Source organism: Heyndrickxia sporothermodurans (genome assembly GCF_003055045.1).
In the GTDB taxonomy this organism is placed as follows: domain Bacteria; phylum Bacillota; class Bacilli; order Bacillales; family Bacillaceae_C; genus Heyndrickxia; species Heyndrickxia sporothermodurans.
This window is the reverse complement of sequence record NZ_NAZB01000023.1, coordinates 115,343-173,013: the sequence shown is the minus strand read 5'-3', so window position 1 is coordinate 173,013 and position 57,671 is coordinate 115,343. Positions and strand designations below refer to the sequence as shown.

General features: G+C 37.0%; 60 protein-coding genes (2 of these 60 running past the window's edge). 3 read left to right on the top strand and 57 right to left on the bottom strand.

Annotation, left to right across the window (positions count from 1 at the left end; translation table 11 throughout):
- Positions 1-1,648, top strand: the 3' portion of a protein-coding gene (locus tag B5V89_RS12040) for a DEAD/DEAH box helicase (RefSeq protein ID WP_108072196.1). Its footprint begins 1,145 nt before the window's first position; the window shows 1,648 of its 2,793 coding nt (coding positions 1,146-2,793); its start codon lies off the left edge, out of view; it ends in the stop codon at positions 1,646-1,648.
- A 130-nt stretch (positions 1,649-1,778) separates the two neighbouring features.
- On the opposite strand, the gene B5V89_RS12035 is transcribed toward B5V89_RS12040, so the two are convergent.
- A complete protein-coding gene (locus tag B5V89_RS12035) occupies positions 1,779-1,958 on the bottom strand; it encodes a hypothetical protein (RefSeq protein ID WP_108072195.1) in 180 nt (59 codons plus the stop codon).
- Positions 1,959-1,975: 17 nt separating this feature from the next.
- The gene (locus tag B5V89_RS12030; RefSeq protein WP_066231212.1) at positions 1,976-2,326 is read right to left on the bottom strand and encodes a single-stranded DNA-binding protein; all 351 of its coding nucleotides are present in this window, start codon (positions 2,324-2,326) and stop codon (positions 1,976-1,978) included.
- A gap of 257 nt (positions 2,327-2,583) precedes the next feature.
- On the opposite strand from B5V89_RS12030, the gene B5V89_RS12025 reads away from it, so the two are divergent.
- Positions 2,584-3,021, top strand: coding sequence for a YwpF-like family protein (locus tag B5V89_RS12025; protein ID WP_066231210.1), 438 nt, complete (start codon positions 2,584-2,586; stop codon positions 3,019-3,021).
- Positions 3,022-3,102: 81 nt separating this feature from the next.
- On the opposite strand, the gene B5V89_RS12020 is transcribed toward B5V89_RS12025, so the two are convergent.
- The 46 genes from B5V89_RS12020 to B5V89_RS11795 form a co-directional block, all read right to left on the bottom strand.
- Positions 3,103-3,381 (bottom strand): hypothetical protein, encoded by a 279-nt coding sequence (locus tag B5V89_RS12020; protein WP_066231264.1) that lies wholly within the window; start codon positions 3,379-3,381, stop codon positions 3,103-3,105.
- 120 nt (positions 3,382-3,501) lie between these two features.
- Positions 3,502-3,927: a 3-hydroxyacyl-ACP dehydratase FabZ gene (gene fabZ / locus B5V89_RS12015; RefSeq protein ID WP_066231207.1), complete on the bottom strand. Its 426-nt coding sequence runs from the start codon at positions 3,925-3,927 to the stop codon at positions 3,502-3,504.
- A 241-nt stretch (positions 3,928-4,168) separates the two neighbouring features.
- A complete protein-coding gene (locus B5V89_RS12010; protein ID WP_107920943.1) occupies positions 4,169-4,435 on the bottom strand; it encodes a DNA-directed RNA polymerase subunit beta in 267 nt (88 codons plus the stop codon).
- A 14-nt stretch (positions 4,436-4,449) separates the two neighbouring features.
- The gene (locus B5V89_RS12005; RefSeq protein WP_066231202.1) at positions 4,450-5,283 is read right to left on the bottom strand and encodes a flagellar hook-basal body protein; all 834 of its coding nucleotides are present in this window, start codon (positions 5,281-5,283) and stop codon (positions 4,450-4,452) included.
- A gap of 28 nt (positions 5,284-5,311) precedes the next feature.
- Positions 5,312-6,121 carry a flagellar hook-basal body protein gene (locus B5V89_RS12000; RefSeq protein WP_066231199.1) on the bottom strand — a complete coding sequence of 270 codons (810 nt, stop codon included), beginning with the start codon at positions 6,119-6,121 and terminating at the stop codon, positions 5,312-5,314.
- Between the two features lie 42 nt (positions 6,122-6,163).
- On the bottom strand, positions 6,164-7,162 hold the full coding sequence (gene mreB, locus B5V89_RS11995; protein ID WP_066231196.1) for a rod shape-determining protein: 999 nt from the start codon (positions 7,160-7,162) through the stop codon (positions 6,164-6,166).
- Positions 7,163-7,406: 244 nt separating this feature from the next.
- Positions 7,407-7,670 (bottom strand): sporulation transcriptional regulator SpoIIID, encoded by a 264-nt coding sequence (spoIIID, locus tag B5V89_RS11990; RefSeq protein WP_066231193.1) that lies wholly within the window; start codon positions 7,668-7,670, stop codon positions 7,407-7,409.
- Between the two features lie 412 nt (positions 7,671-8,082).
- The gene (spoIIQ, locus tag B5V89_RS11985) at positions 8,083-8,901 is read right to left on the bottom strand and encodes a stage II sporulation protein SpoIIQ (RefSeq protein ID WP_066231190.1); all 819 of its coding nucleotides are present in this window, start codon (positions 8,899-8,901) and stop codon (positions 8,083-8,085) included.
- A gap of 115 nt (positions 8,902-9,016) precedes the next feature.
- Positions 9,017-10,027: a stage II sporulation protein D gene (gene spoIID / locus B5V89_RS11980; protein ID WP_107920574.1), complete on the bottom strand. Its 1,011-nt coding sequence runs from the start codon at positions 10,025-10,027 to the stop codon at positions 9,017-9,019.
- A gap of 177 nt (positions 10,028-10,204) precedes the next feature.
- Positions 10,205-10,966, bottom strand: coding sequence for a TPM domain-containing protein (locus B5V89_RS11975; RefSeq protein ID WP_066231185.1), 762 nt, complete (start codon positions 10,964-10,966; stop codon positions 10,205-10,207).
- Complete coding sequence (locus tag B5V89_RS11970; protein ID WP_066231182.1) at positions 10,963-11,541, bottom strand: LemA family protein; 579 nt, start codon at positions 11,539-11,541, stop codon at positions 10,963-10,965. The genes B5V89_RS11975 and B5V89_RS11970 overlap by 4 nt, the downstream gene beginning before the upstream one ends.
- A gap of 168 nt (positions 11,542-11,709) precedes the next feature.
- Positions 11,710-13,020, bottom strand: coding sequence for a UDP-N-acetylglucosamine 1-carboxyvinyltransferase (murA, locus tag B5V89_RS11965; RefSeq protein WP_066231178.1), 1,311 nt, complete (start codon positions 13,018-13,020; stop codon positions 11,710-11,712).
- Between the two features lie 32 nt (positions 13,021-13,052).
- Positions 13,053-13,796 carry a YwmB family TATA-box binding protein gene (locus tag B5V89_RS11960; protein ID WP_108072193.1) on the bottom strand — a complete coding sequence of 248 codons (744 nt, stop codon included), beginning with the start codon at positions 13,794-13,796 and terminating at the stop codon, positions 13,053-13,055.
- Between the two features lie 235 nt (positions 13,797-14,031).
- The gene (locus B5V89_RS11955) at positions 14,032-14,265 is read right to left on the bottom strand and encodes a DUF1146 family protein (RefSeq protein ID WP_066231172.1); all 234 of its coding nucleotides are present in this window, start codon (positions 14,263-14,265) and stop codon (positions 14,032-14,034) included.
- Positions 14,266-14,357: 92 nt separating this feature from the next.
- Complete coding sequence (locus B5V89_RS11950; RefSeq protein ID WP_066231169.1) at positions 14,358-14,762, bottom strand: F0F1 ATP synthase subunit epsilon; 405 nt, start codon at positions 14,760-14,762, stop codon at positions 14,358-14,360.
- Between the two features lie 23 nt (positions 14,763-14,785).
- Positions 14,786-16,207: a F0F1 ATP synthase subunit beta gene (gene atpD / locus B5V89_RS11945; protein WP_066231167.1), complete on the bottom strand. Its 1,422-nt coding sequence runs from the start codon at positions 16,205-16,207 to the stop codon at positions 14,786-14,788.
- 90 nt (positions 16,208-16,297) lie between these two features.
- Complete coding sequence (locus B5V89_RS11940) at positions 16,298-17,155, bottom strand: F0F1 ATP synthase subunit gamma (RefSeq protein ID WP_066231166.1); 858 nt, start codon at positions 17,153-17,155, stop codon at positions 16,298-16,300.
- 99 nt (positions 17,156-17,254) lie between these two features.
- Positions 17,255-18,763, bottom strand: a complete 1,509-nt coding sequence (gene atpA / locus B5V89_RS11935; protein WP_108072192.1) for a F0F1 ATP synthase subunit alpha — start codon at positions 18,761-18,763, stop codon at positions 17,255-17,257.
- Between the two features lie 23 nt (positions 18,764-18,786).
- Positions 18,787-19,323 carry a F0F1 ATP synthase subunit delta gene (locus B5V89_RS11930; protein ID WP_066231159.1) on the bottom strand — a complete coding sequence of 179 codons (537 nt, stop codon included), beginning with the start codon at positions 19,321-19,323 and terminating at the stop codon, positions 18,787-18,789.
- A complete protein-coding gene (gene atpF / locus B5V89_RS11925; protein WP_066231155.1) occupies positions 19,320-19,850 on the bottom strand; it encodes a F0F1 ATP synthase subunit B in 531 nt (176 codons plus the stop codon). Before atpF ends, B5V89_RS11930 begins: the two co-directional genes overlap by 4 nt.
- 190 nt (positions 19,851-20,040) lie before the next feature.
- Positions 20,041-20,259 carry a F0F1 ATP synthase subunit C gene (gene atpE, locus B5V89_RS11920; protein WP_058005271.1) on the bottom strand — a complete coding sequence of 73 codons (219 nt, stop codon included), beginning with the start codon at positions 20,257-20,259 and terminating at the stop codon, positions 20,041-20,043.
- 75 nt (positions 20,260-20,334) lie between these two features.
- Positions 20,335-21,048 carry a F0F1 ATP synthase subunit A gene (gene atpB, locus B5V89_RS11915; protein ID WP_108072190.1) on the bottom strand — a complete coding sequence of 238 codons (714 nt, stop codon included), beginning with the start codon at positions 21,046-21,048 and terminating at the stop codon, positions 20,335-20,337.
- Positions 21,049-21,069: 21 nt separating this feature from the next.
- On the bottom strand, positions 21,070-21,447 hold the full coding sequence (locus tag B5V89_RS11910) for an ATP synthase subunit I (RefSeq protein WP_066231150.1): 378 nt from the start codon (positions 21,445-21,447) through the stop codon (positions 21,070-21,072).
- A gap of 483 nt (positions 21,448-21,930) precedes the next feature.
- The gene (locus B5V89_RS11905; RefSeq protein WP_108072188.1) at positions 21,931-24,168 is read right to left on the bottom strand and encodes a S8 family serine peptidase; all 2,238 of its coding nucleotides are present in this window, start codon (positions 24,166-24,168) and stop codon (positions 21,931-21,933) included.
- Between the two features lie 101 nt (positions 24,169-24,269).
- A complete protein-coding gene (wecB, locus tag B5V89_RS11900) occupies positions 24,270-25,418 on the bottom strand; it encodes a non-hydrolyzing UDP-N-acetylglucosamine 2-epimerase (protein ID WP_107920568.1) in 1,149 nt (382 codons plus the stop codon).
- 25 nt (positions 25,419-25,443) lie between these two features.
- Positions 25,444-26,073 carry a uracil phosphoribosyltransferase gene (gene upp, locus B5V89_RS11895; RefSeq protein WP_066231139.1) on the bottom strand — a complete coding sequence of 210 codons (630 nt, stop codon included), beginning with the start codon at positions 26,071-26,073 and terminating at the stop codon, positions 25,444-25,446.
- Between the two features lie 119 nt (positions 26,074-26,192).
- Positions 26,193-27,434: a serine hydroxymethyltransferase gene (gene glyA / locus B5V89_RS11890; RefSeq protein WP_066231136.1), complete on the bottom strand. Its 1,242-nt coding sequence runs from the start codon at positions 27,432-27,434 to the stop codon at positions 26,193-26,195.
- Between the two features lie 154 nt (positions 27,435-27,588).
- Complete coding sequence (locus B5V89_RS11885) at positions 27,589-28,167, bottom strand: TIGR01440 family protein (RefSeq protein ID WP_108072187.1); 579 nt, start codon at positions 28,165-28,167, stop codon at positions 27,589-27,591.
- Between the two features lie 36 nt (positions 28,168-28,203).
- Positions 28,204-28,650, bottom strand: coding sequence for a ribose 5-phosphate isomerase B (rpiB, locus tag B5V89_RS11880; protein ID WP_107920567.1), 447 nt, complete (start codon positions 28,648-28,650; stop codon positions 28,204-28,206).
- A gap of 101 nt (positions 28,651-28,751) precedes the next feature.
- Complete coding sequence (locus B5V89_RS11875; RefSeq protein ID WP_108072185.1) at positions 28,752-30,035, bottom strand: methyl-accepting chemotaxis protein; 1,284 nt, start codon at positions 30,033-30,035, stop codon at positions 28,752-28,754.
- A gap of 27 nt (positions 30,036-30,062) precedes the next feature.
- Positions 30,063-30,506 carry a low molecular weight protein arginine phosphatase gene (locus B5V89_RS11870; protein ID WP_084347762.1) on the bottom strand — a complete coding sequence of 148 codons (444 nt, stop codon included), beginning with the start codon at positions 30,504-30,506 and terminating at the stop codon, positions 30,063-30,065.
- Positions 30,507-30,665: 159 nt separating this feature from the next.
- The gene (locus tag B5V89_RS11865) at positions 30,666-31,217 is read right to left on the bottom strand and encodes a manganese efflux pump MntP (protein WP_066233613.1); all 552 of its coding nucleotides are present in this window, start codon (positions 31,215-31,217) and stop codon (positions 30,666-30,668) included.
- Between the two features lie 98 nt (positions 31,218-31,315).
- The gene (locus B5V89_RS11860) at positions 31,316-32,374 is read right to left on the bottom strand and encodes an L-threonylcarbamoyladenylate synthase (RefSeq protein WP_108072184.1); all 1,059 of its coding nucleotides are present in this window, start codon (positions 32,372-32,374) and stop codon (positions 31,316-31,318) included.
- A gap of 222 nt (positions 32,375-32,596) precedes the next feature.
- The gene (locus tag B5V89_RS11855; protein WP_108072182.1) at positions 32,597-33,037 is read right to left on the bottom strand and encodes a GNAT family N-acetyltransferase; all 441 of its coding nucleotides are present in this window, start codon (positions 33,035-33,037) and stop codon (positions 32,597-32,599) included.
- Positions 33,038-33,152: 115 nt separating this feature from the next.
- The gene (gene spoIIR / locus B5V89_RS11850; protein ID WP_108072181.1) at positions 33,153-33,878 is read right to left on the bottom strand and encodes a stage II sporulation protein R; all 726 of its coding nucleotides are present in this window, start codon (positions 33,876-33,878) and stop codon (positions 33,153-33,155) included.
- 178 nt (positions 33,879-34,056) lie between these two features.
- Positions 34,057-34,926: a peptide chain release factor N(5)-glutamine methyltransferase gene (prmC, locus tag B5V89_RS11845; RefSeq protein ID WP_066235097.1), complete on the bottom strand. Its 870-nt coding sequence runs from the start codon at positions 34,924-34,926 to the stop codon at positions 34,057-34,059.
- Positions 34,926-35,996, bottom strand: a complete 1,071-nt coding sequence (prfA, locus tag B5V89_RS11840) for a peptide chain release factor 1 (protein ID WP_066235102.1) — start codon at positions 35,994-35,996, stop codon at positions 34,926-34,928. Before prfA ends, prmC begins: the two co-directional genes overlap by 1 nt.
- 152 nt (positions 35,997-36,148) lie before the next feature.
- Positions 36,149-36,550: a hypothetical protein gene (locus tag B5V89_RS11835; protein ID WP_108072179.1), complete on the bottom strand. Its 402-nt coding sequence runs from the start codon at positions 36,548-36,550 to the stop codon at positions 36,149-36,151.
- 87 nt (positions 36,551-36,637) lie between these two features.
- A complete protein-coding gene (locus tag B5V89_RS11830; RefSeq protein ID WP_108072178.1) occupies positions 36,638-37,249 on the bottom strand; it encodes a thymidine kinase in 612 nt (203 codons plus the stop codon).
- Positions 37,250-37,344: 95 nt separating this feature from the next.
- Entirely contained in the window at positions 37,345-37,551 is a 207-nt protein-coding gene (gene rpmE / locus B5V89_RS11825; protein WP_066235110.1) for a 50S ribosomal protein L31, read from the bottom strand.
- Positions 37,552-37,733: 182 nt separating this feature from the next.
- Positions 37,734-39,017 carry a transcription termination factor Rho gene (gene rho / locus B5V89_RS11820; RefSeq protein ID WP_066235112.1) on the bottom strand — a complete coding sequence of 428 codons (1,284 nt, stop codon included), beginning with the start codon at positions 39,015-39,017 and terminating at the stop codon, positions 37,734-37,736.
- A gap of 428 nt (positions 39,018-39,445) precedes the next feature.
- Positions 39,446-40,411 carry a class II fructose-bisphosphatase gene (gene glpX, locus B5V89_RS11815; protein ID WP_066235115.1) on the bottom strand — a complete coding sequence of 322 codons (966 nt, stop codon included), beginning with the start codon at positions 40,409-40,411 and terminating at the stop codon, positions 39,446-39,448.
- A 175-nt stretch (positions 40,412-40,586) separates the two neighbouring features.
- Complete coding sequence (locus tag B5V89_RS11810; RefSeq protein WP_108072176.1) at positions 40,587-41,873, bottom strand: UDP-N-acetylglucosamine 1-carboxyvinyltransferase; 1,287 nt, start codon at positions 41,871-41,873, stop codon at positions 40,587-40,589.
- A 308-nt stretch (positions 41,874-42,181) separates the two neighbouring features.
- Entirely contained in the window at positions 42,182-42,832 is a 651-nt protein-coding gene (fsa, locus tag B5V89_RS11805) for a fructose-6-phosphate aldolase (RefSeq protein WP_066235119.1), read from the bottom strand.
- A gap of 102 nt (positions 42,833-42,934) precedes the next feature.
- Positions 42,935-43,792 (bottom strand): class II fructose-bisphosphate aldolase, encoded by an 858-nt coding sequence (locus tag B5V89_RS11800; RefSeq protein WP_107920563.1) that lies wholly within the window; start codon positions 43,790-43,792, stop codon positions 42,935-42,937.
- A gap of 223 nt (positions 43,793-44,015) precedes the next feature.
- Positions 44,016-44,384 (bottom strand): response regulator, encoded by a 369-nt coding sequence (locus B5V89_RS11795; RefSeq protein WP_066235124.1) that lies wholly within the window; start codon positions 44,382-44,384, stop codon positions 44,016-44,018.
- A gap of 278 nt (positions 44,385-44,662) precedes the next feature.
- Between B5V89_RS11795 and B5V89_RS11790 the strand changes: the two genes are divergently transcribed.
- Positions 44,663-45,181: a DUF2529 domain-containing protein gene (locus B5V89_RS11790; RefSeq protein ID WP_108072175.1), complete on the top strand. Its 519-nt coding sequence runs from the start codon at positions 44,663-44,665 to the stop codon at positions 45,179-45,181.
- Between the two features lie 22 nt (positions 45,182-45,203).
- Here B5V89_RS11790 and B5V89_RS11785 read toward each other — a convergent pair whose 3' ends face one another.
- The 9 genes from B5V89_RS11785 to B5V89_RS11745 all read right to left on the bottom strand — a co-directional run.
- On the bottom strand, positions 45,204-46,802 hold the full coding sequence (locus tag B5V89_RS11785; protein ID WP_108072173.1) for a CTP synthase: 1,599 nt from the start codon (positions 46,800-46,802) through the stop codon (positions 45,204-45,206).
- Between the two features lie 200 nt (positions 46,803-47,002).
- Entirely contained in the window at positions 47,003-47,557 is a 555-nt protein-coding gene (gene rpoE, locus B5V89_RS11780) for a DNA-directed RNA polymerase subunit delta (RefSeq protein ID WP_108072171.1), read from the bottom strand.
- Positions 47,558-48,043: 486 nt separating this feature from the next.
- A complete protein-coding gene (icmF, locus tag B5V89_RS11775) occupies positions 48,044-51,310 on the bottom strand; it encodes a fused isobutyryl-CoA mutase/GTPase IcmF (protein ID WP_108072170.1) in 3,267 nt (1,088 codons plus the stop codon).
- A 20-nt stretch (positions 51,311-51,330) separates the two neighbouring features.
- Positions 51,331-51,960: a TetR/AcrR family transcriptional regulator gene (locus B5V89_RS11770; RefSeq protein WP_066235142.1), complete on the bottom strand. Its 630-nt coding sequence runs from the start codon at positions 51,958-51,960 to the stop codon at positions 51,331-51,333.
- A gap of 110 nt (positions 51,961-52,070) precedes the next feature.
- A complete protein-coding gene (locus B5V89_RS11765) occupies positions 52,071-53,210 on the bottom strand; it encodes an acyl-CoA dehydrogenase (RefSeq protein WP_066235144.1) in 1,140 nt (379 codons plus the stop codon).
- A 22-nt stretch (positions 53,211-53,232) separates the two neighbouring features.
- Complete coding sequence (locus tag B5V89_RS11760) at positions 53,233-54,363, bottom strand: acyl-CoA dehydrogenase (RefSeq protein ID WP_108072169.1); 1,131 nt, start codon at positions 54,361-54,363, stop codon at positions 53,233-53,235.
- Between the two features lie 31 nt (positions 54,364-54,394).
- Positions 54,395-55,246: a 3-hydroxybutyryl-CoA dehydrogenase gene (locus B5V89_RS11755; RefSeq protein WP_108072167.1), complete on the bottom strand. Its 852-nt coding sequence runs from the start codon at positions 55,244-55,246 to the stop codon at positions 54,395-54,397.
- 14 nt (positions 55,247-55,260) lie between these two features.
- Entirely contained in the window at positions 55,261-56,448 is a 1,188-nt protein-coding gene (locus B5V89_RS11750; RefSeq protein WP_108072165.1) for an acetyl-CoA C-acetyltransferase, read from the bottom strand.
- 227 nt (positions 56,449-56,675) lie between these two features.
- Positions 56,676-57,671 carry the final stretch of a 4Fe-4S dicluster domain-containing protein gene (locus B5V89_RS11745; protein ID WP_066235159.1) on the bottom strand. 1,119 nt of this gene lie beyond the right edge of the window, so the window shows 996 of its 2,115 coding nt (coding positions 1,120-2,115); its start codon lies off the right edge, out of view; its stop codon occupies positions 56,676-56,678.

Below are 57,671 nucleotides of genomic sequence, written 5' to 3'. Positions count from 1 at the left end.
AATGATCAAGCAGATTCAAGATTTAATGCAACGTGCAAAAAAGGAAGGGCTAACAGTACGAGACATCTTTGAACAAGAATTAATTACTGCAGATGAAGAAATAGATGAAGATTTTAATCCAAAAGCATTTGCCAAAATCCAAATTGAATTAAATCGATCAATTAAGAAATTAATCCAACAGCTTACCGATTTAGCAGATATTCCACAACTGTCCGTACCTAATAAGTTTCAAGGGCATTTACGTCCCTACCAAGTACAAGGGTTTAGTTGGTTAGCTTTTCTAAGAAAATTTCAGTTTGGCGCCATTCTTGCCGATGATATGGGTCTTGGAAAAACCATTCAGCTCATCACGTATTTATTACATGTAAAAAATACAATTGGGATTCATACCCCTTCCCTAATCATATGTCCAACTTCTGTTCTCGGCAATTGGCAAAAGGAATTCGAACGCTTTGCACCAAGTTTAAAAGTAGTCCTTCACTATGGGCCGAATCGCCCAAAAGGTGAACATTTTGATGAATCTCTAAAAGATGTCGATGTCATTCTTACCACGTATGGTATATCCCATCTAGATTTTGACGAGCTTTCTGGAATTCATTGGAGTACGATAGCAATTGACGAAGCGCAAAATATTAAAAACTCGGGGACGAAACAATCTCGCGCAATTAGAAAACTAAATGGGGAGCACAAAATTGCCTTGACAGGAACACCGATGGAAAACCGCTTATCTGAATTGTGGTCAATATTTGATTTCACAAATCACGGCTTTCTTGGAACGTTCTCGCAATTTCAAAAGAAATATATACTCCCAATCGAAAAGGACGGCACGGAAGGGAAAATACGAGAACTTCAATCACTTATTCGACCATTTTTATTAAGAAGAACGAAACAAGATCCTGAAGTTGAATTAAATTTACCAGATAAAATCGAAGAAAAAGAATACTGTCCATTAACAACCGAACAAGCTTCTCTTTACGAACAGCTTATCCGTGATACATTTGATCAAATTGAAACATTATCGAGCTTTGAGCGTAAAGGTCTTATTTTAAAAATGCTCAATCATTTAAAACAACTTTGTAATCATCCCGCTTTATATTTGAAAGAGGAAAGACCAAACAATGTAGTGAAACGATCTCATAAAATTGAAAAACTCATTGAATTGCTAACATCCGTACTTGATGCAAACGAAGGATGCTTAATTTTTACTCAATATATAGGAATGGGAAGAATTATTCAGGAAACATTGAATTCCCATTTTAATTTGGATGTACCATTTTTAAATGGGAGTATGCCTAAAGCGAAACGTGATGAATATGTGCAATCCTTTCAGAATGGGGAGTTTCCTATTTTTCTAATCTCTCTAAAAGCCGGGGGGACCGGATTAAACTTAACAGCAGCCAATCATGTCATTCATTTTGATCGCTGGTGGAACCCCGCTGTCGAAAATCAAGCGACTGACCGTGTCTATAGAATTGGTCAAAGTCGTTTTGTTCATGTTCATAAATTCATTACTACAGGCACTTTAGAAGAGAAAATTGATGCGATGCTCGAAAAGAAACAAGCATTAAATGATGAAATTATTCAAAGCGATAATTGGATTACTGAGCTTTCAAATATAGAGCTACAAGATTTACTAGCATTGTCCTAATAATGGATAGAATCAAAAAAAGCGACCAGCGTACGTAGCTGGTCGCAATTTTTTGAGGGAAAATGGGGATATGAAACTACTACTTTTATCTGATGAGGATTGTTTGGAGTAAAAAGATAAATGGTTGTTCTTATGAAACATGTTTTGTAGATAATGTGTGGTCATTTCGATGATTTTTCAGTAGTTGATTTTCTAGATGAGTGGTTTGTATAGAAAGATTAAATACTCTTTGATTGGCTCTTCCTAACATAAAAATAAGGTCTTCTACTAAGTTCTCTAATTTTTCTATTCTTTGTTTTAATTCTTCCATTATCTTGTCCCTTCTTTTTAAGTTGTATGGAGCACCCTATCTTCTGAAGGCTTTCCACCTAAAAATTTCACTGAATCGGCTACTACCTCAGTCACATACACCTTCTTCCCATCTTGATTTTCATAATTTCTCGTTTGAATTTTTCCAACGACGCCTAAAATTGAGCCCCTCGTACAATATTTTGCTGTATTTTCTGCAGCCTTATTCCAAAGTGTACATAGGACAAAATCGGCATCATATTGACCTGCACTATTCTTATAATGTCGATTAAGTGCAAGTGTGACATTTAGTACCGCTTTCCCTTCCAACGTATAACGAAGCTCCGGTTTTTTCGTTAACCTCCCAACTAAGGTCACTTGATTTAGCAAAAATATATCCTCTCCTTTCATTTTCTGTTATTATCATAACTTGATTTAGTCATATGGTAAAATTAGCAAAATAGTATTTTTTGTTCACTGAATTATTGAAAATGACAATTTGCGCAGGATGTATTCTATATTTAGAATTAATTTTCCATTTAAAAAACTTTTTTAAGCATTTTAATTTTTATTTTCATATGAGTGATGTATTTTCTTCATCCGGTGATAATGTGATATAATTTAACAAATATGGAGGAGGAGTTTAAATGAAAACCTTCAAAATTGTATCGTTACAAATTGTTGATGATGGAAATATGATGAATATTCCTTTAGAAGATGGGTTAATTATTAATAAAGAAGATGGGAAAGCAACCTGGCTAATAGAGGCGTACACCGATAAAAAATTTTATGATTATTTTCGTATCATACAGCAAAAAAATGATGATGTTAATGTCCAAGTAATCATCACACATGAAGGGAATGACCCTGCCCCATTTAGCACACATATACGTGGAATAAAGAAATTCGAAAAAAATATAAGCGTACTATTAGAAGGGCATTTAAATGTGAAACGAAGCAAATATGCGGAGCTATTACTAAATGAATTAGTCAATGATGGTTTTAGTGGAGATGAATTAGTACAGGAATTTTCAAACCGTATGAATAAAAAGAAGCGATTTGCGGTTCCGAAAAGTAAGCTATAAAGGGAACGGAATCCGCAATATACATTAGCGCCCTTTTCTTTTCTTTAGAGGAAATGAAAAAGGCGCTAGTAACAGATAAGTTTATTTATTTTTATCCTTATCTTTATTAGTATTCATATCTAAATCTGTATCTTCTTTATCAATTTTATTGTCTGTGTCATTCGTTTTATTGTCATGTAAATCGGTTTTATTATTATTTAGGTTGCTATTATCTAAGTTTTTATTTTTTACATCATTTTTGTCTACATCGTTTACACCTTTATTGTTGTTAGGTGGTGGTTTTTGATCATTGTTTGCACAGCCAAATAGCAGCATGGTTGCTAGCAGTGAACCCCCTGCTTTTTTCAATAATTTACCCATAATAATCACCTTTTTCATATTGTTTTTCAAGACCAAAGTGTCGGCCTGCCATTAATATTCCCTCACAATTTAAATGAATACAAAAAAAGAGATTTGTTTTCACAAATCTCTTTCAAAAAGTTATTTACCTAAAGCAAACATCATTTCTGTTTCGCAAACTAATTCACCGTTCACTGTTGCTACACCTTTTCCTTTACCGATCGGCCCTTTAAAACGAATCATTTCTACTTCAAGTCTTAATTGGTCACCGGGCTTTACTTGACGCTTAAAACGGCAGTTATCAATTCCGGTAAAAAAGGCTAGTCTTCCTCTGTTTTCTTCCTTTTTAAGCATGGCTACCGCACCAACTTGTGCTAGAGCCTCGACGATTAATACACCCGGCATGACTGGATATTCAGGAAAATGCCCATTAAAAAAGTCTTCATTGCCAGTGACGTTTTTTACTCCAACAGCACTTTTGCCTTCTTCTACTTCTAATATTTGATCAATAAGTAAAAAAGGGTAGCGGTGTGGAATAATCTCTTTAATTTGTTGAATATCTAACATTTCAAAAAAACCTCCATTTTCAAATAAGGCTCTGCTAAACTTACCTGTTGATTTCCGCTCCAGGCACTCGCTTTCCGCGGGCGGTTCGGGAGCCTCCTCGTCGCTTCGCGCCTGCGGGGTCTCCCGTATACCGTTTATCCCGCAGGAGTCTCGTGCCTTCCGCTCCAATCAACATAGTTGCAAATTCAACAATATGATTTAACATAGACTTCATTAAAAAAGAAAGGGCGTCTACCCTTTCTTATTTTTTATTTACTAAGTCAATTATATGGGTCCAGGTAGATTTTTTCAATGCGTCCATCGGTTTTCCATCTCCAATTACTCCATAACCTATGATTACACCGAGTATTAAACTAATGAACAAAGTAAAGATCACAATGATTACCCTTAACCAAATTGGAATTAAACGAACGCGTACTTTCCTTTTTTCTTTGGTAGATGCCTTTACTTTCTCTTCTTTTAGTTGTTCACGTGTCTTTGGATTGTGCTGGATTTCCTTTTCTGTCATTGATTTAACCCCTTTTAACGAATACCATTTATTAGACCCATCATTTGATCTGACATCGTAATAGCTTTCGATTGAAATTGATAGGAACGTTGTACATTAATCAAATCAGTCATTTCTTTTCCTGTGTCAACATTCGATGTCTCGAGCGAACCTCGTTTCATTGATATTTGATTTCTTAAAGGACCCGTCATCTCTGTTAAAACATCATTGATGTTTATGTTCGCTTTTGCAGGAATTCCTAGAAGATTTTCTCCTATTTGTTCAAGAAACTGAGGCTTTCTTACTGAGATCATACCTAAATTTGCTGTTTGTTGTTTGCCATTGGCTAAAGTAACGGTAATCTTTCCATTTTCTGAAATGGCATAATCCTTCGCATTTTTGTTAAAAATAATCATTTGATTTTTTTCATCCAGTACCGGGTAACCACTACTATTTACAAGAACTACTTCATTCGTTCCCATCGGTGATAACGAAAAGTTTCCGTCACGTGTATAACAAACTTCGTTTTTCCCATTTTTATTTGTCATTACTTTAAAGAATTGCTTTTCATTCGTTAAAGCTACATCTAACGGTCTACCTGTATCTTTAATGTTACCCTGAGTCAATACAAGCTGGGCTTGTGCCATTTTTGCACCTGTCCCTAAACGTAGCTTCTCAGGGGTTAGTCTACCGATTTCATCGTTTTTATTCGGTTGATTATTAAACGATTGGGCTAATAGGTCGGTAAAAGTAGCTTCCCTTTTTTTAAACCCATTTGTATCTGCATTTGCCATATTGTTACTAATAATATCAAGCTGTTTTTGCAGTTGATTCATTGTATTAGATGCGATTATCATTGATCTATTCACAATTCGATTCCCTCACATTAATTTTCTCTTAACCATTTACACGACCAATCTCATTTACCGCTCGTTCCATGCTTTTATCATACGCCTGAAGAACCTTTTGATTTGCCTCAAATGAACGATATGTTGAAAGCATGTCAGTCATTGTTTGAGAGATATCTACATTCGAACGTTCGAGAAATCCTTGCTGAAGACGATATTGATTATTGGCTGCATTGGGAAGCTCACGATTATTTTCAGTACGGTATAAACCGTCCCCTTCTTTCATTAATTTCTCGGGATTATTTGAATACACGATACCTAATTGAGCTCTCGTTCCATCGCCGGTTATCGTTCCATTACTACTAACCTCAAATTGATCACTGTTCAAACGAATCTTATTTTGCTGATTATCTAAAACATACAGACCATTCGCGGTTGTTAGGTATCCATTGGGGTCAATCGTAAAATTCCCATTACGGGTATATTTCGTTTCTCCCTTTTGATCCTGAACGGTAAAAAATGCACTGCTTTTGTTACCATTTAAATCGATAATAGCTAAATCCGTCTTTAAACCTGTTTCTTGCATATCGCCTTGCAGAAATTTAGGGATCGCTTCTTGTAAATAAACACCTGTATTAAGAGCACCAATGTTTTGAAATCTAGAATAAGAAATACTATTTTCTACAGGAATAGATTTCTTGTCAAGTCGTTGTAACAACATTTCAGGAAATGCTCTTATTGCTGATTGGTCACTTTTAAAACCTGGTGTATTTGAATTTGCCATATTATTTGTTAACAGGTCGGTTTTTCTTTGTTGTGCAATCATTCCTGATGCTGCTGTATAAAAGCCTCTTAACATTGTCTACACCTGCCATAATATATTGAATATCCGTAAAAATTATTAAAATCTTCTGCTTGCAATTTTATCCATGTTCTCAAGCATAATGCCCGTACCAATTGCTACCGAGTCCATTGGCTCCTCAGCCACTAATACAGGGACTTTTAACTCTTCAGCTAGTAATTGATCTATTCCGTGTAAAAGAGCGCCGCCGCCTGTTAAAATCACTCCACGATCGATGATATCAGCTGATAACTCCGGTGGGGTTTTCTCTAACACATTTTTAGCCGCTTGTACGATTACAGAAACCGATTCTCTTAACGCTAATTCAACTTCTTTTGAATTAACCGAAATTGTTCGTGGTAAACCGGTGACCATATCACGACCGCGAATTTCCATTTCCTCATTTCTAGAACCTGGGAATACTGTACCTATATTAATTTTAATATTTTCAGCTGTACGTTCTCCAATCAATAGCTTGTATTCTTTTTTTATGTATTGAAGGATCTCGGTATCGAATTTATCCCCAGCCATTTTAATTGATGCTGAAGTAACGATATCTCCCATAGAAAGAACAGCAACATCTGTTGTTCCACCACCAATGTCGACTACCATATTCCCGCTTGGCTGAAAGATATCCATTCCAGCTCCAATCGCAGCGACCTTTGGCTCTTCTTCCAAGTAAACCTTTTTACCGCCGCTTTTTTCAGCTGCTTCTCTAATTGCTTTTTGTTCTACACTCGTAATATTAGTAGGACAGCATATTAAGATCCGAGGTTTTGATAAGAATCCCTTTACATTTAATTTATTGATAAAATGTCTAAGCATCGTTTCCGTCACATCAAAGTCAGCAATAACCCCATCTTTCAATGGGCGAATCGCCACGATATTTCCTGGAGTTCTCCCAACCATACGACGGGCTTCTTCACCAACCGCCAATACTTTATTCACATTTTTATCAATGGCAACAACAGATGGCTCATTTAAAACAATCCCCTGTCCTTTTACATGTATCAATACATTCGCTGTTCCTAAGTCGATTCCAATATCCTTTGCAAACATTTAATATATACTCCTTCCGTCTTAAATCACGCATTTTAAAGGGCTATCTATGTAAAGTTTTTCTGTCCAAAAGTTTTTATTTCCCTAATTTAATATTCTAGCATATTTTTGTCGATTTTAGGAATGACTTGTCATAAAATATTTTTAAAAATATGGAAAAAATATGTGAAACTTTTCTTATATAAAATAGTCATTAATAAAATAAATTAAAGAAGCAATCTTATTTAGATTGCTCCCCACTCCTCTAATTACTTTGAAATTCTTCTTTTTTATATTTTTGTTTTGTTGCTTCACCACCACGAAGGTGTCGAATTGATTTATGATAATCTAATATTTCCTTTACTTCATTGGCAAGTTCCGGATTTATTTCTGGTAATCGTTCTGTAAGGTCTTTGTGGACAGTACTTTTGGACACGCCAAACTCTTTCGCAATTACGCGAACTGTTTTTCTCGTCTCCACGATATACTTTCCAATCTTGATAGTTCTCTCTTTGATGTAATCGTGCACACCACTCGCCCTCCCCAAATTGGATGTGAGAAGTGTGAAATGAGACTCGTTTATTTTCGACTGAAAATACTGTATTCCCCATATGATACTTTAAAACTTTGCTTTCATATGTGGCAGAAGGTGATTCAAACACCTTCTGTAGGTACTGAGACTAATCAAATATATAACTAAATCTATAGGATCTATGGTTAACGATTCCTCACCTCAAACACTCTCTTTGTTTTTGTCAAGTTTGTAACATTTTATTAGCTTGGGTTAAAATATATGCACAAAAACCGTAACAAGGACAAGGTTTATTACTAAAATTTCTGACGAATAAAAATACGACTTTTCACACGACAAAATCTTTAGGAAAATAATACAAAAACAAATAAAAAAGGACAGAATCTATTAAATTCTGCCCCTTTGGTTATTATCCTTGTGTATCTTCTTGATCGGTACCATTTGTAGTGTCTTCTTTATTATCCTGTTGTTTTGATTGATCACTTTCATCATTTGACTTTTCATTATTTTGATCAACCGCTTGTTCTTTTACAACTTCTTCAATAGAAGATGCTGGTTTATCGAAATAAGAAACAGGATTCACAGCTATATTGTCTTTTCTAATTTCAAAGTGAAGATGTGTTTTTGCTTTTTCGTTTAGTTGACTTGTACTTGCAGTAGCAATAACTTGTCCTTGTTTTACCTTATCTCCAACACTAACTTTATAGTCTTTAATGGATTGATATTGTGTAACAACACCATCTTCATGTTGGATTTCAATGACGTTTCCAAGTACAGAGTCATCTTCCACTTTTGAAACAGTACCACTTAATGCTGCAACAACTTCAAAGTCTTTTGCATCCTTCATGGTAATGTCAATTCCACGATTAGGTTGATACGTTGAACCATAAACAATCATTGCTGCCTCTTGCTTGTCTTCAGAAGCCTTTTCGTCATAGAATTCTTTGTCAATTTGGGCCTGTTCCGTATTTTTGACTGGCCATTTAAAGTTTTCTACAGATTTTCCTACTTCAACCGCGTCATTCTTGTTGCCGTTTTTACCTAGTTTATCCCCTTGCATACCAAATTCATTTTTTGCTGATTGATTACCTGATGATTGGTACCAAAAGATTGCTGAAATAATTAATGCAGCACTTGCTAGATAAATAGCAGGATAAACCCAACGTTTTTTTAAGAAGCTTTTTTTACCCTTTTTTTGAGAAGTTAGTTTCTTTTCTTCCTCTCTCATTTTCATCACCTCAGCAACCATTTTGAACACAAATGCGAAAATATATACATTTTTACGAAAATTTTTTTAATAAATAAAAAAATAGCTTGAAAATCACAAGCTATTGGGCTAAATATTATTTTTTTGCGGTTACTTTATCTAATAATTGCTTTGATTCACTAATCTCTATTCCTTGGTAATAATGTTGTACAATCTCCTTATAACTCTTTCCACTTCGAGCCATACCATTTGCTCCATATTGGCTCATCCCTACCCCGTGACCATATCCTCTCGTTGTCACGATAATTTTATTGCCTTTTCTAGCTAAGCTAAAGTCGGAGGATCGAAGACCTAATTTTTCACGCACCTCTCTTCCGGTAAATTTTTTTCCACCGATGATTACTGTTCCAATTCTTTTACCTTCTGTTAACGTAAAGTTTGTACTTACTTCTTTATTATCTCTTAAAGTCACGCCTAGTTTTTTCTCAACATCATTAACTACAAATTCTTGTTGGTATTGATATTTTGGGGACTTTTTATCCCACGGACTTTCCACACTTTTTAAATATGGAATCGCATTTGCCCAGTAATCCTGCGAATTCTCGGTATATCCATTACTTGTCGAAAAAAACGAGGCAAAGATCGGCTTTCCATCATACGTTAATATTTTTCCTTCTGTTGCTTTTACTGCTTTCGTAATTTTATTTATGTTCTTTTGATATTTTGAACCCCAATGTTTTTTTAATTCCTTTTTATTTTGAAACACCTGATCACTCACTGTATCGGTTACATTGGCTCCTTTAGGAATACCCTTATTCCCGCTTAATAGTTGCCTAACAATATATGTTCGTGCTGCTAATGCTTGTGCCTTGAGTGCTTCCTCTTCAAAGGTTGCAGGCATTTCTGAAGCAACTACCCCTACTACATACTCTTCTAATGGTACTTGTTCAACTTTTTGACTAGTATTTCTGAAAACAGCTATATCAATAGATGATTGTAATGTACTTGTATTTTTTTCTTTCATATTTTCATCAAGCTTTCCACTTGCCTTTTCTTTTGAAAAAGGCAGTACAAGGAGCGATGGAATGGCGAATGATACGGCGAGAATTAGGATACTGACAAGGACAATTGGCTTAATATGTTTCATGCTTGATGCCTCCATATTGGTAATTTATTTATTTTCCTCCTTTCATACATATGGGTTAGGACAAGCATTTATGACTGGAAAAGCTAAAACGCCTTGGTCAGCAATGAAATGTTATACTTTCTTAAAACATAAAAAAGGCAGAACTGAATTTGTAATTAACAAATCCAATTCTGCCTTTTACCAGTTTCGGCTGGCTCCGCCTCCACCGGAGGAGCCTCCGCCGCCTCCACGATTTCCACCACTTCCTCCTCCGCCATTTCTCAAAATAGAGGAAAGGAGATTGATTAACACATATGTGAGTGCACCACCGAAAAATTTCATATCGATAATAATTAATATGATGATTCCAATGGCTATTAATATCACTTTCCAAGTAGAAAAAGAGGATTCTTGTTGATAAGGTTCTGCCTTTGCAACATCCTTAATATTATATTCATTTGCCACTTCATTTAAAAGCTGTTTATACGTATTAACAATAGCTAGGTCTGCTTTATTATCTTTTAAATATGGCAACGCATATCGATCAAGGATTCTGCCTACTTTACCATCTGGTAAAGCACCCTCTAGTCCGTATCCAACTTCTACTCTAATCTTCCTATCTTCCTTCTTTTTCCCTATAACTAAGAGTAACAACACGCCGTTATTTAACTCTTTGTTACCTAGCTTAAACTTCCTAAAAGCAGCATTTGCATAGGATTCGATATCTTGGCCGTTAAGAGTAGAAACGGTTAATACGGCTACTTGGGCTTTTGTTTGATCATCGACCTGTCGTCCAAGGTTAATTAACTCTGCCTTTTCTTCCTGTGTTAATACATTTGCAGTGTCTTGAACATATATATCCCCGGTTGGATTAGGTATTTCCGCACTGGCGATTCTTCCTAACAAACTTATTGCTAATACGGCAACAATAGATATGCTAAGAAGGGTCTTTCTAATCATTGACCATTCCCCTCAAAGTCAACTTTAGGAGCTTCCTCAGCCCCATTCTGAGCTTTAAAGTATTGCTTCTGATCAAACCCAAACATACCTGCCATCATCGACCCAGGGAATCGTTTGACCTTTTTATTGTACTGGGCGACTTCATCATTATAATCCTTTCGAGCCACAGCTATACGATTTTCAGTACCTGCCAGCTCATCCATTAGTTGTTGGAAGTTTTGGTTCGCTTTTAAATCTGGATATTTTTCAACTACTACAAGAAGTCGACTTAATGCACCCGAAAGGTTATCATTTGCTGCTGCTTGGTCTTCCGGCGTTTTAGCACCAGCAAGCTTAGCACGAGCATCTGAGACATCTTTAATAACTTCCTTTTCATGTGAGGCATAACCTTTTACAGTGTTTACAAGGTTAGGAATTAAATCAACTCTTCTTTGAAGTTGTGTGTCAATATTTGAATACTTTTGATTAACATTCTCTTCTGCGGAAACAAACCCATTATAGCTTGAAACTGCCGCAATAACACAAATAGCTATAACAACGATGATACTTATTAAGATAATACTTCCCTTTTTCATCTTCTCACTCCTCTTATATGTATACCGATTTGGATAAAAAAAGCCTCTACAAATTAATCATTAATCAAATGTCTGCCGATTATAACATAAAATTAATAATATATTTGGTCCTATAATTATTTTACACAATAAAAAAACCCAAACAATGAATTTGGGCTTTTTTTGTGATTAAAGTTGTTCGGAAAGAAATTCTTTTCTATTTGTTGTTGTAACTTCTACTTCATCATTGACTCTTTCGATATCCGCGCCTAATGATGCTAATTTTTGATGGAAATTCAAATAACCTCTATCCAAATGTTTTAATTCAGTTACTCTCGTATAGCCATCTGCTCTTAATCCAGCAATGATTAAGGCTGCTGCTGCTCGAAGATCAGTAGCAGATACTTCTGCACCTTGAAGCTGACAAGGTCCATTAATAATAACAGATCGACCTTCGATTTTTATATCTGAATTCATTCGACGGAATTCTTCAACATGCATAAATCTATTTTCAAAAACCGTTTCCGTTATCATACCTGTACCTTCTGCGACAACTAGTAGAGACATCATTTGTGATTGCATATCAGTCGGGAAACCAGGATGAGGCATTGTCTTAATATCAACTGCTTTAAGCTTTTCAGGACCAATTACACGAAGACCTTGTTCTTCTTCAATGATCGTTACGCCCATTTCCTCAAGCTTAGCAATCAGCGATGTTAAATGTTCAGGAACAGCACCTTTTACAAGTACATTGCCACCAGTAATAGCAGCGGCAATCATAAATGTACCAGCTTCTATTCTGTCCGGTATGATTGTGTGATCAGCGGCATATAGACGTTCCACACCTTCGATACGAATCGTACCTGTTCCTGCACCCTTTACTGATGCACCCATTTTATTTAAGTAATTAGCTAAATCTACGATTTCTGGTTCCTTTGCACAGTTTTCAATTGTTGATGTTCCTTCTGCCAAAGTTGCAGCCATCATAATATTTTGTGTTGCGCCAACACTAGGGAAGTCTAAATAAATTTTCGCACCTTTTAAGCGACCTTCCGTTTCGGCTTCGATAAAGCCATTCCCGACTTTTACCTTTGCTCCCATTGCCTCAAAGCCTTTTAAATGTAAGTCGATTGGTCTTGAGCCAATCGCACAACCACCAGGTAATGCAACACGTGCTCTTCCCATTCTTGCTAATAGCGGTCCCATAACAAGGACAGAAGCACGCATTTTTCTTACATATTCAAATGGAGCTTCAATTAACAACTCTCTTGATGCATCTACAGATATTTTATTTTCTTGAAACGTTACATCAGCATTTAAATATCGTAACACTTCACCAATTGTATATACATCGGAGAGTGATGGTACATCACGAATAATACTTCTTCCTTCACTAGCTAACAATGATGCAGCGATAACAGGCAGTACAGCATTTTTTGCACCTTCAACTTGAACTGTACCGTTTAGCCGTTTTCCGCCGCGGACGATGATTTTTTCCAAAAGTATTCCCCTCCGCGTCCATTTTCTCTATATTAATATTCAATCGTTATGATAGGTGTGCCAATTACAAAGCTCGTATTGGCGCCCATTCCAGTTTTTCGTAAGCCAATTTGCAGATTCATTCGGTTATCTTTTGTTGGGACTGATTGCATAAACTCCGATGAATATGCAGAAATAGAAACAAAATCTTTTTCTTTTAACGCCTCTTTTTCATTTGCATGTAAGCTTGTCAATATTTGACTTACTTCAGACAATAAAACCTTATCCATTTTATCACTGAATTCGCCTTTTATACAAGAGAAAAACACTGGTTTCTTACTGTAAAGAGCATCCAATTTTACACCTATTGTTTTATTCACATTGAGCGCAATTTGGCTATTCCAATGAATACCTTTTACCTCATATATTAAATACGAAGTATATTGATTATTTGTAGGGGTCGACAAAAGTTTTATTGATTCGACAATATTTTTTTTACTTGATAAGCCTTCTGCTTGCCACTGCCCTTTTTCTTCCCTCACATCCCACTTCAGTTGAGGAAATTGCTCTTTTAATAAGTCTACCTGCTTTAACCAATCATTTTTTGAAGAAATATTTATTGATTCTCTTGTATATAGAGACCATTCAGAAATTTGTCCGTGTTCACGTTTTATTTCTTTGACCAGCATGTCTAAATCAGTAGTAAAATTTGCTAATACCGTTCTATTCCCAATAGTTACACAAAACAAACTAAAAAAAATTGATATTGTTAACAGATATAGTACGCTTTTTTTCATTTGGATTTCCCCTCTCCTTAGTTAAAGTCTTTACCAGTACGGAAGACTACATACTTAGGAAAAGTCGTCATCTTTTGACAATCGAAATGAAAATAAAACAAATAATCTGCCCTTTTATTTAGACGTTATAAATTAAAGAAAGTAACAAATTCCACATACAAAATTAATCATAATCAATATTTATTCAATATGATACAGGAAAGATAGGCCAATTATTACAAAATGATGACAAATTTTAAAATAAAAGTGGAATCTGTTTTGACCATAACAGATAATCTAAGAAGAAGTTACTAATTGCGGATCCAATTGCGATGGTAATTAAAACATAAAGTAATCTTGCCTGTATAACACGATTAGGTTTTAATAATTTTTCAAAGTTTAGTGCTCCAAGTGCCCAAAATGTTAAAACGATAAAAAACAAATGTGAGATTATACTGAGCAACGCTTGTTGTCCAAATTCCGGAACCATATGTATCTCTCCTTTCCAGATAGAAAAAGTTGTAACATATTTATTTAAAAACACCTTCTGACGGCTAAATCAGAAGGTGTTTTAAGCATATTTTAGAAACGGTGTTCGAAAACATTAATACGATTTATTGCTCGTCTTAATGCTAACTCCGCACGCACTCGATCTACTTCAGGTTGGTTTGATTGAATTCGACCTTCTGCACGAGACTTCGCTTCTTTTGCACGCTCTATGTCAATGCTTTCTGCCTTTTCAGCTGATTGAGCTAAAATGGTTACTTGCTCTGGACGTACTTCAAGAAAACCACCGCTAACTGCTACAAGCTCAGTGTTATTGCCGTTTTTTAGTCGTACAGCACCTATTTGAAGTGGTGCCACCATTGGAATATGTCCCGGCAAAATACCCAATTCACCACTTTGGGCTTTTGTACTTACCATTTCAACATTTGAATCATACACTGGGCCGTCTGGAGTGACAATACTGACTTTTAATGTCTTCATTTTGCGATCCTCCTGGTCCCTTATTATACCTCTACGCCCATCTCTTTAGCTTGTTTGATAACATCATCGATTGAACCAACAAGACGGAATGCATCTTCTGGAAGATGGTCATATTTTCCTTCTAATACCTCTTTAAATCCTCTTACAGTTTCTTTTACAGGAACATATGAACCTTTTTGACCTGTAAATTGTTCTGCAACGTGGAAGTTTTGTGATAAGAAGAATTGAATACGACGTGCACGTGCAACGATTAATTTATCGTCGTCACTAAGTTCGTCCATTCCTAAGATGGCAATAATATCTTGTAATTCTCGGTAACGTTGCAATGTTTGTTGTACTTGGCGTGCAACATTGTAATGCTCTTCACCAACAATTTCAGGTGAAAGTGCACGCGATGTTGATGCAAGAGGATCCACTGCAGGGTAAATACCCATTTCCGAAAGTTTACGCTCTAAGTTTGTTGTTGCATCTAAGTGAGCAAACGTCGTTGCTGGAGCCGGATCTGTATAGTCATCGGCAGGAACGTAGATTGCTTGGATAGATGTTACAGAACCTACATTTGTAGATGTAATACGTTCTTGTAATTGACCCATTTCAGTTGCAAGTGTTGGTTGGTAACCAACGGCAGAAGGCATACGACCTAATAAGGCAGACACCTCTGAACCAGCTTGTGTAAAGCGGAAAATATTATCGATAAATAAAAGAACATCTTGACCTTGAACATCACGGAAATATTCAGCCATCGTTAAGCCTGTTAATGCTACACGCATACGAGCACCAGGCGGTTCATTCATTTGACCAAAAACCATTGCTGTTTTCTTAATAACACCTGAATCAGTCATTTCCCAATATAGGTCATTTCCTTCACGTGTACGTTCACCAACACCGGCAAATACAGAAATACCACCATGTTCTTGTGCGATATTGTTAATAAGTTCCTGAATTAATACCGTTTTACCTACACCGGCACCACCGAATAGACCAATCTTACCACCTTTAATATATGGTGCAAGTAAGTCTACTACTTTAATTCCTGTTTCAAGAATTTCAACCTCAGTTGAAAGTTGCTCAAATGATGGTGCAGACCGATGAATTGGGTCACGACGTACATCTGCAGGAATTTCATCATTTAAATCGATCGTGTCACCTAATACGTTAAAAACACGACCAAGTGTTACGTCACCTACAGGAACAGAAATAGGTGCCCCACTATCAATTACTTCCATACCACGTTGAACCCCATCAGTAGAGTCCATCGCAATTGTACGAACGGAATCATCACCTAGGTGAAGAGCAACTTCTAAAGTTAAATCAATATCAACTTCAGTCGCAGTTTGAGCTTTATATTGAATTTTTAACGAATTATAAATATCTGGAAGTTGACCGTTTTCAAACTTGACGTCAACAACCGGACCCATTACTTGAAGAACGCGTCCAGTGTTCATCCTTTTCCCTCCTATCTTGCATTAAAGAAAGACTTAGGTGCTATAAATTTTCCCTAAGCTTCTTGTATTCAATTGGTATGCTAATACAATCTATTCAAGCGCTGCAGCTCCACCAACAATTTCAGTAATCTCCTGAGTAATTGCAGCTTGGCGTGCACGGTTATAAGAAAGTGTTAACGAATCAATCAGTTCTTTCGCGTTATCTGTTGCACTCTTCATCGCAGTCATTCTGGCTGCGTGCTCACTTGCTTTACCATCTAATAATGCTCCATAAATAAGGCTTTCAGCGTATTGAGGAAGCAATGTTTCTAAAATATCCTCTGCAGAAGGCTCAAATTCATAAGAAATAAGCTTATTAGATGAAGTAATATCCGTTAGCGGCAACAGTTTTTTCTCCGTTACTTCTTGACTGATTGCATTTACAAAATGGTTGTAGTACATGTAAAGTTCATCATACGTACCATCAGCAAACATACTTACTGTTTTATTCGTGATTTTCACAATATCTGCAAATGAAGGATGATCGGGAAGTCCAATAACATCTAATACGACATTCATATTACGATTTCTAAAATAATCGGCGCCGACACGGCCAATCGCAACAATGACATATTCATCATCTGAACGATGTCTTTCACGAATTTTATTATGAACTAACTTTAACACGCTGCTGTTATAAGCTCCTGCTAATCCACGATCAGATGTAATGACTAAATAACAAGTTTTTTTAACAGGGCGTGTTTCAAGCATTGGATGACTTGCATCTTTACTGCCTAATGCGATGCTGGCAACAACCTCTTGAATCTTCTCCATATATGGAACGAAAGATTTTGCATTCATTTCTGCTCTATTTAATGCAGATGCAGAAACCATTTGCATCGCTTTTGTAATTTGACTAGTTTTTTTCGTCGAATTAATACGAGATTTTAAATCACGTAAGGATGCCACTATTTCTCACCACCCTTGTTTTTAAGTAGGCCTCACCCTTTAGGACAATTGCTAAAAGGGAGCGAAGGCCTTCATTATTACCTTTATTAGGAAAAAACATTATTCTGATTTAGAGAATGTTTTCTTAAATTCATTGATAGCTGAAGCCATATCTTCATCAGCCGGAAGTCCACCAGTTGTACGAATTTGGCCAAGAAGTTCGGCACGATTTGCATCTAACCAAGTGTAGAATTCTAATTCGAAACGAACAATATCCTGAACTGGAATATCATCTAAGAACCCTTTTGTTAAAGCATAAAGAATCATTACTTGTTTCTCTACTTTAATTGGCTTATTCAAATCTTGCTTCAATACTTCAACAGTACGTTGTCCACGAGCTAATTTAGCTTGTGTTGTTTGATCAAGGTCAGATCCGAATTGTGCAAATGATTCAAGCTCACGGAATGAAGCAAGGTCAAGACGTAGTGTACCTGATACCTTTTTCATTGCTTTAATTTGAGCTGATCCCCCTACACGGGATACAGAAAGACCTGCATTGATCGCCGGACGCACACCTGAGAAGAATAAGTCTGATTGTAAGAAAATCTGACCATCTGTAATAGAAATTACGTTTGTTGGAATATAAGCAGAAATATCGCCTGCTTGTGTTTCAACGAATGGTAGAGCTGTTATCGAACCGCCGCCTAAGTCATCGTTTAACTTAGCTGCACGCTCCAATAAACGAGAATGTAAGTAGAATACATCACCAGGATATGCCTCACGACCTGGAGGACGACGTAATAGCAAGGAAAGCTCACGATATGCAGCAGCTTGTTTCGATAAATCATCATAGATGATTAAAACGTGCTTGCCATTGTACATAAATTCCTCTGCCATTGTTACACCTGTATAAGGTGCAAGGTACAATAATGGTGATGGTTGTGCAGCAGAAGCCGTAACAACGATTGTATAATCCAATGCACCATGTTTACGAAGTGTTTCTACAGTACTTCTAACAGTTGATTCTTTTTGTCCGATTGCAACGTAAATACAAATCATATCTTGGTCTTGTTGATTAATAATTGCATCGATTGCTACAGTTGTTTTACCAGTTTGACGGTCACCAATGATTAACTCACGTTGACCACGACCAATTGGCACAAGTGCATCGATCGCTTTAATCCCTGTTTGTAGTGGTTCATGTACAGATTTACGAGCCATTACACCAGGTGCTTTCTTTTCAATTGGGCGAGTTTTTGCAGTGTTGATTGGCCCAAGACCATCAACAGGCTGTCCTAATGAATTGACAACACGTCCAATTAACTCCTCACCTACAGGAACTTCCATGATTCTACCAGTACGGCGAACTTCATCGCCTTCACGAATATCAGTATATGGTCCTAAAATAATGATACCTACATTGTTTTCTTCTAAGTTCTGAGCAAGACCCATCACTCCGTTAGAAAACTCTACAAGTTCACCAGACATTGCATTGTCGAGACCATGAGCACGAGCAATACCGTCACCGATTGAAATAACAGTACCAACATCGCTAACCTTCGTTTCAGACTGATAATTTTCAATTTGCTTTTTTATCAGCGCGCTGATTTCTTCAGCTTTAATGCTCATGAATTTCACCCCTCATGTTAAATTTAGCTAATTAAACTGCGTTCTAGACGGTCTAGTTTGCCACGTAGGCTGCCGTCGAATATTTTATTTCCAATTCGAACCTTCACTCCACCGAGTAGATCCGTATCAATGACATTTTCAATATTTAATGAAACTCTGCCAACTTTTTTTGCAAAAACAGATGATATCGCTTCGCTTTCACTTGCGTTTAACGGTCTTGTGGAATATACAATTGCTTCAGCTATTCCGTTATTTAAGTTAGCAAGCTCGATATATTCATCTGCAACACTAGTTATTTCATTCACACGATGGCGCTCAGTTAATAACATTAGTGTATTTACAACTACATTTGAAGCCGAATGAAAAATCTCTTTAATCATGTCAATTTTCTTTTCAGAAGAAAATTTTGGAGATGTTAAAAGATTAATTAATTCAGGATTATCTTTGATAGCTTTTTTTATGGCACGAAGTTCATCTTGAACTTGCTCCAATAGATTTTGTTCTTTGGCTAGCTCAAAAAGCGCGGTAGCATAGCGTTTTGCAACTGCATTGTTACTCATCGTTTTTCTCCTGCCTCTTGAATATAGTCATTAATTAGCTTCTCTTGATCAGCTACAGTTAGTTCTTTCTCAATCACTTTAGAAGCAATTAATACAGATAAGGATGCCACTTGTTCACGTAAAGCAGCTACTGCCAATTCTTTTTGTTGTTCGATTTCTACTTTTGCACTCTCTTTTAAGCGATTTGCTTCCGCACGTGCAGTAGTAATAATTTCTTCACGTTGAAGATCGCCTTGCTTTTTCGCATTTTCAATTAATCCTTGTGCTTCTACACGTGCTTCTTTTAATAATGCACGTTGTTCTTCTAATAGATTGCTTGCTTCTGCACGGCTTTTCTCCGCTGCTTCAATTTCATTTGCAACATGTTCTTCACGTTGCTTCATGATTCCCATTAATGGGCCCCACGCAAACTTTTTAAGTAATGCCAACAATATAATAAACATGAGCAGCTGGAAAATAATATCACCAGTGTTCAAAAATTTATGTCCACCTTCAGCTACTCCAAGTACAAAACTACTTGTTAACACGCTCTATTCACTCCCTTCAAGAGTCAATACCTAAAACAGGTTTTATATAAACAATCTCTTTTAATCTTTAGTAAAATATACTGATTTCACTTGTTACCCATAAGTAAAATCCATAGACTTTTCGCTTGTCGTAACATAAAGCAATGGCGAAGGTTCTATCAGATGATCTTCGCCATTTTGAATGCTAAAACTATTTATTAACAACCATGAACGCGATTACCGCTGCGATAATCGGTAGGGCTTCTACTAACGCAACCCCGATAAACATAGTTGTTTGAAGCATACCACGTGCTTCTGGTTGACGAGCAATCCCCTCAACTGTACGAGATACAATAAGACCGTTACCAATACCTGCACCAAGTGCACCTAAACCGATAGCAATTGCTGCTGCGATTACACCCAAACTCATTATAAAGTTCCTCCTTTAAATGTATAAAAAAATTTTTTATAAAAATAGTTTTTGTCCTATTGGACGAATATTATATTAATGGTCCTGACTCACTTTGTGTGCCATATACACCATTGTTAACATAGTAAAAATAAATGCTTGAATTGTCCCTACAAAGACTGAGAATCCTTGCCATGCAAGCGTTGGAATGATAGCTCCAATCCAACCGCCGGGACCTGACATTGCAAGACCACCAGCTAAAAGTGAAAGTAAAATTTCACCTGCATAGATGTTTCCGTAAAGACGGAGACCTAATGTTAAAGTGTTTGAAAATTCCTCAATAATTTTGAAAGGAACCATAAACGCAAACGGCTCTTTAAAGCCTTTTAAATATCCACCAAACCCTTTTTGTCTAACACCATAAAAATGAGTTAATCCAACAATCATTATCGCTAAAGTTAGTGCGATCGTAGGGTCGGCAGTAGGTGATTTCCACCATAAGTCTCCTTTTATAACTACTGAAAATGGAAGACCTAACATATTGGAAACAAAAATGTACATAATAATCGTTATGCCTAAAACGTGAAAGGCACCACCTGTTTTCCAATCCATGTTACTCTTAATAATTCCTTTAACAAAGTCCATAATCCACTCAAAGAAGTTCTGCATACCTGTAGGTTTCATCGCTAATTTTCTTGTAGATAGTAACGCGATAATAAATACTATTAATGAAGCAACAGTAATCATTAGCACGTTTGCCAAGTTAAAGGTAAGCCCCATAAATTCCCATAACGGCGCTCCGTGTTCCAATCAAATTCACCTCTCTTCCTGCTATTTATGTGATTGTATAATATGATGAATAATAAAATCTATCATAATGACAACATAAGATGTCACTAATCCCAAAATAACACATAAGAAATTAAAATACTCAGGATACTTCGTAGCAATCATAACTGCTAGGACCGCCGCTATCATTCTCGTGACAGTACCGAACGATCGAAAGCTTTTCCCAGTTTCTATTGCTTCACCAAAACGTTTCGTTCTTCTTACCATGAGCCAATGATTATATAAGCTAATTGAAGTACCAAGAATCAAACCTAAAAAGACAGATTGATATTGGGTAAATCCCCAACCTAAAACATAAAGGGATAAAAGATACAGCATATACTTGCGGTGCCTATTAAACATTAGTTGGAGTTCCGGCATGTCTTTCAAATCTCTCCCGAAAAGAAATGTCGGACTGTATGAAGCAAGACTATTATTTACTAGTAATAGTCAAGGAGTAGTCCGATGAAAAAATTAGTGGTTCAGTATTAAAATGAGGATCTACTCAACTACAGCCAAGTATTTCTAAAACACTGGTTAAGTTTTTATGACTAACTACATTTTTGCGTACCTAGCATACTTCAATTCTCACCTTGCATAAGATGAATGGACAAGAGGTTTTTCATTGTGAAAGCATACTGAAAACCCTATCATTCAACACCCTCTGTTAGCATACAATAGGGTATTATCAATGTCAATTGGTTTCTGTGAAAAACCGCACTATCTCAACCATCCACACTAAAATTGTCACAAAATCATCAAATTTTATAAATAATTTGTTTTTCGAAAATTTATAAATTTTATATCAAACTATTTATTATTTACGTCTACTATTTTATCTATTTTATTTATCGCGCACCACATTTATTTTTTTCCATTATCATTTTGCAATAATTTTAGCGAATGTTCTTGGATGTCCTCTTGCCCATTGTTACGCGCAAAAGCTACCGCTACTACTTTGTTCAAATATTTAGGGGCTTTAAATTCAATTTGGTTTTCTTTTAAACCTGGTCCTACTTTCTTCCTTTCTTCAAGAAATCCTATAAATTTTAATGTATCTTCTTCAAATAATGCGATACCAAACTCTTCTGCACCCATCGGTAAATAAACTTCATAACGGAAAGTTTCCGGTGAATCTCCGGGCACTATTGAAAAGCCCATCAACCTCGGAAAACTCGGTTCCTTTTTTATAAATAGAAAAGGAAGATCAATACTTTTGTCTTTTTCAATCAATGAAAGATATCCATCAATCATTTCTTTATTAGTATGGAAGCTTCTTTTAATAAAAGCGGATATTGACAAGGTTCTTTTCTCTCCGGGTTTTAACGTAAATGGCAGCGGAAGTTTCCAATCTATATTTTCATCATACTTTAAAAGTTTAAAATGATAATGCTTTGTTTGATTACTTATATTTGTTATTGTTACTTGCTTTTTGTTTTCGTCAAATTGTTTTGTAAGTATCCCAAACGATAGACTACTTGGTGAAACTAATGTTTCGGTATGTATCGCTTGATCAATATTAATTCTTCCCGCTCCTTGTTCATAAACTTTATACCGATTTCCCTTTTCATCGTGGAGGATTGTTGCCGTGTTCATAATGGAAGATTTAATTTCGGCAGGCCCCCACTCCGGGTGAGCTTGTTTTATTAAAGCAGCCGCACCGGCAATATATGGTGCTGACATACTCGTCCCTTGTAATTCAATATACCTTTTATCGGGAATCGTACTTTTAATTGCCACACCAGGGGCCGTAATATCAGGTTTTATTGACCAATTTACTGTTACGGGACCTCTTGAGCTAAAATCGGCAAGAAGGTCTTTTTCCACTTTATAAATGGTTGAAGCCAAAATAGGAGATTTTTTGGGGATTAAACTTTCCCCATCAACCATGGATATCGAAACTGCAGGGATATCGATTTCACCATCAATTTTCCCTACGAACGGTCCTTTCGTATTATTAAAAATAATCACGCCAACCGCACCTGCGGCTTCTGCATTTTTTACTTTTTTTGAGAACTCTATCTCTCCGCGTTTTATAAGTGCGATTTTACCAGCTACATTTTTCATATCTTTCTTTTTTCCAATTCCGACGTATTGAACTGGATACGTATGGTTTAAGTTCCATTTTACGCTTCCTACAAAAGGGACTAGTTTGATTGGACTTTTTAATTGAACAGCTGACAAATAAGGTACTTTCAGCACAGGGGTTGAGGCTCCAACTGAAATGGCTTTTGAAGATGTCCCCGGAGTTCCTACCGTCCATAGATTTGGACCTGAATTCCCGTTGGATGTAACGGCCACGATCCCTTTTTCAACTGCCTTATTTAATGCAATGCTAATAGGTAAATCCGGACCATTAACATCTGACCCTAAAGAAAGATTAATGATATCAAGTTTACTTTTCACTGTTCTTTCAATTGCCGCCAATATTTGCTCGGTAGTGCCTTTACCACCCGCTCCTAATGCTCGATACGCGTAGATCTTTACATCCGGTGCAACCCCTTTCATCCTTCCGTTTGCACCGATTATGCCGGCCACATGTGTCCCGTGAATGGTTGGTTCACCTTCATGGATCTGTGTCTCAAGCGGATTATTATCCTCATCAACTAGATCGTAGCCACCACTATAATTGGACCTTAAATCCGGATGGGTATAATCAATCCCAGTATCAATGACCCCTACTTTAATTCCCTTCCCTGTCAGACGATTACCTTTGGAATCATAGTAATTTTGTGCTTTTTCCGCCCCAATTAAAGATAATGCAGACGGATTTAGCTTTTCTACACTGTAGGATTGGTTATCATAAGTAGCCGAGATTTTGCGATACATTTGTGATAATTTGAGTAAGTCTTGTCTTGAGCCGACAACGGAAAATCCATTAAACGTTTCGGAAAAAAGATACCTAAGTTTGATTGAAGGATATTTTTTTATATAATTCTCTATTTCTACCTTGTTAGGTGTTCCTTTTGTTGCAAAAATCATAACTACTTTTTCTAAAGGGGAAGGTGGTGGAAGTGAAGGTATGTTCCAAGCCTTAGCCGAAATACTTGGCGAGAAAGTCAAAAAAAACAAGAGTCCAATAAGTAATTGCTGCCGTTTCACTAGAGGAAACCCTCCTTATTACTTTTTTATTAGCTTTTCACGAAAGGGTAAGGTTATGCAGCAAGAGCATTAAAAAACAAGTCGGATTACTCCGCCTTGTTTTAAAGTGGTTTATATGGTTTCGGTTTTTCATTAATATTTTTAAAATAGTATTGAATGGCTTCTACAATACGTTTAGATGCTTGTCCATCACCATATGGATTGGCAGCCTTAGCCATTTTCTCGTAGGATTCTTTATTTGTTAATAATTCTGTAGCAAGTTGATAGATTGTTTCCTCCTCGACTCCTGCTAACTTAAGAGTACCCGCTTCAATTCCTTCCGGACGTTCAGTTGTATCGCGAAGCACAAGAACAGGAACACCAAGTGATGGTGCTTCTTCCTGCACCCCCCCCGAATCAGTCAAAATGAGATAAGCATGACTGGCAAAGTTATGGAAATCAATAACGTCTAGCGGTTCGATAAGATGAATACGAGGATTGCCTCCTAAAACTTCATTGGCAATATCTCGAACAGCAGGATTTAAGTGAACGGGATAGACTACTTGAACTTTCGGATGTTCATCAACTATTCGCTTTACTGCCCGAAACATATTTCTCATCGGTTCCCCGAGATTTTCCCGACGATGTGCAGTAAGCAGGATTAGTTTATCGTCTCCAAGTTTCCCTAAAATCTTATGTTCGTATTCACTTTTAACAGTCGTTTTTAATGCATCTATTGCGGTATTTCCGGTAATAAAGATACTGTCTTTATTTTTATTCTCAGCTAATAAGTTATTAGATGCTTTCTCAGTTGGAGCAAAATGAAGGTCAGCTAAAACCCCTGTCAATTGACGATTCATTTCTTCAGGATATGGCGAGTATTTGTTCCAAGTTCGTAGCCCGGCTTCCACATGACCTACAACTATTTTGTTATAATAAGCGGCTAGACTGGCAACAAAAGTTGTCGTCGTATCACCATGTACTAGAACAATGTCAGGCTTAGCCTCTTTCATTACATGGTCTAGACCTTCTAAACCTTTAGTTGTGATATCTATTAATGATTGGCGATCTTTCATCATATTTAAATCATAATGTGGTTGAATATGAAAAATATCTAAAACTTGGTCTAACATTTGGCGGTGCTGAGCAGTTACCGTAACAATCGGTTCAATACTTTCGGGATACTTTTGTAGTTCAAGAACTAAAGGGGCCATTTTAATCGCTTCCGGCCTCGTTCCAAAAATAGTCATTACTTTTATTGGTCTTTTCATGTCCTCTCTCCCTCTAAGTATCCATTTATTTCGTTCCGAATAAACGATCCCCCGCATCACCTAGACCAGGAACAATGTATCCTTTTTCATTTAATTTTTCATCTAATCCGGCAATGTATATGTCAATATCAGGATGTGCTTCTTTCAGTGCTTCCACACCTTCCGGAGCGGCAATAAGGCACATAAATTTAATGTTTTTCGCACCACGTTTTTTCAAAGAATTAATTGCTTCGACAGCCGATCCCCCTGTTGCTAGCATCGGATCAACGACAATAAAGTCTCTTTCTTCCACATCATTTGGAAGTTTTGCATAATATTCAACAGGTTTTAATGTTTTCGGATCACGATACAAGCCAATATGTCCTACTTTTGCGGCAGGGATTAGCTTCAACACGCCATCGACCATTCCAATTCCGGCACGAAGAATAGGGACAATTCCTATTTTCTTTCCCGATAATATTTTAGACTTCGATACACTTACAGGTGTTTCGATTTCGATATCTTCTAATGGCATATCACGTGTAATTTCATACACCATAAGTGTTGCTACTTCATCAACTAACTCACGGAATTCTTTAGTACCAGTGTTTTTATCACGTATGTACGTTAATTTATGCTGAATAAGCGGATGATCCATCACATGAACATTTCCCATTTTTTTCGCTCCTTAATATATAAAAATTTATTACTACTACAAATTCACCTATCTCATTCTACACGAAAAGGGAGTTCATTCTCAAGGCTAGACCAATTAGAATAAACTCCCTTTATTATTTATTTTTCTTGGTACAATGGAAACTTATTGGTAAGTGCTGATACTCGTGTTCGTGCTTCTGCTAGTTTTTCATCATCTTCATGATTTTTCAATGTGTTTCCAATAATGGATGCAATTTCGTCCATTTCTTCAAGTCCAAAGCCGCGAGAAGTAACAGCAGCTGTACCGATACGAATGCCACTTGTCACAAATGGACTCTCCGGATCAAATGGAATTGTATTTTTATTTACTGTAATACCGATATCATCAAGAACTTTTTCAGCCACTTTTCCAGTTAAACCTAATGAACGGAGGTCGACCAATAATAAATGGTTATCCGTGCCGTCGGATACTAAACTTAACCCTTCTTTTTTCAAAGATTCACCTAGACGTTTGGCATTGTCAATGATTTTTTGTGAATATTCTTTAAAGCTGTCATCCAGAGCTTCCCCAAATGCGACTGCTTTAGCAGCAATTACATGCATTAGTGGGCCGCCTTGAATTCCGGGAAAAATTGATTTATCAATTTTCTTCGCGTATTCTTCTTTACACAAGATCATTCCGCCGCGTGGGCCGCGTAATGTTTTATGTGTAGTAGTTGTAACAAAGTCAGCAAATGGAACTGGGCTTGGATGTAATCCAGAAGCAACCAATCCAGCAATATGAGCCATATCTACCATCAGATACGCTCCAACTTCATCAGCTATTTCACGAAACTTTTTGAAATCTATTACTCTTGGGTAGGCACTAGCACCCGCCACAATCAGTTTTGGTTTATGTTCACGAGCTTTATTTAATACGTCTTCATAATCGATCGTGTGGCTATGTTCATCTACACCATACTCCACAAAATTATACTGTACACCACTAAAGTTAACTGGACTACCATGTGTTAAATGGCCTCCATGGGAAAGATTCATACCTAAAACGGTATCACCTGGCTCAAGAACTGTAAAATAAACAGCCATATTTGCCTGAGCACCTGAATGTGGTTGAACATTGGCGTGTTCTGCACCAAATATTTGCTTAGCACGTTCACGAGCAAGATTTTCAACTACATCTACATATTCACATCCGCCGTAGTACCTGCGACCCGGATATCCTTCTGCATATTTATTCGTTAAAACAGACCCTTGTGCTTCCATTACAGCTTCACTTACAAAATTCTCAGAAGCAATCAATTCAATTTTCGTCCGTTGGCGTTTCAGTTCATCTTGAATCGCTTGATATACTTCTTTATCTTGTCCAGCTATCTTACTCATTTATGTCCCCTCCTGCGTCAACAATTAGTCAAATACCTTCTTATTTTAACATAGTTTTCTTACAGGCAAGTCTAATACTTAACTTTTTTCTGATAATTTTTGCTTACTGAGTGATAACCATCTTAATGATGAACAAAAAAAGAATCCTGATTATTTAGCAGGATTCTTGATTTTCGTTCATCTGATTTTCATAAACGGCTCTAGCCCCGCCAATTAATTTTGGTCGTGTTTTTGCTAGAGTAACATTGGCAGAACCAAGTGTATGATTTTTGACTCTAATTGGTACGGCAACATGTTTTAGATGCATCCCGATAAATGTATTACCAATGTCGATACCCGCATCTGCTTTAATAAACTCGATCACGACAGGATCTTGAAAATGGTGATAAGCATAGGTCGCCATGGCACCACCGGCCGCCCTTACAGGTATGACGGAAACTTCCTCCCATTCATGACGATTCATGAGTTCTCTTTCTATTACTAAACTTCTGTTTAAATGTTCACAGCATTGAAAAGCTAAATGAATCCCATGGTTACGTGCAAAGGCAGTTAACTCATCAAATATGACGGATGCTACTTCCTCACTTCCTGCTGTCCCAATTTTTTCGCCAATCACTTCAGATGTAGAACATCCAATAACTAGAATTTGGCCTTGTTTAAACGTAACTTGGGAGGAAAAGTCATTAATTATTTCCTTCAACTGTTCTTTCCAAAGTAATAGATCTGTAGTCAATCCAATCACCTAACTTATCGTATAATGAACCATTTATTACAAATTCTGTTCTTCGTAATTCGTTAATTTTTCAATTCGACGTGCATGTCTTCCACCTTCGAATTCCGTTGTTAACCACACTTTTGCAATTTCTAATGCAAGTCCAGGACCAATGACTCTTTCACCCATCGCTAGCATATTTGTATCGTTATGCTGACGGGTTGCTTTTGCACTAAATACATCGTGAACGAGAGCACAACGAATTCCTTTCACCTTATTTGCAGAAATACTCATTCCAATTCCTGTACCACAAATGAGGATTCCACGGTCAAATTCGCCATTTGCCACTTTTTGCGCAACAGGGAGAGCATAGTCAGGGTAATCAACTGAACTTTCACAATTACAGCCAAAATCTTGATATTCGATTCCCATTTCCTCTAATAAATTGCGAATTTCTTTGCGAATATGAACGCCGCCATGATCGGATGCCAATGCTACTTTCATTTTTATACCCCCATTTTCTTATTTCCTACCTTTATTTTTACACATAGTACTAAATTTATAAAGTAATCCATATAAGAAAAGCGAAAAGCGCCTTGGTTGTCTTATAATTGAAATTGAGAGATTGTTGCTTTCAACTTGTCAGCATCATCTTTTAACTGACAAACAAGTTGCTCTACATTTTCCATTACAGCTACTTGCCCATTTGTTGCATCCGTTACTTCTTCGGCACCTGCAGATGTTTCTTCAGCGATCGCTGCGACTTCTTGAGATTGTCTAGACGCTAGCTCGACACTTTCCATCTGTTTGTCCACAAGAGTTGAGATGCTCTTTACTTTATCGGCAACAACATGGATCGTATTCGTCATCGTTTCAATCACTTCATTTGTTTTTGCACCTTTTGATGCTTCATAGTTTGCCGTTGATACTTGATCTGTAATTTGTTTGACGACACTATCTACACCGTGTTGAATATTTTGAATTAATTCGGATATTCCTTGTACTGCTTTTGCACTTTCATCGGCTAATTTACGTACTTCTTCTGCTACAACCGCAAACCCTTTACCATGTTCACCTGCACGTGCCGCTTCAATAGAAGCATTAAGAGCAAGTAAGTTCGTTTGCGCTGCAATATCTCCGACTAATAAGATAATTTGCTCCACTTTTTTAGCGTTTTCCTCTAAATCAAGGACAACTTGTAATGATTCTTGATTTTCCTTCGCCAATTTATCAATACCTTGGATCAGCGAACTAACGACTTCTTTACTTTCTTGCAATTCTTTAACCATTTCTACTGAAACCTGCTCTGAGGATTTTGCATTTTCTTGTACTTTATAGGCAATTTGAATAATATCTTCAACAGATTCAGCTGTTGATTGAATTGCGATAGCTGAGCTTTCTGCCCCTGCAGATATTTCATCAATCGTATGTGCAATACTTTCCGCTTGTTCTGTTGCTCTTGTCGTCTTTTCGGAAATTAAGATGACGTTTCCATTTGTTTGTTGGAAATTTTCTTCTATACTATGTACCATCACACGTAAATTCGCTAACATCTGATTAAACGCCATACCGAGTGAGCGTATTTCATCATCTGACTTTGGCAATTCCACATCTAACTGAATGTTTCCTCTACTTGCATCTATTGCTGCGCGCTCTAAACGTTGTAACGGCTTAGTGATAACCCCTGCAACAAAATAAGCTAATAGGCCTGTCCAAAATATTCCTAATAAAAGTGTAATACTATTAAACAACGATTCATCTACATTTGCTGCAAATTTTGAATGAACAATACTAATAAAAAAGAAACTCGTTGAATAAGTGACTAGAGCTAACAGTGTAACAAACAGCACTAATTTTTTCCGCAGACCAAACTTATACCGCTTTTTCATGTTTCGACTCTCCCCTATGTTGTTGATCTATTTTATTTTTTCTATCGCTTTTTCTATTAGATCGGATAATTCAAGAAATGTTGTTCTATACATTTCTACACTTCCCCCAAAAGGATCTCCGACGTCGATATTATCGCCTTTTCCATTTACAAATTCCTTCAATGTAAATGTTTTTTCTTTAGCAAATGGATAGGATTCGATGATTGAAGATTTATGACTCTCTGTCATCGTCAGGATCAGCGTCGCCCATTGGATATCCTCTTCTGTCAACATTTTTGATGTGTGAGAATGTTCAATATTGTTTTCTTCAAGAACAACCATTGCTTGTTGTGAAGCATTGTGACCATCGACGGCAAATATCCCCGCAGATTTAACGGATATGTTTTGCAGCTTTTTATTTTTTAAAATTGCCTCAGCCATCGGGCTACGACACGTATTTCCAGTACAGACGAATAATATATTCAATGATATCCTTCCCTTCAACAATTAACGATTCTAATTATTCTACCATTATTATAGTCTAAAAGACCCTATTTCAATAGTAGGCTTTGTTAAAATAAGTGAAAATTTAAAGACAAGCAATCAAAGAATTGATTGCTTGTCTTTAAATTTCCCATTATTCTTTCATTTTTATAGAGCTACTAGTAGCTTTATACCAAATCCCAATAATACGCAACCACCTAAGGCTTCACTATACGCCCCAATATATCCTTGAAACTTTCTTCCTATAATTAAGCCCGCCCAAGTCAATACTGTTGCTGCAATTCCAAAGCAGAGCAGTACAGCTGCTGTGCGAGCCCCCAAAATTCCAAGTGAGAGCCCCACTGAAAAGCTATCTAAACTAGAGCTTAAGGCAAAAAATATTAATCCCCAACCATATGGTTTAATGATTGTTTTTTCTTCCTTTTTAAGGGTGGAAAAAACCATTTGTAGGCCTAAAACAATTAGGAGGATTCCACCAATATATTGAGCAATTGTTCCAAATGCGTCAGATATAAAATGTCCAGTTAATATTCCTAATAATGGCATGACAACATGAAAGATTCCTATCGTTAAACCAATATAAAAAATTTGCCTGTATCTAAGCTTAATCATCCCCATACCAAGTCCAATTGAAAAAGCATCCATACCTAAGGCAAATGCCATTAACATTAATGTAATTAATTCTGCGATGATTGCCATCATTCTTTTTCCTCCTTCGGACGTGCCTACTGACAACATATGCATGTCCAAAGAAGAATAGAATTTTATTTTGCAAGATTTTGGTCAAGAAAAGAGATTTAATCCACCTTATTTTGACGAACCCAGCGATGTCCCGCTGCTTTTTCCAATCGATTCATAATAGCAAGGCCTATTCCCTCTATTGGAAAAGTTTCTGAAAATATTATATCGACATCTTGATTATTAAATGCACGTAAAGTGTCATAAAGAGTGTGTGCTACCGTTTTTAAGTCCTGACGGCTTCCGCAAGCAATTACAACATCCGCACGATAGTCCTTTTTTGTTTCCTCTGTCGCTATTACCCCTACTTTTAACCCCTCTTTTTGTTTATTGCTCACCAATTCCTGGATATAAGCAAAAGTTCCATCGACTAAATACACTGGTGCATCCGGTGCATAATGAGTGTATTTCATGCCCGGGGATTTCGGACGATCATTTGTATCACTATTTAAAGCCGGATCAACGAGCACTTCACCAATTACCATTTCCATTTGTTCTTTTGATAAGCCGCCCGGACGAAGAATCATCGGTATATCACCTGTACAATCAATTACTGTTGATTCTACTCCCACACCTGTATATCCACCGTCCACAACTCCGGCAATCCTGCCATTCAAATCGTCTAAAACATGTCGTGCTGTTGTCGGACTTGGTCTTCCGGAACGATTGGCACTCGGTGCTGCAATTGGAAGTTTAGTTAATCGAATTAATTCAAGTGCTAGTGGATGATCCGGCATCCTTATTCCTACTGTATCCATCCCAGCTGTCACTTTCTCCGAAAAGATACCCGGTCTACAATTAAATATAATTGTTAAAGGACCTGGCCAAAATTGTTGAATAAGCAATTGGGCTTGTTCGGATATATTTGTCACAAGTTCTTCTAATTGATTTATTTCAGCAATGTGGACAATTAGTGGATTATCACTTGGTCTTCCCTTTGCTTCATATATTTTTGCAACGGCTATATCGGATTTTGCATTTGCACCTAGCCCATAAACCGTTTCTGTCGGAAAGGCAACCACTTCATTTTGCCTTAATAGCTCCGCTGCTTCTTCTAGCTGTGGATTACCCGATAAATTATCCACATAATTATCCACACTCCACTGAATTGTCTTCATAGCTTCCACCTTTTTTCTTTTTTGTTGAAATTCATTCGTTAAAGTAGAGTTTTGTCGAATAAAGACTTATATTATCCTTTTTTAACCCGATAACAACGAACACCAACATTTTTTCTCTTTTGAAAGTATATTAAAAAGTAGAAGTAAACACAAGCATATCCACAATATGTGGATAATTATAATTAAACGGTGGATAACTTCTGGGGAAAATGTGAATATCTTTTACATTACTTTTTCCATAAAAATTACTTGTTGATAGTTTAATAAATGCTTGCCATATCGCGAATTTCCAAATTCCTTTGGAAGATGAGTCCTTTCTATCTTTTCAAAACCAGCCATTCGAAATAACGGAATTGACTTTTCTTTATTTGTCGTTAAATATAGTGTGGATAATTTTTTATTTGACGCTAATTTATACACATGTTGAAAGATTGTGAATAAATCCTCTTCCTTTATAGCCGGATGGATGACCATTGAACGGAGAATGCCAATGTTATTGAGAGGTTCAATTCCTAATGTGGCTTTTAAATTGCCATCAATATCCTCAATGACTATAAAATATTCGATTAGCTTTTCTACTCCTTCAGTACTTATCCCCACTTCATTAAGAAAACTCTTTACCTTTTCTACATCTTTATGTGTCGCCACTCGAATAACCTGCATGCGATCATCCCCTACCATTCATTATTTTTGATAGACTCTACTAAACTTTCCACTATAATCCTTATGATAGAAACAAAAAAATAGAACAAAAAAAGAAGCCGATATTGACTTCTTTTTAAAAGATTTTCTGAAAAAGCTCGACGATAAAGAATTTTACTTTTGCTTGGTCATCTTCCTCTTTTACATAAAGGGGTTTCTTTGCTTCCTTTGTAGTTTCTTTTTCTGTTTCATCTTTGATTTCACGTTCTGATTTTTCTTTTGTCGTCGATTTGCTTTCCTTTTTCTCTATCACTGGTTCCGTCTCTTTTTCTTTCTTTTCATCAAATCCGGGACTTACCGCGACACCATTTGAGAAATCCATGAAGCAAAGCGGAGGATAGAGAACACACCACCAATTGGCTCCCTCCCCTTTACCTAAAGTAATTAAAACCGCCTCGTACTCACCCGCCGGGTATAAAAATTGTCCATAAAGCTTAGTCGGGAATTGAACTTGACCGAATTCTACCTTTACCAATTGCTTACTATTTTCTTCTTGAACTACTTTTAATGCAATCTTTTTGATATCCGGTAAATGGGATTTAATCACTTTTCTAGCATCATCAATTGAATCTAATTTCTCTACCCATTTCGTAATCTCTTGATTTACTTTATCTCGAATTTTCCTTTTTAATGCTTGGTCTTCTTGATTATCACTATTTGCCAGGATCCTCAGACGAACCGCCTCTTTCGGAATGACAATCGCTTCCTCTGCAGCAATTTCCTGTTTCGGTATATATAAACTTAAGATCGTTCCAATCGATAAGATAATAATATAAACTAATGGATAATATTTTTTATTCATTTCCTCTCCCCATCCCTTCACTAACACAGTTTGGACAAGAAAGAGAAATCTTAAACTAGTAAACTTAAAAAAATTAAAAAACAGGTAAACAGCGAAAATAAAATAAGCGGAATTTTTCCGTCTATTTATCATTTTGGGGTGCATAACCTAATCCATAATCACCCAAGCTTGTTTTTCATTAACCTATTTCGCAGAAAACCATTCGGTCTTTGCCATTGATGTCATGAACAATTTCAGTACGACTTTCTGGGAATGTATTATTTAGTAACTCCGCTACTTGCTCACCTTGTCCCATACCAATTTCAAAGCCGATTATTGCTTCATTGTTAATTATTTGTGGAATTTGTTCCATCAGTCTTCGATAATAGTCAAGCCCGTCCTCTCCGCCAAATAATGCTTGATGTGGTTCATGGTCCTTCACCACTTCTGATAGTATATCGAGTTCTCGATCAGGAATATAAGGTGGATTGGATAGAATAATATCTACTTTTTCCTGACTCGCTATGAGTGGCTGAAGTAAATCACCCTGTAAAAAATGAATATCTGCCTCTAAATTCTTGGCGTTTTTTTCTGCAATAGATAGTGCTTCTTTCGATATATCAACAGCTGAAACCGTCAGATCGGGACATTCAAGTTTCATTGTAATGGCGATAATACCACTCCCCGTACCAATATCGACTAGCTTTAATCCTTCTAAATTAGAAGAGTAGGTCTGTTTTATCCGATTAATAGCCCCTAAAACTAGCTCCTCTGTTTCAGGCCTCGGAATTAATACATTAGAATTCACAATAAATTTCCTTCCAAAAAACTCTTCAAAACCGATAATATGCTGAATTGGAATACCTTCAGCATGAGCGAATACTGCCTGTTGAAACGTTTCTTGAATTTGTTGTGAAAGAACCTCATGCATATTTGCCAGCAATTGTGACCGCGTCATCCCTAGGAAATGGCGAAGCAACAGTTCACCTGCATTTGCATCTCGGTTATTTTTTTGTAAAAAAGAAGAAGCCCAGTTAAGAGCTTCAAATATTTTTTCGGTTTGAACCATTAATCATTCACACTTTCAAGTTTATGGGATTGATCTTCTAAAATTAACGCATCAATAATTTCATCTATTTTTCCTTGAAGAATTTGATCAAGCTTTTGTATCGTTAAACCGATACGATGGTCGGTCACACGGTTTTGCGGGAAATTATAAGTACGAATACGTTCGGAACGATCCCCTGTTCCAACTGCAGATTTACGATTCGCATCATACTCTGCTTGTGCTTCTTGTTGGAACTTATCATATACACGTGCACGTAAAACCTTCATCGCTTTTTCTTTATTCTTAATTTGTGACTTTTCATCTTGGCAGGACACGACAGTTCCTGTTGGAATATGTGTTAAACGAACAGCCGACATCGTCGTGTTTACACTTTGCCCACCTGGTCCGCTTGATGCAAAGGTATCAACACGGATATCTTTTTCATGAATTTCTACTTCAACTTCCTCTGCTTCTGGAAGAACTGCTACTGTTGCTGTTGATGTGTGGATACGGCCACCAGATTCTGTTTCCGGAACACGTTGAACACGATGGGCACCATTTTCAAATTTTAATTTTGAAAAGGCTCCTTTCCCGTTGATCATAAAGATAATCTCTTTATACCCACCAACACCTGTCGTACTCGCCTCGATTACTTCAGTTTTCCAGCCTTGTGCTTCGGCAAAGCGGCTGTACATACGGTATAAATCTCCTGCAAATAATGCTGCTTCATCCCCTCCTGCAGCACCGCGGATTTCCATGATAACGTTTTTATCATCATTCGGGTCTTTCGGTAAAAGGAGAATTTTTAATCGTTCTTCGTAGTTTTCAATTTGTTCTTCTAATTCATTGATTTCTTCTTTTACCATTTCTTTCATTTCAGCATCTAATTTTTCTTCAAGCATTGCTTTTGCATCTTTAAACTGTTGTAGGACTTCTTTATATTCACGATACACAGCAACAGTTTCTTGAATATCTGATTGTTCTTTTGAATAATCTCTTAATTTTTTTGTATCATTAATAATTTCGGGATCGCTTAAAAGCTCATTCAACTTCTCATAGCGATCTTCCACCGCTTGCAATCGATCGAACATTGCATTTCACCTCTATAGTTAAAGCTTAAGCAAATTATCGCTCCTGCTTTCCATTTTATCCATAACAGTACTATTATATTATACAGATCCCTTCATAGTAAAGAACTCATTAATTCAAAACTGCCAGATCCGTTTTGGCTCTGGCAGTTTTTTTATCTTTCTTCAATTTTTACATTAATATCGTATCTCGGTAATGCTTGAATGAGTTTTTTATGAAGTTTGGCTTCCTCTTTCATACGTTCATTTGCTGTTAAGCGATCATCCGTATGGGCTGTTACCCACATATTATTTCCATTCACCCAAACATTCGGATCATAATAATTTTTATACCGTTTTACCACATACTTCGCCTTATCTACATCCGTACCAACCGTAATTGCCGGGTCATTTTGTCTCAGATCAACCATATTAGGATTCTGATCTGTTGGGTTACTCGATATCTTCCTCATCTTATCATTTCCATCATTGGTAGTAGCACTGTCATTCAATTGGTTGGAACCACAACCCGAAAGTATAGCTATCAGAAATAGAAAACCAATTGTTTTTTTCCACATGAAAAACACCTCCATAGGAATATGTTTTCCTATGAAGGAAATGGTTATGTATTTTCAAAAACAAAAAGTCCCTATCATTGACAGGAACTATTTATTAGCAATTTGCTCGCCCGATATACTCACACCCGACGGTACTTCGTGATGGTGACGGCAACGAGCTTCATATGCTTCGGATGCCCCTACTAAAATAATGGGATCATCCGCACATGCAGGATTACCATTAATTAAGCGTTGAGTTCGACTTGCCGGAGAACCACAAACTGTACAAACAGCTTGTAATTTTGTTACCGTTTCAGCTATCGCCATTAATTTTGGCATTGGGCCAAATGGAAACCCACGGAAATCTTGATCTAGTCCGGCTAAAATAACCCGATATCCACTGTTTGCCAACGTTTGTGCAACATCCACAATTTCTTCGTCAAAAAATTGTGCTTCATCAATTGCAATGACATCGATATCCGAAGGTAGGTTCTCAAAGATATCACTAGCTTTTTCAATCGGAAGGGCAATGACAGAGGTACCGTTATGCGAAACAACTGATTCTTTACTGTATCGATTATCCAATTTCGGTTTAAAAACAGCTATTTTCTGTTTAGCAAATTGTGCACGTCGAACACGTCTAATCAACTCTTCTGATTTTCCAGAAAACATACTTCCGCAAATGACCTCAATCCAGCCAGAATGGTTCATAACATACATCTTACTCGTTCCTTTCCGATTTCAAATTGACCTTTAATTCGTATTTATAGAAATAAAAAACAGGCAAGCTTTCTTGCCTGTTTTTGATAATTATTTTATTTTTCTTTAAGACCGTATTTTTTATTGAAACGATCAACACGTCCATCAGCAGATGCGAATTTTTGACGGCCAGTGTAGAATGGATGACATTCAGAACATACCTCTACGCGAATTTCTTCTTTTACTGAACCAGTTTCAAATTCATTGCCGCATGCGCATTTAACCATTGCTTTTTTGTATCCTGGATGAATACCTGCTTTCATTCTTTTCATCTCCTTTGCCCTGAGTCATTACGAAACAGAGTTATATATTTCTATATGGTTTCCTAAGGAAAGTTTAAACAATTTTCCTACACCATTAGAATTTTTTTTACAAACACATGGATATATTATAACAAGCTATATTTTGAAATGCAACAACACAATACTTCCATTTATTCACTTTCCTACACTGTACGTCTGTTTGTTGTGTTGCCTTTCATTTCAGCTGTTAATACTTCGAAGAATTCCTCATTCGTTTTTGTTTTCTTTAATTTCCGTAAAAATCTTTCCACAAAATCTGGAGTATCTGACATAGATTTACGAATTGCCCAAAGTTTATCTAAATGTTCTTTCGGAATTAAAAGTTCTTCTTTACGCGTTCCAGATCGACGTATATCAATCGCAGGGAAAATACGTTTTTCAGATAATGAACGATCAAGATGTAATTCCATATTTCCCGTTCCTTTAAATTCCTCATAAATTACATCATCCATACGTGAGCCTGTTTCAACGAGTGCAGTTGCTAAAATCGTTAAACTTCCACCCTCTTCAATATTACGAGCTGCTCCAAAGAAACGTTTTGGTCTGTGGAAAGCTGCTGGATCGATACCACCTGATAGAGTTCGTCCACTTGGCGGGATGACTAAATTGTATGCACGAGCCAAACGGGTAATACTATCCATAAGTATAACAACATCACGTTTATGTTCTACAAGACGCATCGCTCTTTCTAATACAAGTTCAGCTACTTTTATATGATTTTCAGGAACTTCATCAAAAGTTGAGCTTACTACTTCTGCATTTACTGATCGTTCAATATCAGTAACCTCTTCAGGTCGTTCATCGATTAATAAAACGATAAGCTCAGCTTCCGGGTTATTTGTTGTTATAGAATTAGCAATTTCCTTTAAAAGCATCGTTTTTCCTGCTTTCGGAGGTGCAACGATCAAACCACGCTGTCCGAACCCAACAGGTGCAATTAAATCCATAATACGAGTAGATAGCTTATTAGGAGCCGTTTCTAATTTAATCTGTCTATCCGGATATAACGGAGTTAATGCTGGGAAATGTACTCTCTCTTTTGCCGATTCAGGATTTTCACCATTAACCGCTTCTACATGAAGCAATCCATAGTAACGTTCATTTTCTTTTGGAGGTCTTACTTTCCCAGAGACTTTATCGCCATTTCGTAAATCAAAACGACGAATTTGAGAGGCGGAAATGTAAATATCCTCTGAACTTGGGGAATAATTAATTGGTCTTAAGAAGCCAAAACCTTCAGACTGGATGATTTCAAGAACACCTTCCATAAAGAAATAGCCTTCTTGTTCTGCGCGGGCTTTTAATATCGCAAAAATTAATTCTTTTTTTGTTAATTTACTATAATAAGAAACTTTATACTCACGAGCTAATGCATATAGTTCCTTTAATGTCATATTATCAAGACTTGAAATTGATAAGCTCTCCATATCTACACCACACTTTAATTTTTTCAAAAACAAAATTTCATATCTTTATTTCATTTCATCTTAAGGGAAATCCTGTTTTATATCATGATATCGACTAAAGAAGTATTCACCTAAAAGAGATGAAGGAATGGTTGAATAAGAAGGTTTATATAAAATAAACCTGTAAGAAAATATTGAAGATTCAGAAGCTAGAGAAGTACTCTATTAATATAAATGCAAAACAATATCTATTTTAACCATATTTACAAAAAAGAATCAATACTAAGGAAGGAAATAAATTTGTACAGGTGACAAAACCTGTACAAATTTATTTTATTTTGAAGGAATTCTTTTCTTTTTAAAATAGTAATGGATCAATATTAATACAAATTGTTGATTTCCGGCTCCAATCAACTAACGGTTATATTAATAGTGATCTTTAACAAAGCTTATTTAATAACAAGATTTGGTTTCTTCTTTAAACTATGCTGCCCTTCAATGAAACGAACTGTTCCTGATTTTGCACGCATGACTACTGAATGTGTAGATCCATAGGAACCTTTAAATTGTACTCCTTTGAGTAGTTCACCATCTGTTACTCCAGTCGCAGAAAATATTGCATCGTCACCGCGTACAAGATCTTCCATTAGTAATACTTTATGAATATCATCTAAACCCATTTTTGCACAGCGCTCTACTTCGGCTTCATTTTGTGGAAGGAGTCGACCTTGCAATTCTCCTCCTAAACATTTTAGAGCTACTGCAGCAATAACTCCTTCCGGTGCTCCACCTGAACCAAATAAAATATCGACACCTGTATGATCAAAGGCCGTATTGATAGCACCAGCCACATCACCATCATTGATCAGCTTTATTCTTGCTCCAGCTTCTCGAAGCTGTGCAATAATATGCTCGTGTCTTGGTCTGTTTAAAACAGTGGCAACAACATCTTCAATATCCTTATTTTTCGCTCTTGCAACAGCTTTTAAATTATCTAAAACGGAAGCATTGATATCTATTTGTCCAACTGCTTCAGGTCCAACAGCAATTTTGTCCATGTACATATCTGGAGCATGAAGCAGGTTACCATGATCAGCAACCGCTAAAACGGAAAGCGCATTCCACCCACCTGATGCAACGATATTTGTTCCTTCAAGCGGGTCAACAGCAACGTCAACTCTCGGCCCATATCCTGTCCCTAATTTTTCACCGATATAAAGCATCGGAGCTTCGTCCATTTCTCCTTCCCCAATGACAACTGTACCTTTCATAGGGATCGTATCGAAAACATCACGCATTGCGGATGTAGCTGCTTCGTCTGCTTCATCTTTCTTTCCTCTTCCCATAAGACGGGCTGATGCCAAAGCTGCCGCCTCAGTAACACGAACTAACTCCATTGATAAGCTTCGTTCCATCACTCTTCCCCCTATATTATCAACAAAAACAGATTAGTATAACACATTTCTGTTATATTGTAGCACAATATTCGTAAATTGTGTGTACTATTTTGGAATATAGAGGGATAACATCGATTAATAGGCAAACACGTTTCGCTCAAATCAACATATTACTGTAGCATAGCCTTCCTTGTTATAAGCTTTTTTGTTGTTCCATTTCTTCTTCCGTCATCTTTTCACGCCAAATGGTTGCTCCTAATCCTTCAAGCTTCTCTACGAGATTACTATATCCGCGATCAATATGCTCTAAACCGGTTACTTCTGTCATGCCTTCTGCCATTAAACCAGCGATAACTAAAGCAGCCCCAGCTCTCAGATCACTAGCCTTAACCTTAGCCCCTTGAAGAGTTACAGGACCATTTATGATGGCAGATCTACCTTCAACTTTAATATTAGCATTCATTCGTCGAAGTTCATCAATATGTTTAAAGCGGGCTGAATAAATAGTATCCGTGACAACTGATGATCCTTCTGCTCTCGTAAGAAGTGAAGTAAAAGGCTGTTGCAAATCGGTTGGAAAGCCAGGATAGACTAGTGTTTTAACATCAACTGCTTTTAGCTTTTCGCCTTTTCCGATAAAAATTTGTTCATCTCCAACCTCGATTGGAACACCCATTTCTCTAAGCTTCGCTGTTAATGATTCTAAATGATGAGGAATGACATTATCGATAAGGACCCCTTCTCCGGCAGCAGCCCCTAGTAACATAAATGTACCTGCCTCAATACGATCAGGAATAATTGTATGTCTGCAGCCGTTGAGCGTTTCAACGCCTTCAATCCGAATGACATCTGTTCCAGCACCTTTAATCTTTGCTCCCATATTAGTTAAAAGTGTTGATACATCAATAATTTCCGGTTCTTTTGCCGCATTTTCAATTACTGTTTTTCCTTTTGCTTTAACTGCAGCAAGCATAATATTGATTGTTGCCCCTACACTAACAACGTCTAAGTATATACGGGCTCCTCGTAATTCGTCGGCACGCAAATAGATTGCACCTTGCTCATTAGTTACCTTTGCTCCTAATGCTTCAAAGCCTTTAATATGTTGATCGATCGGCCTTGGTCCTAGATGGCAGCCTCCCGGTAAGCCAATAACAGCTTTGTTAAAACGGCCAAGCATTGCTCCCATTAAATAATAGGAAGCTCGGAGTTTTTTCACCTTTCCATTTGGAAGCGGCATTGAAACCATTTTGGTCGGGTCTACTACCATATCATCACCATCAAAAGTGACTGTACCGCCTATTTCTTCGAGTAATACTTTTAAAGTAGCTACATCAGAAATATCTGGTAATCCCTCAATTGTTACAGGGGATTCAGCCAAGATAGTAGCAGGAATCAAAGCGACGGCACTATTTTTTGCACCACTAACTTTTATTGTTCCTTTTAACGGGTATCCCCCTGCAATCTTCAGTTTTTCCATTTTTGACTCCCTTCCACAACCAATGGAAATTGGTTATTTAAAACAAACTTACATTTGGTTCATTAATGACCTCTATAAATGAACAATTTACTATTCACTTATACAGGTCAACCTTTCAGCAAGGCTAAAAGGCAGAAGAAATTTCTTCTCATGAATGAACCAAAATAAACTAATATTCAAAAAACTAAACGTATATAGACTTAATCATACTCTTCGTATCACTGATAATAACAATATCATAAATGATACAATAGATTAACAATATTAGCTTTTCCAAATATTAATTTTTATAGTATAGATATGGGATTTTATCCATTTTTCTGACTTGAATTCCAATCTTGTAAAAACTGATCAATTCCCTTGTCTGTTAAAGGGTGTTTAAATAATTGATTAATTACCTTTAATGGAACAGTTGCAATATGCGCACCAGCTAAAGCAGCATCTGTTACATGTTGCGGATGACGTATCGAAGCAGCAATTATTTCTGTTTCAATTTGATGGATAGAAAAAATTTCTGCAATTGTTGAAACAAGTTCAACCCCATTATGTCCAATATCATCCAGTCTTCCTAAGAAAGGGGAGACATAGGTTGCACCCGCTCTTGCAGCCATTAATGCTTGATTCGCGTTAAAGATTAAAGTTACATTTGTTTTTATTCCCTCAGAAGCGAAAATATGTACAGCTTTTAAGCCTTCAGGAGTCATAGGAACTTTAATTGTAATATTCGGAGCAATTTTAGCTAGTTCTCTACCTTCTTTCACCATTCCTTCAGCATCTAAAGCAATTACTTCAGCGCTTACAGAACCGGAAACCAGACTAGTAATTTCCTTTAGGCGATCATGAAACGAAACGTTCTCTTTCGCTACGAGAGAAGGATTAGTCGTAACTCCAGATAAAATCCCCAATTCATATGCCTGTTTAATTTCATCAATATTAGCTGTATCAATAAAAAACTTCATTTTCTCCACCCCTAAAAATTTTAATATAGGGAAACCGCCCAAAAAAGGCGGTTTCTCAAGCTTTGCGTATTTCTAAAGATGTTAAAATATTTTTATCAGCAATTATGCTTTATTTGAGGAACCAAATTCGCGAATTTTTCCAATGACTGTTTCTTTAATTACTTCACGAGCTGGTCCAAGGTATTTACGTGGATCATATACTTCAGAATCCGCTGCAAGTACTTCACGAACTTTTTTAGCAGAAGCAATTTGGTTTTCAGTGTTTACATTGATTTTCGCAGTTCCTAAAGAAATAGCTTTTTGAATATCTTTTGTTGGAATACCAGTTCCACCATGAAGCACTAGTGGAAGTCCAGTTGCAGCACCGATTTCTTCCATTTCCTTGAAACCAAGGTTTGGTTCACCTTTGTATGGTCCGTGAACAGATCCAAGTGCTGGTGCTAGTGTATCAATACCAGTACGTTCGACTAATTCTTTACACTCATTTGGATCGGCATAAATTACACCATTGGCAACAACATCATCCTCTTGTCCACCAACTGTTCCAAGTTCAGCTTCTACAGAAACTCCTTTTGAATGAGCATATTCCACAACTTTTGAAGTAATTGCTACATTTTCTTCAAATGGATGATGGGACGCATCGATCATTACAGAAGTAAATCCTGCATCAATTGCTTCTTTACATTTTTCAAAGCTTGAACCGTGATCTAAATGAATTGCAACTGGTACAGTAATATTGTAGTCTTCCATTAATCCTTCAACCATTTTTACAACTGTTTTAAATCCACCGATATAGCGTCCTGCACCTTCAGAAACACCAAGAATTACCGGAGACTTTTCTTCTTCAGCTGCTTGAAGAATCGCTTGTGTAAACTCTAAATTATTAATGTTAAATTGACCTACTGCATAATGCTCATCTTTCGCTTTATTCAGCATTTCAGTCATTGAAACTAATGGCATGACTTGTTTCCTCCTTTGATATTCGTCAAAATGGTTTATTTCATCCTAAGTTAGGCAGGTCATTAAACCATAAAGGTTTTCTAAAGTGTCTTCTTCTATAGATTAAACAAACAATTTGACTTCATACAAGTTAAAATTTCATTTTCATCATACCAAACTAATTTTTCTTTTTCCAATGAACTTTATTGGATTTTGCAAAGATAGAATTTTGCATTTTTTCATTCTATTTTTTAACAGGCAAATGATCTTTTACCGCTTTTCTTATATCATCAATATCAAACGGTTTCGCAAAATGAGTTAATGCCCCTAAATCTTTTGCCTCTTGAATCATATCCAATTCACCGTAAGCTGTCATAATAATTACTCGAATATTAGGGTCAAGTACTTTCATTCGTTTCAAAATTTCAATACCGTCCATTCCCGGTATTTTCATATCTAGCAGCACAAGATCAGGTGCGTATTTTTTTGTAATTTCTAATGCTTGTGCTCCATTTGCTGCTTGAAATGTTTTGTACCCTTCTTTTTGCAAAACTTCATTTAATAAAATACGAATACCAAATTGATCATCCACAATTAATATTTTTTCCTCCATTAAAATCCCCCCAAATAAACCTTGTCTAAATTTTCAATATGATCGGCCTTGTATATTTAATTTGGAAAATCTGGTTAATTGAGAAAATTTTCTCTTTACTCTTATTGTATTATACTAAAAAATTAATAAAATTTTTACACTTTTATTTTGCTTTTACAAAGCTTTATGTATCATCTACATATGTGTATTCTATTAATGTTAATCATTTTCCTGCACAAATAGGATTATATGCTAGAACAAATATTTTTATTATCTCGTTTTTAAGGAGTGTTAATTTTATGAAGATGTTTTTAACCCAAGTTAATGGTTTATTTTCAAGAATTTATGAAAAAGAACAGTTTTCCATCGAAGATAGTGCAAGGTTTTTAGCTCAAGCTGCTATAGGGGAAGGAAAAATATATATTAAAGGATTTAATGAAATGGAGGCTGTTACATTAGAGGCTTTGGAAGGTGCGGAGCGATTGAAAGGTGCTTTGCGGCTTACGAAACTGGATGATGTGTCTGACACGGATCGTGTTATTCTTCTATCAAGGTTTTCCAATGATGCCGAGGCATTAGCTCTTGCTGAAAAACTTGAAATAAAAGGTGTACCTTTTATTTCCATCTGTGGTGACGTGAAAAGTGATGAAAATGATTTGTCTAAACTAGCGGAAATACATATTAATACTACTCTATTAAAGCCTATGCTTCCTACAGAAAGCGGCGAGCGAATTTGCTTCCCAACCTCTATGGCCGCATTGTTTATTTATCATTGTATTAAGCTTACTTTCGATGAAATTATCGAAGAATATAAATAAAAAATCCCATTAAGGGATTTTTTTATTTATTATTTAATGCCGCTCCAATAAATCCACGGAACAATGGTTGTGGGCGAGTTGGTCTAGAAGTGAACTCTGGATGGAATTGTGATGCAACAAACCATGGGTGATCCTTCAATTCAACCACTTCAACAAGTCTCCCATCCGGACTTGTCCCCGAGAAAACAAATCCTGCTTTCTCCATTTGTTCACGATACTCATTATTGAATTCATAACGATGACGATGACGTTCGTTAATCATTTCATTTTGATAAACTTCATATGCCTTTGTTCCTTTTTCAATTTTACAAGGATATAGTCCTAAACGAAGTGTTCCACCTAAATCTTCGATATCCTTTTGCTCTGGGAGAAGATCGATAATTGGATAATTTGTATTTGGGTCAAGCTCTGCGGAGTGAGCCCCTTCAAGCCCAAGAACATTTCGTGCAAATTCAACGGAAGCTAGCTGCATCCCTAAGCAAATACCAAGGAATGGCACTTTGTTCTCACGCGCATATTGAGTAGCATAAATTTTTCCCTCTACGCCACGATCGCCAAATCCACCAGGAACTAAGATTCCATCAACATCTTTTAATAAAGATTGAACGTTTTCCGCTGTGACATGTTCAGCATTTATCCAATCAATATCAATATCCGCATCATAAGCATATCCTGCATGTTTTAATGCTTCGACTACAGAAAGGTACGCATCTTGTAATTCTACATATTTACCAACTAAAGCTATTTTTGTTACTTTTGATAAATTCCTTACCTTTTCTACAAGCCCCACCCATTCAGTCATATCTGGTTCATGACATTGTAATTTCAAATGGTCACAAACGATTTGATCGAGGTTTTGGTCACGTAGGGCCAATGGAATTGAATATAAAGTATCTGCATCTCTGGACTCAATTACTGATTTTTCATCAATATCACAGAATAGCGCTATTTTATCCTTCATATCTTGAGAAATAGGCATTTCCGTACGAACAACAATTATATTTGGCTGAATACCAAGGCTGCGCAGTTCTTTTACACTATGTTGTGTTGGTTTTGTTTTCATTTCACCAGCCACTTTAATATATGGCACAAGTGTACAATGGATATACATAACATTATCGCGACCTACATCACCTTTAATTTGACGAATAGCCTCCAAGAAAGGTAATGACTCAATATCTCCTACCGTTCCTCCAATCTCTGTAATAACAACATCGGAATCTGTTACTTCACCTGCTCGGAACACACGACTTTTAATTTCATTTGTAATATGAGGGATAACTTGTACTGTACCTCCAAGGTATTCGCCACGTCTTTCTTTTCTTAATACCTCTGAATACACTTTGCCTGTTGTGACACTGCTATATTTCGTTACATTAATATCGATAAAACGCTCATAGTGTCCTAAATCCAAATCTGTTTCAGCACCGTCATCTGTTACAAACACTTCACCGTGCTGATATGGACTCATCGTTCCGGGATCGACGTTAATATACGGATCAAATTTCTGCGTTGTCACTTTCAATCCTCGATTTTTTAATAATCTTCCTAAAGATGCAGCAATAATTCCTTTACCAAGTGAAGAAACAACCCCACCGGTTACAAAAATGTATTTTGTCACTTTTCTTCCCCCTTCTATTTGATGTTATTGTGTCACAATATTGTATCAGTTAATCTGATAATTAAATTGATTAAGTAGGGTTAAAAAAATAAAAATGCCCCCCTTATTTACTAAGGGGAGCATTAGAATATTCATTCTTCGTCCTTTTTAAGGAGCCCAAATAAAATACTACCTTCCTAATGGAAAGAAGTCAAGAAAGATTATTTTTCCTCTTCTTCCTCTTCTGGGTCAAGATCATCTTCTTCATCTTCACCTAGGTCATAATCGTCTTCGCCAATTAATTCCTCATCATCTTCAAATACTTCATCATCATCTTCATCAAAGTCTTCGTCATCTACTTCTTCATCATCATCGATTAGATCATCTTCATCCTCAAAGTCATCTAAATCATCATAATCAAGATCTTCATCATCCAGTAGATCTTCGTCTTCCTCTTCGACAACCTTTTTCGATTTTTTCTTTTTCGTTTTAACAGGCGCTACTACTTCTTCGTCAATTTGATCATAAGGATACCATATACGTAAGCCCCATCTGTTATCACCTAGACTGATGAATCGTCCATCAATATTTAAGTCTGTGTAGAATTGGACCATTCGAGAGCGCATATCCTCCATTGGTATACCTAGGAGATTAGCAATTTCCTCAACTAACTCATTAAAAGATAATGCTTGTTTGTTTTGCTCTAAATATTGATAACCTAGCTCAATAAGTGACATTTCACGTAATTCTTCTTTTGATAATTGCTGTAAACTCAACTTTCGCACTTCCTTTCTCTATTTCAAACTCCTATATATTAGGAGCAAAAAAGGGCAGAGTTTAAAAATAATTGCAAAATACATACTTACCATTATAAACAAATTCAAAACATTTATGCTAGCTTTAAAACGCCTTTTAGAATGTTTTTTGTAAAAAAAGAATGTAACTCTTTACTTTTTTTTAGAACGTATACTTATTCCAAGATAAAAAAGAATAATAGACAAAATTAAAAAGGGAACCGCACCTAGCTGTTTCATATAAAGAAAGTATCCAAAAATAAAAAAAGCAATAATACCGATTATTTTCAGTAAGTTCTTATAATGCATTTTTTCACATCCCGTTAGGCACTGTACCACTTCTTCGTTGTTTATTCATATCTATCTAGATTTTACCTTTAATTCACATTAGCATTCAATAGCTACACAATTATTTTCGGAAAAACTCCTTAGCATTTGTATACTAAGGAGTTTTTTGATCATTTTCACTTACATATTTCTTCTATATTGACCACCGACATCATACAAAGCTTTTGTAATTTGTCCTAAGCTAGCTACTTTTACCGTCTCCATTAATTCCGCAAAGATATTTCCGCCATTCATTGCAGTATTTTTCAATTGTTTTATCGCCTGTTCAACTTTATCGCTATTTTTTTCTTTAAATTTGTTTAAGTTGCGAATTTGTGTTTCCTTTTCTTCTTTCGTAGCGCGAGCTAGTTCAATGCTGTTCATTTCTTCTTCTGTAGGCGGGTTAGGATTTAAATAGGTGTTAACACCGATGATTGGTAATTCTCCGCTATGCTTTTTCATTTCATAATACATCGACTCTTCTTGAATCTTTCCACGTTGATACTGCGTTTCCATTGCTCCTAATACACCACCGCGATCATTCAAACGATCGAATTCAGCAAGAACCGCTTCCTCAACTAAATCCGTTAACTCTTCAATAATAAATGACCCTTGTAATGGATTTTCATTTTTCGTTAATCCATGCTCTTTCGTAATGATCATTTGAATCGCCATCGCCCGCCTTACCGATTCTTCGGTAGGGGTGGTAATCGCTTCGTCATAGGCATTCGTGTGTAAAGAATTACAATTATCATGCAATGCCATTAGTGCTTGTAAAGTTGTTCGAATGTCGTTAAAGTCAATTTCCTGAGCGTGAAGTGAGCGGCCAGATGTTTGAATATGATATTTCAGTTTCTGGCTTCGTTCATTCGCTCCGTACTTATCTCTCATTACCGTCGCCCAAATCCTTCTTGCCACACGTCCAATCACGCTATATTCAGGATCAAGTCCATTAGAAAAGAAGAAAGATAGGTTAGGAGCAAAATCATTTATATCCATTCCTCGACTTAAATAATACTCAACATAGGTGAAACCATTAGCTAAAGTAAAAGCAAGCTGTGAGATAGGATTAGCTCCTGCCTCAGCAATGTGATACCCTGAAATCGAGACAGAATAATAATTACGTACTTTATGATCGATAAAGTATTGTTGAATATCCCCCATCATTCGAAGGGCAAATTCGGTTGAAAAGATACACGTATTTTGTCCTTGATCTTCTTTTAAAATATCTGCTTGAACGGTACCTCTTACAACTTGTAACGTCGATTCTTTTACGGTTGTATACTCCTCTAACGTTAAGCTTCTTCCGAGTTCTTTTTCCTTAAATTGCACTTGCTGATCAATGGCTGTGTTCATATACATGGCTAAAATAATCGGTGCAGGCCCGTTAATAGTCATCGAAACAGATGTCGATGGGTGACATAAATCAAATCCTGCATAAAGTTTCTTCATATCATCAAGTGTACAAATACTTACACCCGATTCGCCAACTTTCCCATAAATATCTGGTCGATAATCCGAATCCTCGCCATATAATGTTACTGAATCAAAAGCAGTGCTCAAACGTTTTGCCGGATCATTTTCCGATAAGTAGTGGAACCTCTTATTCGTTCGTTCTGGTGTTCCTTCACCTGCGAACTGCCGCTTCGGATCCTCGCCTTCGCGTTTAAACGGGAATACACCTGCCGTATACGGAAAAGAACCGGGAACATTTTCTTTATATACCCATTTTAGAATTTCTCCGTAATCCTCATACTTTGGTAAGGAAACTTTCGGAATATCTAGTCCTGACAAGCTTTTGGTCGTCAACTCGGTAATAATTTCTTTATCGCGAATTTTCGTTACAAACTGTTTTCCGGAGTATTTCTCCTTTAATTTCCCCCAATTATTGATGATGCTTTTTGATTCTTTTGTTAGACTTTCGTACACGTCATTTTTCAATGCTTCCAAGGAAGAAATAACATCATCATTTGTTTCCTTTTCCCGAACCGCTTGAAGTGCGCCTTCAAGTTGGAAAAGCCTTCTTGCCAATCGTACTTGCTCCTCCGCTTTCTTATGATAGTTTCGCACTGTTTCGGAGATTTCCCTTAAATAGTAACGACGGCTATTCGGAATAATCACATTCTGTTTTTCCACAAGAGCATCTTTCGAAAAAGGAACCTCCCAATTCGTAGACATTTTTTCATTAATTTTTTCTACAAGTGCGGCAAATAGCGCATTTGTACCTGGATCATTGAACTGACTTGCGATCGTTCCGTAAACGGGCATACTTTTTAAATCTTTATCAAATAGTAAATGACTTCGTTGATATTGTTTCTGGACTTGGCTTTTGGCGTCTTCAGAACCTTTCCGTTCAAATTTGTTGATCACAATTAAATCTGCAAAATCGATCATATCGATTTTTTCGAGTTGTGAAGGTGCACCAAATTCGCTCGTCATTACATACATAGCAATATCACTTATTTCAGCAATCTCTGCATCCCCTTGGCCGATACCGCTCGTTTCAACGATGATCAAATCATATCCTGCTGCTTTTACTACATTAATCGCATCTCTTATAGCAAGTGATAATTCAGTTCTTGAACCCCTTGTCGCCAAACTTCTCATATATACTCGTGAATGAAAAATTGCATTCATTCGAATTCGGTCACCTAGTAAAGCTCCACCCGTTTTTTGCTTTGTTGGATCAATCGATAGAATAGCTACCTTTTTATCCGGAATCTCATTGAGAAACCGGCGAATAAGTTCATCTGTTAAAGAGCTCTTTCCCGCTCCCCCTGTACCTGTAATACCAACAACAGGTGCCTTTTTCGCTAATAATTTTATTTCGTCAAATGCTGTTTCTACAGAGGAGGCAACTTCTTGTTTTGCACCAATTTGATTTTCCGCAAGTGTGATAAACTTAGCTACTGAACGGATATTCCCCTCTTTTAACTGATTTATCTCATCTGTTAGTTGGCTTGTAATAGTAGGATAATCACATTCTTTCAGCATGATGTTGATCATCCCTTGAAGACCAAATTTCCGCCCATCATCCGGTGAAAAAATCCATGCAATTCCATATTCATGGAGTTCCTTAATTTCACGCGGAATAATAACCCCGCCTCCACCACCATAAATACGAATATGTGAAGCGCCTTTTTCCTTTAATAAATCATACATATATTTAAAATATTCAACATGGCCACCTTGATATGATGAAATAGCAATCCCTTGAACATCTTCTTGGACAGCTGCATTGACAACTTCCTCAACCGACCGATTGTGTCCAAGATGAATGACCTCTGCCCCGCTTGCTTGCAGAATTCTTCGCATAATATTGATTGATGCGTCATGGCCATCAAATAAACTTGATGCAGTTACAAAGCGTACAGGATTTTTTGGTTTATAAATCTCAACCGTGCTCATTCTTCTCCCCCTGTTCCATACTAAATTTCAAACCCGGCAATACCCTTAAAAAGTAAGTTCGTTTGTAATTCAATATATTCTTCTTTGGAATAATTCTTTTTGAGTGCCCATCTTCTAAATCCCCACATTTGTCCTTGAACAAAAATATTATGAGCTAATAAATCGATATGTGAATCATCCATCATCAATTCACCATTTTCAATGCAACGGCGAATTAAAGTTTCAAACATGCCTACCATTTCCATTTCCTTTTTTAACACATATGGGAGCGCATCTTTCGATAATGATTTTGCCTCCTGGTACATAACCAAAACCTCATCTTGCATTTCGTTCATAATGTTAAAATAGTAGGCGATTCCAAGCTTTAAACTTTCAAGAGTGCCCTGTTCCAAATCCATCCCTTGCAGACGCTCTCGAACCTGGTCATAAATACTATCACAGACAAGATATAAAATATCTTCCTTCGTTCTGATATATTCATATAAAGTGCCGATACTAAAACCAGCCGCTTGGGCAATTTCCCTCGTTGTCGTTCGATGGAATCCTTTTTCCTTAAAAAGTGCTACCGCTCCCCGAATCATTTGGGTTCTTCGTATATTAACAAGTCGCTCATCCTTTACAGACGCATGAACAGCTCTTTTTTTACTCAGAAAACATCACCTTCTCCCGATACAGATGAAGGACCTCCCCACGTTCCTTATCTGCACATCACTATCTATTAAAAATACCCCTTTATGACTGTTTTTTCATGACGATGTTGTTATTTTGTTAGCATTCTCGAGATTACCAATCGTTGAATCTCTTGTGTACCTTCATAAATTTGTGTGATTTTTGCATCACGCATGAATCTCTCAACTGGATAATCCTTTGTATATCCATAGCCACCAAAGATTTGCACCGCTTCTGTCGTAACTTTCATTGCTGTATCACCAGCTAAAAGCTTAGACATCGCTGATTCCTTGCCGTATGGCAAACCATTTGATTCAAGCCATGCTGCTTGATAGGTCAATAGGCGAGATGCTTCAACACTTGTTGCCATATCAGCAAGTTTAAAAGAAATGCCTTGATTCGCAGCAATTGGTTTCCCAAACTGATGACGTTCTTTTGCATATGCGACAGATGCATCTAATGCTCCTTGAGCAATTCCTACCGCTTGTGCAGCTATTCCGTTACGACCGCCATCAAGAGTCATCATCGCAATTTTAAAGCCATCCCCTTCTTGACCTAGTAAATTCTCTTTTGGAACTTTACATTCCTCAAAAATAATTTCAGTTGTCGGTGAGGAGCGAATACCTAATTTTTTCTCCTTTTTCCCTACAGAAAAACCTTCAAAATCTTTCTCAATAATAAACGCGCTCGTTCCTTTATGTTTGCTAGATGGATCTGTCAATGCAAAAACAATATAAATATCCGCTACTCCGCCGTTTGTAATAAAAATTTTCGATCCATTTAAAACATAATGATCACCTTCTAAACGTGCAGTCGTGCGCATGCCACCCGCATCCGACCCTGAACCCGGCTCGGTTAATCCATAAGCGCCAATCTTTTCACCCTGTGCCATTGGTTTTAAATACTTCTGCTTTTGCTCCTCGGATCCAAATTTATAAAGTGGCCATCCAGCTAAAGAAGTATGGGCAGAAAGAGTAACTCCAGTAGATGCACAGACCCTTGATAGTTCCTCAACTGCTATGCAATAAGCTAAATAGTCGCTGCCGATTCCACCATATTCCTCGGGCCAAGGGATCCCTGTTAAACCTAACTCAGCCATTTTATCGAAGATTTCTCGATCGAAACGCTCCTCTTCATCACGTTCAGCAGCACTTGGAGCCACTTCTTTTTCCGCAAAATCGCGAACCATTTTTCTAATCATTTCATGCTCTTCTGATAAACGAAAATTCATAATTTAGTTCCTCCACTTATTGTTATAATTGTTTGCTTATTACGATTCGTTGTATTTCACTTGTTCCTTCATAGATTTCAGTAATTTTCGCATCCCGGAAATATCTTTCTACCGGGTAGTCCTTTGTGTATCCATACCCGCCAAAGATTTGAATTGCTTCTTTCGTCGTTTCTACTGCAGTTCGTGAGGCGAATAATTTAGCCATAGAAGCTTCTGTTTTGCAAGGAAGACCTAATGATCGTAGATTAGCTGATTGATAAACTAACAGTTTAGCCGCCTCTACATTTGTTGCCATATCAGCAAGTTTAAATCCAACTCCTTGTTGAGAAGCGATAGGCTTGCCAAATTGGATTCGCTCTTTCGCATATTCTATCGATTTTTCAAGAGCGGCTTCAGCAATTCCTAAGCTTTGAGCCGCAATGCCAATTCTTCCGATATCCAAATTGGCTAGTGCTATTCTCATCCCTTCTCCTTCTTTTCCAAGTAGATTTTCAACAGGAACGGCCATGTCGTCAAAAGTAAGCTGTACAGTACGAGACCCATGAAGTCCCATTTTATGTTCATCTTTTCCTATGATTAAACCGGCAGTATTTTTCTCAACGATGAAAGCCGATATGCCATCTTTTCCTGCTGTTGAATCGGTCACGGCAAAAACAATATACGTATCAGCTTCACCTCCGTTTGTAATAAATACTTTTGAACCATTGATAATATAGTGATCCCCTTTTTTAATGGCTCTTGATTTTAAATTTCCCGCATCGGACCCTGCGCTAGGCTCTGTTAAGCAAAACGCTCCCAAATATTCACCAGTTGCCAGCTTCGGAAGATACTTTTGTTTCTGTTCCTCTGTACCGAAATAAAGAATTGGATTCGTTCCTACTGATGTATGGACTGAAAGAATGACACCGATTGTTGCACTAACTCTTGATAACTCGTGAATCGCAATAATATAAGAGGTAAAGTCCATCTCAGATCCGTCATACTTTTCTGGAACGGTAATACCCATTAGCCCTAATTCCGCCATTTTTCGTAAAATAGCCCTTGGGAACTCTCCTTCTTCCATCTTTTCTATGAAAGGGGCAATTTCTGCTTCTGCAAACTCATGAACCATTTTTCTCATCATTATTTGCTCTTCGTTGAAATGTAGATTCATCATGGTCTCCCCTTAGTTCTTTCAAAAATAATTAGTTATAAATATAAAAGCCTCTTCCTGATTTCTTCCCTAGCCACCCAGCTTTTACATACTTTCTTAACAATGGGCAAGGTCGATATTTGTCATCACCAAAGCCTTCATGTAATGTTTCCATAATGTATAAACAAGTGTCCAAACCAATAAAATCAGCTAGAGTTAGTGGTCCCATCGGATGATTCATCCCGAGCTTCATTACCTCATCGATTGCTTCCTTTGTTGCAACCCCTTCATACAAGGTATAGATCGCTTCATTAATCATCGGCATGAGCACACGGTTAGAAACAAAGCCCGGAAAATCGTTTACTTCGACTGGAATTTTTGATAACGATTTTGTCATGTCCTCTACAGCCTGATATACTTCATCAGAAGTTGCTAGACCGCGAATAATCTCAACTAATTTCATAACTGGGACCGGATTCATAAAATGCATACCAATGACTTTTTCCGGACGATCGGTGGCTGCTGCAATTTCAGTTATCGGCAATGAGGATGTATTGGAAGCTAAAATCGCATGATTTGGCGCGTATTGATCCAATTCTTTAAAGATTTTACTTTTCACTTCCATATTTTCAACGGCAGCTTCAATGACAATATCAACATTTTCAGAGTCTTGTAGATTCGTAGACGGAATAAAATTTGAAAGAACTTTGTCTTTTTCTTCTTCTGTCATTCTCCCCTTAGTAACCTGCCTTGAAAAGTTTTTAGAAATGACTCCTAATCCTTTTTGAACAAATTCCTCTTTTAAATCATTTAAATAGACGATGTATCCCGCTTGTGCGCATACTTGAGCGATTCCGGATCCCATTTGCCCAGCACCGATCACCATTACTTTTTTAATATCCATTCGCGTCTTCCTCCCTAGTTTTTCTTCACTTCAATTAATACCGCGTCTCCTTGACCACCACCGGAACAGATAGCAGCTAGCCCTAATCCGCCACCACGGCGTTTAAGCTCGTAGATAAGTGTCAAAATAATTCTTGCTCCGCTCGCTCCTATCGGATGTCCCAGGGCAATCGCTCCTCCGTTAACATTCACCTTTTCAGGATCCAAATGAGCGATTTTACTACTAGCAAGTGATACTGCGGCAAAAGCTTCATTTATTTCAAATAGATCAATTTCCTCTACCGCTTTTCCTGTTTTCTTAAGTAGTTCATTAATGACTAAACCAGGTGTTTGCGGAAAATCCTTCGCTTCAACCGCAATGGCTGTATGACCTATAATTGAGGCTAACGGCTCCAAACCCATTAATTGAGCCTTTTCTTCGCTCATTAGAACCATAGCTACAGCCCCATCATTTACCCCTGGTGCATTACCTGCCGTAATTGTCCCATCTTTATCGAAAACGGGTGGTAATTTTGATAATTTTTCTAGGGATGTATCACTTCTTGGTGCCTCATCATCTTTAACAATTAGCGGAGTTCCTTTTCGTTGCGGAATCTCTATAGACACAATTTCTTCTGCAAACTTTCCTTCTTCAACTGCTTTTACAGCCCGTTCATGGCTTCGTAATGCCCATGCATCCTGTTCTTCCCTTGAAATACTAAATTCGCTGGCCGTCCGATTTCCATATGATCCCATATGAACACCTGAGAATGAACAAGTTAAACCGTCATATATCATTAAATCTTTTAAAGGAGCATCACCCATTCTTAAACCAAAACGGGCATTCGGTAGAATATATGGTGCATTGGACATCGATTCCATTCCACCAGCTACAATGATCTCTTCATCACCTAATCGAATAATTTGATCAGCTAACGTTACACTTCGCATTCCGGAAGCACATACTTTATTAATCGTTTCCGTCTTTACTTCCCATGGAATATCTGCCAATCTTGCAGCCTGCCTTGAAGGAATCTGCCCTTGCCCCCCTTGCAGAACAGAACCGAAAATTACTTCACCTACATTAGCAGGTTCAACTTTTGCTCTTTTTAAAGCCTCTTTAATTGCAATTCCACCTAATTTAGGTGCAGTTAGCGAACTTAACTTACCTCCAAGCTTGCCGAAGGGAGTTCTTGCCCCACCCACAATGACTGTCTTTGCCATTTTATCCACTCCTTCATAAGTAATTTCGAGAAATCGCTTACAAAACATTGACTGAACGCTCGCTCAACAACTTGGTTTACAAAAAGGGACTAAAAAGCCCCTTTTTGTGCCCTATTCCTACTAAATGTCTATAAAACTATATTAACTGAAAAGTTGTAAGAATTGAAACATTTTATTAAAAATTGCCAATAAATTTTATGTTCAATTTCATCGAAATAGAACATTAATTATGATGCGAGATTTTGTTCTGGCTCACCACAAACTGCCTTTTCAAGTAATTCTGCGACATCATATGTTTTGACTGTTTCTTCTACTTCCTTCGCTTTCGTACCATCAGACAGCATTGTTAAACAATACGGACATCCAGAACTAATGATAGAAGGGTTCACTGCTAAAGCTTGTTCAGTACGAGAGACATTAATGCGGTGACCCGTATCTTCCTCCATCCACATTAAACCGCCTCCAGCTCCACAGCACATCCCTTTTTCTCGGTTACGTTCCATTTCAACTAGCGTAACACCAGGAATCGCTTTTAAAATTTCCCGAGGTGGATCATACACATCATTATATCTTCCTAAATAACAGGAATCATGGAACGTAATTTTTTCATTCACTTCATATTTAGGTTTTAAGCGCCCTTCTTTAACTAGTTCATAAAGAAGTTCTGTATGATGATAAACTTCCGCTTCTAAACCAAAGTCAGGATATTCCTTTTTAAAGATGTTATATGCATGAGGGTCAATTGTGACGATCTTTTTCACTTCATTTTTCTCAAACTCGGCAATATTTTGTCCGGCTAATTCTTGGAATAAGAATTCATTTCCTAATCTTCGTGGTGTATCTCCCGAGTTTTTCTCTTTATTACCTAAAATTGCAAATTTCACACCTGCTTCGTTAAGAAGCTTCGCAAAAGATAATGCGATTTTTTGACTGCGGTTATCAAAAGACCCCATCGATCCAACCCAGAATAAATATTCGAATTCCTCGCCAGCTTTTTTCACATCTTTTACAGTTGGTACATGAACATCTTCACGGGCATCTCGCCAATTTTCACGTTCTTTCCGATTAAGTCCCCATGGATTTCCTTGACGTTCAATATTTTGCATTGCACGTTGAGCATCTGCATCCATTTTTCCTTCTGTTAATACTAGATAACGTCTAAGATCGATAATTTTATCAACATGTTCATTCATAACCGGACATTGATCTTCACAGTTACGGCA

What these genes read in the sequence shown, in the direction of transcription:
- B5V89_RS12035 (WP_108072195.1), bottom strand. Translation starts at nt 1,958, where the DNA reads ATGGAAGAATTAAAACAAAGAATAGAAAAATTAGAGAACTTAGTAGAA.
- B5V89_RS12025 (WP_066231210.1), top strand. Translation starts at nt 2,584, where the DNA reads ATGAAAACCTTCAAAATTGTATCGTTACAAATTGTTGATGATGGAAAT.
- B5V89_RS12020 (WP_066231264.1), bottom strand. Translation starts at nt 3,381, where the DNA reads ATGGGTAAATTATTGAAAAAAGCAGGGGGTTCACTGCTAGCAACCATG.
- fabZ (WP_066231207.1), bottom strand. Translation starts at nt 3,927, where the DNA reads ATGTTAGATATTCAACAAATTAAAGAGATTATTCCACACCGCTACCCT.
- B5V89_RS12010 (WP_107920943.1), bottom strand. Translation starts at nt 4,435, where the DNA reads ATGACAGAAAAGGAAATCCAGCACAATCCAAAGACACGTGAACAACTA.
- B5V89_RS12000 (WP_066231199.1), bottom strand. Translation starts at nt 6,121, where the DNA reads ATGTTAAGAGGCTTTTATACAGCAGCATCAGGAATGATTGCACAACAA.
- mreB (WP_066231196.1), bottom strand. Translation starts at nt 7,162, where the DNA reads ATGTTTGCAAAGGATATTGGAATCGACTTAGGAACAGCGAATGTATTG.
- spoIIQ (WP_066231190.1), bottom strand. Translation starts at nt 8,901, where the DNA reads ATGAGAGAGGAAGAAAAGAAACTAACTTCTCAAAAAAAGGGTAAAAAA.
- spoIID (WP_107920574.1), bottom strand. Translation starts at nt 10,027, where the DNA reads ATGAAACATATTAAGCCAATTGTCCTTGTCAGTATCCTAATTCTCGCC.
- B5V89_RS11975 (WP_066231185.1), bottom strand. Translation starts at nt 10,966, where the DNA reads ATGATTAGAAAGACCCTTCTTAGCATATCTATTGTTGCCGTATTAGCA.
- B5V89_RS11970 (WP_066231182.1), bottom strand. Translation starts at nt 11,541, where the DNA reads ATGAAAAAGGGAAGTATTATCTTAATAAGTATCATCGTTGTTATAGCT.
- B5V89_RS11960 (WP_108072193.1), bottom strand. Translation starts at nt 13,796, where the DNA reads ATGAAAAAAAGCGTACTATATCTGTTAACAATATCAATTTTTTTTAGT.
- B5V89_RS11955 (WP_066231172.1), bottom strand. Translation starts at nt 14,265, where the DNA reads ATGGTTCCGGAATTTGGACAACAAGCGTTGCTCAGTATAATCTCACAT.
- B5V89_RS11950 (WP_066231169.1), bottom strand. Translation starts at nt 14,762, where the DNA reads ATGAAGACATTAAAAGTCAGTATTGTCACTCCAGACGGCCCAGTGTAT.
- atpD (WP_066231167.1), bottom strand. Translation starts at nt 16,207, where the DNA reads ATGAACACTGGACGCGTTCTTCAAGTAATGGGTCCGGTTGTTGACGTC.
- atpA (WP_108072192.1), bottom strand. Translation starts at nt 18,763, where the DNA reads ATGAGCATTAAAGCTGAAGAAATCAGCGCGCTGATAAAAAAGCAAATT.
- B5V89_RS11930 (WP_066231159.1), bottom strand. Translation starts at nt 19,323, where the DNA reads ATGAGTAACAATGCAGTTGCAAAACGCTATGCTACCGCGCTTTTTGAG.
- atpE (WP_058005271.1), bottom strand. Translation starts at nt 20,259, where the DNA reads ATGAGTTTGGGTGTAATCGCAGCAGCAATTGCTATCGGTTTAGGTGCA.
- B5V89_RS11910 (WP_066231150.1), bottom strand. Translation starts at nt 21,447, where the DNA reads ATGCCGGAACTCCAACTAATGTTTAATAGGCACCGCAAGTATATGCTG.
- wecB (WP_107920568.1), bottom strand. Translation starts at nt 25,418, where the DNA reads ATGAAAAGACCAATAAAAGTAATGACTATTTTTGGAACGAGGCCGGAA.
- upp (WP_066231139.1), bottom strand. Translation starts at nt 26,073, where the DNA reads ATGGGAAATGTTCATGTGATGGATCATCCGCTTATTCAGCATAAATTA.
- glyA (WP_066231136.1), bottom strand. Translation starts at nt 27,434, where the DNA reads ATGAGTAAGATAGCTGGACAAGATAAAGAAGTATATCAAGCGATTCAA.
- rpiB (WP_107920567.1), bottom strand. Translation starts at nt 28,650, where the DNA reads ATGAAAGTAGCATTGGCATCCGATCATGGCGGCGTTCATATTCGCAAA.
- B5V89_RS11875 (WP_108072185.1), bottom strand. Translation starts at nt 30,035, where the DNA reads ATGAAAAAGCGGTATAAGTTTGGTCTGCGGAAAAAATTAGTGCTGTTT.
- B5V89_RS11865 (WP_066233613.1), bottom strand. Translation starts at nt 31,217, where the DNA reads ATGGCAATCATCGCAGAATTAATTACATTAATGTTAATGGCATTTGCC.
- B5V89_RS11860 (WP_108072184.1), bottom strand. Translation starts at nt 32,374, where the DNA reads ATGAAGACAATTCAGTGGAGTGTGGATAATTATGTGGATAATTTATCG.
- B5V89_RS11855 (WP_108072182.1), bottom strand. Translation starts at nt 33,037, where the DNA reads ATGCAGGTTATTCGAGTGGCGACACATAAAGATGTAGAAAAGGTAAAG.
- spoIIR (WP_108072181.1), bottom strand. Translation starts at nt 33,878, where the DNA reads ATGAATAAAAAATATTATCCATTAGTTTATATTATTATCTTATCGATT.
- prmC (WP_066235097.1), bottom strand. Translation starts at nt 34,926, where the DNA reads ATGGTTCAAACCGAAAAAATATTTGAAGCTCTTAACTGGGCTTCTTCT.
- prfA (WP_066235102.1), bottom strand. Translation starts at nt 35,996, where the DNA reads ATGTTCGATCGATTGCAAGCGGTGGAAGATCGCTATGAGAAGTTGAAT.
- B5V89_RS11835 (WP_108072179.1), bottom strand. Translation starts at nt 36,550, where the DNA reads ATGTGGAAAAAAACAATTGGTTTTCTATTTCTGATAGCTATACTTTCG.
- B5V89_RS11830 (WP_108072178.1), bottom strand. Translation starts at nt 37,249, where the DNA reads ATGTATGTTATGAACCATTCTGGCTGGATTGAGGTCATTTGCGGAAGT.
- rpmE (WP_066235110.1), bottom strand. Translation starts at nt 37,551, where the DNA reads ATGAAAGCAGGTATTCATCCAGGATACAAAAAAGCAATGGTTAAATGC.
- rho (WP_066235112.1), bottom strand. Translation starts at nt 39,017, where the DNA reads ATGGAGAGCTTATCAATTTCAAGTCTTGATAATATGACATTAAAGGAA.
- glpX (WP_066235115.1), bottom strand. Translation starts at nt 40,411, where the DNA reads ATGGAACGAAGCTTATCAATGGAGTTAGTTCGTGTTACTGAGGCGGCA.
- B5V89_RS11810 (WP_108072176.1), bottom strand. Translation starts at nt 41,873, where the DNA reads ATGGAAAAACTGAAGATTGCAGGGGGATACCCGTTAAAAGGAACAATA.
- fsa (WP_066235119.1), bottom strand. Translation starts at nt 42,832, where the DNA reads ATGAAGTTTTTTATTGATACAGCTAATATTGATGAAATTAAACAGGCA.
- B5V89_RS11800 (WP_107920563.1), bottom strand. Translation starts at nt 43,792, where the DNA reads ATGCCATTAGTTTCAATGACTGAAATGCTGAATAAAGCGAAAGATGAG.
- B5V89_RS11795 (WP_066235124.1), bottom strand. Translation starts at nt 44,384, where the DNA reads ATGGAGGAAAAAATATTAATTGTGGATGATCAATTTGGTATTCGTATT.
- B5V89_RS11790 (WP_108072175.1), top strand. Translation starts at nt 44,663, where the DNA reads ATGAAGATGTTTTTAACCCAAGTTAATGGTTTATTTTCAAGAATTTAT.
- icmF (WP_108072170.1), bottom strand. Translation starts at nt 51,310, where the DNA reads ATGAGCACGGTTGAGATTTATAAACCAAAAAATCCTGTACGCTTTGTA.
- B5V89_RS11765 (WP_066235144.1), bottom strand. Translation starts at nt 53,210, where the DNA reads ATGAATTTTCGTTTATCAGAAGAGCATGAAATGATTAGAAAAATGGTT.
- B5V89_RS11760 (WP_108072169.1), bottom strand. Translation starts at nt 54,363, where the DNA reads ATGAATCTACATTTCAACGAAGAGCAAATAATGATGAGAAAAATGGTT.
- B5V89_RS11755 (WP_108072167.1), bottom strand. Translation starts at nt 55,246, where the DNA reads ATGGATATTAAAAAAGTAATGGTGATCGGTGCTGGGCAAATGGGATCC.
- B5V89_RS11750 (WP_108072165.1), bottom strand. Translation starts at nt 56,448, where the DNA reads ATGGCAAAGACAGTCATTGTGGGTGGGGCAAGAACTCCCTTCGGCAAG.